This window comes from Sporosarcina sp. FSL K6-1540, from assembly GCF_038620285.1.
GTDB classification, from domain to species: Bacteria; Bacillota; Bacilli; order Bacillales_A; family Planococcaceae; genus Sporosarcina; species Sporosarcina psychrophila.
The window spans coordinates 173015-230685 of the sequence record NZ_CP152018.1 but is presented as its reverse complement, the minus strand read 5'-3'; the positions used below and the strand labels follow the sequence as shown (position 1 = coordinate 230685).

The 57671-nt window shown below is 42.9% G+C and carries 59 protein-coding genes (2 of these 59 running past the window's edge); all 59 read left to right on the top strand.

Annotation, left to right across the window (positions count from 1 at the left end; translation table 11 throughout):
• A protein-coding gene (gene sdaAA, locus MKY15_RS01095; RefSeq protein ID WP_067211327.1) for an L-serine ammonia-lyase, iron-sulfur-dependent, subunit alpha crosses the window boundary here: on the top strand, nt 1-296 show its 3' end. The gene continues 613 nt to the left of window position 1, outside the view; 296 of the gene's 909 nt are visible here — the last part of the coding sequence; its start codon lies off the left edge, out of view; its stop codon occupies nt 294-296.
• Nucleotides 283-2325, top strand: coding sequence for an ATP-dependent DNA helicase RecG (gene recG / locus MKY15_RS01090; RefSeq protein ID WP_342539811.1), 2043 nt, complete (start codon nt 283-285; stop codon nt 2323-2325). Before sdaAA ends, recG begins: the two co-directional genes overlap by 14 nt.
• Before the next feature lie 409 nt (nt 2326-2734).
• Nucleotides 2735-3319 (top strand): transcription factor FapR, encoded by a 585-nt coding sequence (fapR, locus tag MKY15_RS01085; protein ID WP_067211325.1) that lies wholly within the window; start codon nt 2735-2737, stop codon nt 3317-3319.
• Nucleotides 3316-4305, top strand: coding sequence for a phosphate acyltransferase PlsX (gene plsX, locus MKY15_RS01080; protein ID WP_342538755.1), 990 nt, complete (start codon nt 3316-3318; stop codon nt 4303-4305). The genes fapR and plsX overlap by 4 nt, the downstream gene beginning before the upstream one ends.
• Entirely contained in the window at nt 4305-5249 is a 945-nt protein-coding gene (fabD, locus tag MKY15_RS01075; RefSeq protein WP_342538754.1) for an ACP S-malonyltransferase, read from the top strand. The genes plsX and fabD overlap by 1 nt, the downstream gene beginning before the upstream one ends.
• Nucleotides 5249-5995: a 3-oxoacyl-[acyl-carrier-protein] reductase gene (fabG, locus tag MKY15_RS01070; protein WP_342538753.1), complete on the top strand. Its 747-nt coding sequence runs from the start codon at nt 5249-5251 to the stop codon at nt 5993-5995. The genes fabD and fabG overlap by 1 nt, the downstream gene beginning before the upstream one ends.
• Before the next feature lie 189 nt (nt 5996-6184).
• On the top strand, nt 6185-6421 hold the full coding sequence (locus tag MKY15_RS01065; protein ID WP_067211315.1) for an acyl carrier protein: 237 nt from the start codon (nt 6185-6187) through the stop codon (nt 6419-6421).
• Nucleotides 6422-6567: 146 nt separating this feature from the next.
• Nucleotides 6568-7335, top strand: coding sequence for a ribonuclease III (gene rnc, locus MKY15_RS01060; RefSeq protein ID WP_067214016.1), 768 nt, complete (start codon nt 6568-6570; stop codon nt 7333-7335).
• Nucleotides 7336-7337: 2 nt separating this feature from the next.
• A complete protein-coding gene (smc, locus tag MKY15_RS01055) occupies nt 7338-10895 on the top strand; it encodes a chromosome segregation protein SMC (protein WP_342538752.1) in 3558 nt (1185 codons plus the stop codon).
• Between the two features lie 14 nt (nt 10896-10909).
• Nucleotides 10910-11902, top strand: a complete 993-nt coding sequence (ftsY, locus tag MKY15_RS01050) for a signal recognition particle-docking protein FtsY (protein WP_342538751.1) — start codon at nt 10910-10912, stop codon at nt 11900-11902.
• Between the two features lie 99 nt (nt 11903-12001).
• On the top strand, nt 12002-12337 hold the full coding sequence (locus MKY15_RS01045) for a putative DNA-binding protein (protein ID WP_067211307.1): 336 nt from the start codon (nt 12002-12004) through the stop codon (nt 12335-12337).
• 12 nt (nt 12338-12349) lie between these two features.
• Nucleotides 12350-13705 carry a signal recognition particle protein gene (gene ffh, locus MKY15_RS01040; protein WP_067211304.1) on the top strand — a complete coding sequence of 452 codons (1356 nt, stop codon included), beginning with the start codon at nt 12350-12352 and terminating at the stop codon, nt 13703-13705.
• Nucleotides 13706-13817: 112 nt separating this feature from the next.
• Nucleotides 13818-14090, top strand: coding sequence for a 30S ribosomal protein S16 (rpsP, locus tag MKY15_RS01035; RefSeq protein WP_067211301.1), 273 nt, complete (start codon nt 13818-13820; stop codon nt 14088-14090).
• A 15-nt stretch (nt 14091-14105) separates the two neighbouring features.
• Nucleotides 14106-14339: a KH domain-containing protein gene (locus tag MKY15_RS01030; RefSeq protein WP_067211298.1), complete on the top strand. Its 234-nt coding sequence runs from the start codon at nt 14106-14108 to the stop codon at nt 14337-14339.
• A gap of 239 nt (nt 14340-14578) precedes the next feature.
• Complete coding sequence (gene rimM / locus MKY15_RS01025) at nt 14579-15094, top strand: ribosome maturation factor RimM (protein ID WP_067214014.1); 516 nt, start codon at nt 14579-14581, stop codon at nt 15092-15094.
• Complete coding sequence (gene trmD, locus MKY15_RS01020; protein WP_342539810.1) at nt 15094-15831, top strand: tRNA (guanosine(37)-N1)-methyltransferase TrmD; 738 nt, start codon at nt 15094-15096, stop codon at nt 15829-15831. Before rimM ends, trmD begins: the two co-directional genes overlap by 1 nt.
• 132 nt (nt 15832-15963) lie before the next feature.
• Nucleotides 15964-16308, top strand: a complete 345-nt coding sequence (rplS, locus tag MKY15_RS01015) for a 50S ribosomal protein L19 (RefSeq protein ID WP_067211295.1) — start codon at nt 15964-15966, stop codon at nt 16306-16308.
• Between the two features lie 95 nt (nt 16309-16403).
• Nucleotides 16404-16964, top strand: a complete 561-nt coding sequence (gene lepB / locus MKY15_RS01010) for a signal peptidase I (protein ID WP_067211292.1) — start codon at nt 16404-16406, stop codon at nt 16962-16964.
• A 17-nt stretch (nt 16965-16981) separates the two neighbouring features.
• Nucleotides 16982-17845, top strand: coding sequence for a ribosome biogenesis GTPase YlqF (gene ylqF / locus MKY15_RS01005; protein ID WP_338655849.1), 864 nt, complete (start codon nt 16982-16984; stop codon nt 17843-17845).
• Between the two features lie 124 nt (nt 17846-17969).
• Complete coding sequence (locus MKY15_RS01000; protein ID WP_340740417.1) at nt 17970-18761, top strand: ribonuclease HII; 792 nt, start codon at nt 17970-17972, stop codon at nt 18759-18761.
• The gene (locus MKY15_RS00995) at nt 18758-20758 is read left to right on the top strand and encodes a hypothetical protein (RefSeq protein ID WP_342538749.1); all 2001 of its coding nucleotides are present in this window, start codon (nt 18758-18760) and stop codon (nt 20756-20758) included. Before MKY15_RS01000 ends, MKY15_RS00995 begins: the two co-directional genes overlap by 4 nt.
• On the top strand, nt 20755-21051 hold the full coding sequence (locus MKY15_RS00990; RefSeq protein ID WP_067211281.1) for an EscU/YscU/HrcU family type III secretion system export apparatus switch protein: 297 nt from the start codon (nt 20755-20757) through the stop codon (nt 21049-21051). Before MKY15_RS00995 ends, MKY15_RS00990 begins: the two co-directional genes overlap by 4 nt.
• Nucleotides 21052-21168: 117 nt before the next feature.
• Nucleotides 21169-22329 (top strand): ADP-forming succinate--CoA ligase subunit beta, encoded by a 1161-nt coding sequence (gene sucC, locus MKY15_RS00985; RefSeq protein WP_067211279.1) that lies wholly within the window; start codon nt 21169-21171, stop codon nt 22327-22329.
• A gap of 18 nt (nt 22330-22347) precedes the next feature.
• Nucleotides 22348-23250, top strand: coding sequence for a succinate--CoA ligase subunit alpha (sucD, locus tag MKY15_RS00980; RefSeq protein ID WP_067211276.1), 903 nt, complete (start codon nt 22348-22350; stop codon nt 23248-23250).
• A 65-nt stretch (nt 23251-23315) separates the two neighbouring features.
• Nucleotides 23316-24203 (top strand): DNA-processing protein DprA, encoded by an 888-nt coding sequence (gene dprA, locus MKY15_RS00975; RefSeq protein WP_342538748.1) that lies wholly within the window; start codon nt 23316-23318, stop codon nt 24201-24203.
• 392 nt (nt 24204-24595) lie between these two features.
• Nucleotides 24596-26671, top strand: a complete 2076-nt coding sequence (gene topA, locus MKY15_RS00970; protein WP_342538747.1) for a type I DNA topoisomerase — start codon at nt 24596-24598, stop codon at nt 26669-26671.
• A gap of 398 nt (nt 26672-27069) precedes the next feature.
• Entirely contained in the window at nt 27070-28380 is a 1311-nt protein-coding gene (trmFO, locus tag MKY15_RS00965) for an FADH(2)-oxidizing methylenetetrahydrofolate--tRNA-(uracil(54)-C(5))-methyltransferase TrmFO (protein WP_067211268.1), read from the top strand.
• A gap of 472 nt (nt 28381-28852) precedes the next feature.
• A complete protein-coding gene (gene xerC / locus MKY15_RS00960; RefSeq protein WP_187045411.1) occupies nt 28853-29752 on the top strand; it encodes a tyrosine recombinase XerC in 900 nt (299 codons plus the stop codon).
• Between the two features lie 9 nt (nt 29753-29761).
• Nucleotides 29762-30307, top strand: a complete 546-nt coding sequence (hslV, locus tag MKY15_RS00955) for an ATP-dependent protease subunit HslV (RefSeq protein ID WP_156476072.1) — start codon at nt 29762-29764, stop codon at nt 30305-30307.
• Entirely contained in the window at nt 30307-31704 is a 1398-nt protein-coding gene (gene hslU / locus MKY15_RS00950) for an ATP-dependent protease ATPase subunit HslU (protein ID WP_231885845.1), read from the top strand. The genes hslV and hslU overlap by 1 nt, the downstream gene beginning before the upstream one ends.
• An 87-nt stretch (nt 31705-31791) precedes the next feature.
• The gene (codY, locus tag MKY15_RS00945; RefSeq protein ID WP_067211258.1) at nt 31792-32568 is read left to right on the top strand and encodes a GTP-sensing pleiotropic transcriptional regulator CodY; all 777 of its coding nucleotides are present in this window, start codon (nt 31792-31794) and stop codon (nt 32566-32568) included.
• Between the two features lie 329 nt (nt 32569-32897).
• On the top strand, nt 32898-33290 hold the full coding sequence (gene flgB, locus MKY15_RS00940) for a flagellar basal body rod protein FlgB (protein WP_067211257.1): 393 nt from the start codon (nt 32898-32900) through the stop codon (nt 33288-33290).
• A 2-nt stretch (nt 33291-33292) separates the two neighbouring features.
• Nucleotides 33293-33754 (top strand): flagellar basal body rod protein FlgC, encoded by a 462-nt coding sequence (gene flgC, locus MKY15_RS00935; protein ID WP_342538746.1) that lies wholly within the window; start codon nt 33293-33295, stop codon nt 33752-33754.
• Nucleotides 33755-33829: 75 nt separating this feature from the next.
• Nucleotides 33830-34093 (top strand): flagellar hook-basal body complex protein FliE, encoded by a 264-nt coding sequence (fliE, locus tag MKY15_RS00930; protein ID WP_231885696.1) that lies wholly within the window; start codon nt 33830-33832, stop codon nt 34091-34093.
• A 59-nt stretch (nt 34094-34152) separates the two neighbouring features.
• Entirely contained in the window at nt 34153-35745 is a 1593-nt protein-coding gene (gene fliF, locus MKY15_RS00925) for a flagellar basal-body MS-ring/collar protein FliF (protein WP_342538745.1), read from the top strand.
• Between the two features lie 14 nt (nt 35746-35759).
• Nucleotides 35760-36773, top strand: a complete 1014-nt coding sequence (fliG, locus tag MKY15_RS00920) for a flagellar motor switch protein FliG (protein ID WP_067211247.1) — start codon at nt 35760-35762, stop codon at nt 36771-36773.
• Nucleotides 36766-37536, top strand: a complete 771-nt coding sequence (gene fliH, locus MKY15_RS00915) for a flagellar assembly protein FliH (RefSeq protein WP_342538744.1) — start codon at nt 36766-36768, stop codon at nt 37534-37536. Before fliG ends, fliH begins: the two co-directional genes overlap by 8 nt.
• 2 nt (nt 37537-37538) lie before the next feature.
• A complete protein-coding gene (gene fliI / locus MKY15_RS00910) occupies nt 37539-38870 on the top strand; it encodes a flagellar protein export ATPase FliI (RefSeq protein ID WP_342538743.1) in 1332 nt (443 codons plus the stop codon).
• Nucleotides 38867-39316, top strand: coding sequence for a flagellar export protein FliJ (gene fliJ, locus MKY15_RS00905; protein ID WP_067211244.1), 450 nt, complete (start codon nt 38867-38869; stop codon nt 39314-39316). Before fliI ends, fliJ begins: the two co-directional genes overlap by 4 nt.
• A 7-nt stretch (nt 39317-39323) precedes the next feature.
• Nucleotides 39324-39926 (top strand): hypothetical protein, encoded by a 603-nt coding sequence (locus MKY15_RS00900; protein ID WP_338655863.1) that lies wholly within the window; start codon nt 39324-39326, stop codon nt 39924-39926.
• Between the two features lie 40 nt (nt 39927-39966).
• Complete coding sequence (locus MKY15_RS00895) at nt 39967-41283, top strand: flagellar hook-length control protein FliK (protein WP_342538742.1); 1317 nt, start codon at nt 39967-39969, stop codon at nt 41281-41283.
• Between the two features lie 3 nt (nt 41284-41286).
• Nucleotides 41287-41973, top strand: coding sequence for a flagellar hook assembly protein FlgD (gene flgD, locus MKY15_RS00890; protein WP_342538741.1), 687 nt, complete (start codon nt 41287-41289; stop codon nt 41971-41973).
• Nucleotides 41974-41977: 4 nt separating this feature from the next.
• A complete protein-coding gene (locus tag MKY15_RS00885) occupies nt 41978-42358 on the top strand; it encodes a TIGR02530 family flagellar biosynthesis protein (protein ID WP_187045398.1) in 381 nt (126 codons plus the stop codon).
• 83 nt (nt 42359-42441) lie between these two features.
• On the top strand, nt 42442-43530 hold the full coding sequence (locus MKY15_RS00880; protein ID WP_342538739.1) for a flagellar hook-basal body complex protein: 1089 nt from the start codon (nt 42442-42444) through the stop codon (nt 43528-43530).
• Nucleotides 43531-43616: 86 nt separating this feature from the next.
• Entirely contained in the window at nt 43617-43838 is a 222-nt protein-coding gene (locus tag MKY15_RS00875; protein WP_067211230.1) for a flagellar FlbD family protein, read from the top strand.
• Nucleotides 43828-44253, top strand: coding sequence for a flagellar basal body-associated protein FliL (fliL, locus tag MKY15_RS00870; RefSeq protein ID WP_338655872.1), 426 nt, complete (start codon nt 43828-43830; stop codon nt 44251-44253). The genes MKY15_RS00875 and fliL overlap by 11 nt, the downstream gene beginning before the upstream one ends.
• A 152-nt stretch (nt 44254-44405) precedes the next feature.
• Nucleotides 44406-45404: a flagellar motor switch protein FliM gene (fliM, locus tag MKY15_RS00865; RefSeq protein ID WP_342538738.1), complete on the top strand. Its 999-nt coding sequence runs from the start codon at nt 44406-44408 to the stop codon at nt 45402-45404.
• Nucleotides 45397-46623: a flagellar motor switch phosphatase FliY gene (fliY, locus tag MKY15_RS00860; RefSeq protein ID WP_067214012.1), complete on the top strand. Its 1227-nt coding sequence runs from the start codon at nt 45397-45399 to the stop codon at nt 46621-46623. Before fliM ends, fliY begins: the two co-directional genes overlap by 8 nt.
• Nucleotides 46624-46642: 19 nt before the next feature.
• A complete protein-coding gene (locus MKY15_RS00855) occupies nt 46643-47005 on the top strand; it encodes a response regulator (protein WP_067211221.1) in 363 nt (120 codons plus the stop codon).
• Between the two features lie 7 nt (nt 47006-47012).
• On the top strand, nt 47013-47723 hold the full coding sequence (locus MKY15_RS00850) for a flagellar biosynthetic protein FliO (protein WP_342538737.1): 711 nt from the start codon (nt 47013-47015) through the stop codon (nt 47721-47723).
• Complete coding sequence (fliP, locus tag MKY15_RS00845; protein ID WP_067211217.1) at nt 47716-48381, top strand: flagellar type III secretion system pore protein FliP; 666 nt, start codon at nt 47716-47718, stop codon at nt 48379-48381. Before MKY15_RS00850 ends, fliP begins: the two co-directional genes overlap by 8 nt.
• 12 nt (nt 48382-48393) lie before the next feature.
• Complete coding sequence (gene fliQ, locus MKY15_RS00840) at nt 48394-48663, top strand: flagellar biosynthesis protein FliQ (RefSeq protein ID WP_338655881.1); 270 nt, start codon at nt 48394-48396, stop codon at nt 48661-48663.
• A gap of 4 nt (nt 48664-48667) precedes the next feature.
• Nucleotides 48668-49444 (top strand): flagellar biosynthetic protein FliR, encoded by a 777-nt coding sequence (gene fliR, locus MKY15_RS00835; RefSeq protein ID WP_067211213.1) that lies wholly within the window; start codon nt 48668-48670, stop codon nt 49442-49444.
• 1 nt (nt 49445) lies between these two features.
• The gene (flhB, locus tag MKY15_RS00830) at nt 49446-50528 is read left to right on the top strand and encodes a flagellar biosynthesis protein FlhB (RefSeq protein ID WP_067211211.1); all 1083 of its coding nucleotides are present in this window, start codon (nt 49446-49448) and stop codon (nt 50526-50528) included.
• Nucleotides 50529-50646: 118 nt separating this feature from the next.
• A complete protein-coding gene (gene flhA, locus MKY15_RS00825; protein WP_338655884.1) occupies nt 50647-52677 on the top strand; it encodes a flagellar biosynthesis protein FlhA in 2031 nt (676 codons plus the stop codon).
• Complete coding sequence (flhF, locus tag MKY15_RS00820; protein WP_338655886.1) at nt 52677-53789, top strand: flagellar biosynthesis protein FlhF; 1113 nt, start codon at nt 52677-52679, stop codon at nt 53787-53789. The genes flhA and flhF overlap by 1 nt, the downstream gene beginning before the upstream one ends.
• Nucleotides 53782-54648, top strand: a complete 867-nt coding sequence (locus tag MKY15_RS00815) for a MinD/ParA family protein (RefSeq protein WP_067211203.1) — start codon at nt 53782-53784, stop codon at nt 54646-54648. The genes flhF and MKY15_RS00815 overlap by 8 nt, the downstream gene beginning before the upstream one ends.
• A 1-nt stretch (nt 54649) precedes the next feature.
• Nucleotides 54650-55798: a chemotaxis response regulator protein-glutamate methylesterase gene (locus MKY15_RS00810; RefSeq protein WP_338656805.1), complete on the top strand. Its 1149-nt coding sequence runs from the start codon at nt 54650-54652 to the stop codon at nt 55796-55798.
• Nucleotides 55799-55811: 13 nt separating this feature from the next.
• Nucleotides 55812-57671 carry the 5' portion of a chemotaxis protein CheA gene (locus MKY15_RS00805; RefSeq protein ID WP_067211199.1) on the top strand. Its footprint extends 162 nt past the window's final position, so the window shows 1860 of its 2022 coding nt (coding positions 1-1860); it begins with the start codon at nt 55812-55814; its stop codon lies beyond the right edge, outside the window.

Genomic DNA, 57671 nt, shown 5'->3' with positions numbered 1-57671 from the left:
ATATGTTAGGTCTTGTCTGTGATCCGGTTGCTGGACTTGTTGAAGTACCATGTGTGAAACGGAATGCAATGGGAGCAGCAAAGGCACTCGTTGGAGCAGATATGGCACTAGCGGGCGTAGTTAGCCGTATTCCTACAGATGAAGTCATTGAAGCAATGCATAAAATAGGTAAGTCTATGCCTTCTGCGTTACGGGAAACAGCTAAAGGCGGATTGGCTGCTACGCCAACCGGAAAAGCGCTTGAAGCGAAGATATTTGGTAAGGATAAGGTAGATAGTGACACTGTCAATTCATGATTCTATCACGACGATAAAAGGAGTCGGAAAAGCGGCCGGCGAACAGCTTGAGGCACTTGGAGTTTCAACGCTTCAAGACCTCTTCATGACGTTCCCGTACCGTCATGAAGACTTCAGGTTGAAAGATTTGACTGAAACCCCGCATAATGAACGAGTCACAATTGAAGGAAGGGTCGAAAGTGAGCCTTCCATTCTTTTCTTAGGGAAAAATAGATCCCGTTTACAAATCCGTCTTCTTGCCGGAAGGCATCTTGTGAAGGCGGTTTTTTTCAATCAACATTACTTAAAAGAGCGTTTGTCACTTGGGACGATTGTCACAGTCACTGGGAAATGGGATCGGGGCAGGCAAGTAATCAATGTAAGCAACTTCAAGGACGGCCCAAAAACAGATCAAGCTGATTTTGAGCCGGTATACAGTTTGAAAGGTGTTATGCATCAGAAGACATTTCGGCGCTTCATGCGAAGTGCATTGGATGCAGCTGTCGGTCAGCACGCAGAATCACTACCCGCAGATATTCGTGAAATGTATCGATTGCCAGCCATCGGAAATGGACTTGAGATGATTCATTTTCCAACAAGCCCTGCTGATGTGAAACATGCGAGAAGACGTTTTGTCTATGAGGAACTGCTCATGTTCCAGCTGAAGATGCTGGGCATGAAGAAAGCACGAAAAGAAGCGGAGAAAGGTGTAGCTATCGACTATGACCTTGCCAAAGTGAAGACTTTCATCGCTGCATTGCCATTTGAATTGACAGGGGCTCAAAAGCGGGTTGTCAATGAGTTATGTGGGGAACTAAAAAGTCCGACTAGGATGAACCGTCTCCTTCAGGGAGATGTTGGTTCCGGAAAGACAGTCGTAGCGGCAATCGCTTTGTATGCTGCTATCACGGCAGGATTTCAGGGGGCCCTTATGGCACCTACAGAAATCCTTGCCGAACAGCACGCATCTACGCTTGCGGAATGGCTTGAACCGCACGGCATTACAGTTGCTTTCCTCGCTGGATCTACAAAGGCGAAGGCGAGAAGAGATTTGCTTGAAAAACTTGAATCAGGTGAAGTGGATTTGCTTATCGGCACGCACGCCCTCATTCAACCTGATGTCATCTTTAAAAATCCTGGGTTGGTTATTACGGATGAACAGCATCGTTTCGGTGTCGAACAACGGCGCGTTTTACGGGATAAAGGATTGAATCCTGATGTTCTATTCATGACTGCAACTCCGATTCCACGAACGCTTGCTATTACTGCTTTTGGTGAAATGGATGTCTCCATACTCGATGAGTTGCCGGCTGGCCGAAAACTTATTGAAACACATTGGTTAAAAGAGGATTCCCTTCTACCAGTTTTACGGAAGATGGAAAATGAATTAAGTGCCGGACGTCAGGCATATGTTATTTGTCCATTAATCGAGGAATCCGACAAATTGGATGTCCAAAATGCAGTGGATGTCCATAGTCAGCTTTCGACTCATTTTAGTGGTAAATACACAGTCGGTCTCATGCATGGCCGTCTTCATTCGGACGATAAAGATGCCATCATGCGCGATTTCAGTGAAGGTAAAATCGATGTTCTTGTGTCGACGACTGTCGTTGAAGTCGGAGTCAACGTACCAAATGCGACGTTCATGCTTATTTACGACGCGACGCGCTTTGGACTTGCCCAACTCCATCAGCTTAGGGGGCGAGTAGGTCGGGGCGCCGAGCAATCCTATTGCGTTCTGCTTGCTGATCCCAAAACCGAAGAGGGAAAAGAGCGGATGCAAACGATGACAGAAACGAATGATGGATTTGTTTTAGCAGAAAAGGACCTCGAACTAAGAGGTGCCGGCGATTTCTTTGGGAAAAAGCAAAGCGGTATGCCTGAGTTTAAAGTAGCAGATCCCGTCCACGATTATAGGGCGCTCGAAACGGCAAGGAAAGACGCGGAACAACTATTAGAGTCGCGTCACTTTTGGGAAGATCAGGAATACGGCATGCTGAGATCGCATCTTGAAGAGTCGGGTGCTCTTAGTGGCGATAGGATTGATTGAGGGCCTGCAGGATGTCGGTCATGCAGCTGTTGCCACAGGACGTGGCGAACTTAGGCTGAGTTCCTTAAAAACGGTCGTCTCCGCATTTCTGTGCTGTCTAGCTACAGCGCCTAACCACTCGAGACGCTTCAGACTTATGGATAAAGGCAAAGGGCGCCTTTTTCCATAAGTCCTCCAGCGCTTTTCGGGGTTAAAACGAAGCCTTCTGCTTTTCTATGCTGTCTAGCTTCGACTCCCAGATGCTCGGGTCATAAGCCGCTTCGGCTGTGCGGCAAAGGGCGCCGCTCCGCCAAATCGTCTTATGCCTGTCGCATCTAAACGGTCGTCTCCGCATTTCAGTGCTTGCTTTCTTTTTTCTATTTTTATATACTGCTATTAGTACCAAGTGCTAATCCGGAAGGTGAACCGATTGAGAATGCCTAAAAAGGAAAGGCAACGACTGCTTGGAAAGTTGCTTGAAGAAAATCCATTCCTGACAGATGAAGAATTGTCGGAACATTTTACTGTAAGTGTCCAGACGATACGTTTGGACAGGCTAGAGCGCGGAATTCCCGAACTGCGGGAACGTTTGAAAACGGTTGCGTCTCGAACGATGAAAGAGGAAGTGAAGTCTCTTCACTCCGATGAGGTCTTTGGGGATATCATCGATATGGAACTCGATAAGAGGGCGCTGTCGATATTTGATGTGACTGAAGATCATGTCTTCCAGCGTAACGGAATTGCGCGTGGACATCATCTGTTTGCCCAGGCAAACTCACTTGCTGTTGCAGTTATGAATGATGATCTTGCTTTGACTGTGAAGTCGACCATTGACTTTTTGAAACCGGTGAGAGCTGGCGATAGAGTTGTTGCACGTGCAGAAGTGAAGAAAGAAAGTCTGGGAGAAAAGCGGACATTAGTCATGGTCGCATCGACGGTCAATGACGAAACGGTATTCACTGGCGAATTTCACATGTACCGGACGACTGATAGGAAGCAGGGGGAATTAAAATGATCATAGCTGTAGATGGAATGGGCGGAGATCATGCGCCTGGTGAAATTATTGCCGGTGCGCTTAAAAGTCTCGCTGAGTTCGAAGATATAAACATACATATTTATGGTGATGAACAGGCGATGGGACCTTTCTTGAAGGAGCATGCCCGCCTAAAAGTGATTCACTGTACAGAGAAAATTGAACCAGACGATGAGCCGGTTCGTGCTATCCGCCGGAAAAAAGATGCGTCAATGGTAAGGACGGCTCAAGCTGTTAAAGATGGCGAAGCTTCAGCTTGCGTCTCTGCTGGTAATACAGGTGCTTTAATGGCGGCAGGTCTATTCATCGTAGGTAGGATTGATGGTATTGAGAGACCTGCCTTAGCACCTACACTTCCGACGATCGATGGAAAAGGATTTGTCATGCTGGACCTTGGTGCAAATTCGGATGCGAAACCATCTCATCTTGAACAATATGCGGTTATGGGAAGTATCTACGCCACAAAGGTGCGGGGGCTTGAAAATCCACGCATCGGCTTATTAAATATCGGAACCGAAGAAGGAAAAGGGAATGAATTGACAAAGGCTGCTTTTGACTTGCTTTCGAAAGCGCCCATTAATTTTATCGGCAACGTTGAGTCGCGTGATCTATTGACTGGCGTGGCGGACGTCGTCATTACAGATGGCTTCACGGGTAATATGGTTCTGAAAACGCTGGAAGGGACTGCATCTGCTTTCTTCTCTATGTTGAAAGAAGTGTATAGCGCTTCATTGAAGTCAAAACTGTCTGCAGCACTTGTGAAAGACGATTTGCGTGGACTGAAAAACAAAATGGATTACACAGAGTATGGTGGGGCGGGTTTATTTGGTTTGAATTCGCCTGTTATTAAAGCACATGGTTCTTCAAATGCGAATGCTATATTGAACGCCGTTCGGCAAGCGAGAACAATGGTGGAATATGATGTTTGTGGAACAATTCGTGAAACGATAAGAAAGGTGGAAAATTGATGACAAAGATTGCATTCATTTTCCCAGGACAAGGTTCACAATCGGCTGGAATGGGAAAAGAGTTCGCGGAAACGCATGACAAAAGTAAGCAATTCTTAGAACAGGCAGACCGTGTACTTGATTTTCAACTTAGTCAATTAATTCTAGAAGGACCTCAAGATGAACTGACGCTGACATACAATGCGCAGCCAGCACTACTTACCGTCGGATCGATGATTGCTTCGCGATTGATAGACGAAGGCGTTACGCCAGACTTTACGGCAGGACATAGTCTTGGGGAATATACGGCACTCGTTGCCTCGGGTGTAATGTCATTTGAAGACGGAGTGTCAGTCGTTCATAAGCGAGGCTTGTACATGAATGAAGCGGTGCCTGCTGGTGAAGGGGCAATGGCGGCAATTCTTGGACTTGATGGGCAGAAGTTAAAAGAAGTAACAGATGCTATTACAGCAGATGGTTTCGCTGTACAACCGGCCAACTTGAATTGTCCGGGACAAATCGTTATTTCCGGTACGAAAGCAGGCGTCGAGAAAGCGTGTGTCCAATTGAAAGAAGCGGGCGCGAAAAGAGCGATTCCGCTGGATGTAAGCGGACCGTTTCACTCTTCACTTATGCAACCGGCGGCAGAAAAACTGCGGGCTGCACTTGATGAGGTCGAGATGAAGGATGCATCCATTCCAGTTGTTGCTAATGTGAATGCTTCGGTCGTTACTGATCGTGTGGATATAAAAGGCTTCCTCGTCGAACAACTTTATTCCCCGGTACTTTGGGAAGATTCCGTACGTACATTGCTTGACCTTGGAGTTACTCATTTCATCGAATGTGGTCCAGGAAAAGTACTAAGTGGCCTCGTTAAAAAGATTGACCGGAGTGTAACGGTGTTCCCAGTCTATGATGAAGAGACATTGCAAACGGTAATCGAAGCTTCGAAAGGGTGGTCGTAATGGGTAGATTTGATGGGAAATCCGCAATTGTCACGGGAGCATCACGTGGAATTGGCCGTGAAATAGCACTACTTCTTGCTAAAGAAGGCGCACGAGTTGCTGTCAACTACAGCGGAAGTAAGGATAAAGCGGATGACGTCGTTAAGTTGATTACAGAATCCGGTGGAGAAGCGTTCGCTATTCAGGCAGACGTATCCGATGCTGACGGTGTTAAAATCATGGTTGATAAAACTTTGGAAATGTTTGGATCTATTGATATCCTTGTCAATAATGCAGGTATTACGAGAGACAATTTGCTCATGCGTATGAAAGAAGACGAATGGGACGATGTCATTAATATCAATTTAAAAGGTGTTTTTCTTTGTACAAAAGGCGTCACTCGCCAAATGATGAGACAACGTGCAGGAAGAATCGTCAACGTTGCATCGATTGTCGGTGTTTCTGGAAATCCTGGACAAGCAAACTATGTAGCAGCAAAAGCTGGCGTCATCGGTTTTACAAAGACGGCGGCAAAAGAACTCGCTTCACGCAACATTAATGTAAACGCAGTAGCGCCTGGTTTCATTACGACGGATATGACGGATGCATTGAGCGAAGAAGTGAAGAATCAAATGCTATCGGTTATTCCGCTAGGTAAACTTGGCAGACCTGAAGATGTCGCACGTACTGTTCTGTTCTTATTATCGGAGGATGCAGTCTATATTACGGGTCAAACGATTCATGTTGATGGTGGTATGGTAATGTAATAGAGGTGTTAAAGCGCTTTGGTGTCTGCTCTAGCGCCTATGCTTTTCTTATTGTCCAGTTCCAGCGCCTAGAGGCTCGGGTCATAAGTCGGTCCAGCTATGTAGCAAAGAACGCTGCTCCGCTGGCCCGTCTTATGCCTGTCGCCTCTGACCAGGCGCTTCCACTTTTCTTGAGAGGAGGTGACAAATTTGTCAACAGTACTTGAACGTGTAACTAAAGTAATTGTCGACCGCCTTGGCGTCGATGAAAGTGAAGTTAAAATGGAAGCTTCTTTCCGTGATGATCTAGGCGCCGATTCATTGGACGTCGTAGAATTAGTAATGGAATTAGAAGATGAGTTCGAAATGGAAATTTCCGATGATGAAGCTGAAAAGATTGCAACTGTCGGTGACGCAGTTTCGCATATCGAAACGAAAGTGAACTAATTGCTATTCTGATTGAGACTCTTTCATCCTTTCTACTTGAAAGGATTGAAAGCGTCTCTTTTCGGGTTTATAGCAAACTTTTTTTGCACTGTGGCGTTGAAAAGGGTAAAATTATAAACATTATGTACCGAAAGGCAGAATCGATGATGACCCATACAAACAACTTCAAAGGAAAAAAAACAATTGCGCTTTTACCCGTAGCGATTCGAAACAAATTCGATGACTTACAAAATGAATTGGACGTCCATTTCAAAAACAAATCACTACTGTATAATGCATTTACACATTCATCTTATGTGAATGAGCATCGGAGAAAAAATTTCACGGATAATGAGAGATTGGAATTTTTAGGTGACGCGGTTCTTGAGTTAGGTGTGTCCCGATTCCTTTATTCGACAGAGCCTAATATGACTGAAGGGGAACTTACGAAACTAAGGGCTGCGATTGTTTGCGAACCGTCCCTTGTGAAGTTTTCTAACGAACTTGGGTTAGGTCGCTTTATCCTGCTTGGGAAAGGGGAGGAGCAGACGGGTGGACGAATGCGCCCTGCATTACTCGCTGACGTATTTGAGGCGTTTATAGGCGCTCTGTACATAGATCAAGGGATGGAGGCGGTTATCCCATTCCTTGAAAAAGTCGTCTTCCCTAAAATTAGTGTCGGTGCTTTTTCGCATGTGATGGATTATAAAAGCCGTCTTCAGGAAATCGTTCAACAGACGAATAATGGTCAATTGCAGTATGAAATCGTTGAAGAGAAAGGTCCTGCTCATGCGAAAAGTTTCGTAACTGTCGTGCGACTTGGCGATGAACAACTTGGAACTGGTCTCGGTAAATCAAAAAAAGAGGCCGAGCAAGAAGCAGCCCGCCATGCAATTCAAGATTTAAAGAGTCGGCAGGCTGAAGGAGAGAATTAATCGTGTTTTTGAAAAGACTTGAAATTATGGGATTCAAATCATTCGCTGAACGGATTGCGATTGATTTTGTCCCTGGTGTTACAGCTGTAGTTGGTCCAAATGGAAGTGGAAAAAGTAATATTACAGATGCTATTCGTTGGGTTCTTGGCGAACAATCGGCGAAATCGCTCCGTGGTTCTAAAATGGAAGATGTCATCTTTGCGGGGAGTGATTCACGTAAATCACTTAATTTTGCAGAGGTGACGCTTATTCTTGATAATAGTAAAGGTCTTTTTCCACTCGACTATACGGAAGTAAGTGTCAGCAGGCGCGTTTTCCGATCAGGGGAGAGCGCTTATCTATTAAACGGCCAACAGTGCCGGCTGAAAGATATCAATGATGTGTTCATGGATTCTGGACTTGGGAAAGAAGCATTTTCAATGATTTCTCAAGGGCGCGTAGATGAAATTTTAAATAGCCGCCCTGAAGACAGACGAAGCATTTTTGACGAAGCGGCGGGAGTTCTGAAGTACAGAACGAGGAAAAAGAAAGCGGAGCACAAATTATTTGAGACGGAAGACAATCTTGACCGTGTGCTTGATATTTTAAAAGAGCTTGAATCGAGAATTGAGCCGTTACGGAATAGTGCAGAAGCTGCTAAAAAACATAAAGTGCTTTCGGAAGAGACGCGTGAAGCGGATGTGTCTCTGCTGACCTTTGACGCGGGAAATCTCCGCAATGAAATTTTGAAAAGATCGCAAGAAGCCGAAAAGTTTCAGGAGAAGAAGATTTTACTTGAGGCTGAATCAAGGAAAGCTGAAGAAGCGTCCGAATTTGCGAAGAAAGAACTTGCGAAAATGGACGAACAATTGGATGCGTTACAAAAAAAACTTGTAGTCACAAGTGCAGAGACAGAAAAGTGGGAAGGAAGACGTCTTTTATCACTTGAAAAACGTCGCAATGCTGACCAGTTAATTGAAAGGTCTCGATTTGAACTTGCTAATACCGAAACTGAGTTGGCAACACTTTCAGAAAAACTTGGTGCGGCCCGTGAAAAGCAGCAACAGTCAGAAATAGAATACGAAAAAACAAAAGTTGAGATGGATGGTATTTCTCACATACTGAAACGCTCTGTCAAAGAGACGGAAAAAGAAATAGATGAATTGAAATCAGCTTATATTGACAGGTTGAACGAGGAAGCGACGATCCGCAACGACTTGAAGCACGCGGAAGAGCGTCTTCAAGGGGAGCAGTCTTCATCCGAAAAAATTATACTTCAGACATCTATTTTGCAGGAACGCTATGAAAAACTTACACAGGAAAAATCTGTGAAAGCGAATTCGTTGACTGTCTTGAAACGGAAATTGAAGGAATCGGATTCGGCCTATCGTGAATTGTCAAAGGCGTTGCGTAAGACTGAAGATGAACTCGCTTCACAGCAGGAACTCATGCAAAAGGCACTTAACAAGCAACATGAAATGCATGGTAGAGTTCGTGCACTTGAAAGTATGGAAGCGGATTTCTCAGGTTTCTATTCAGGTGTAAAAGAGATTCTTGTTGCGAAAAAGTCAGGAAAACTAGCCGGAATTGACGGTGCAGTCGCAGAACTTATTTCCGTTGAAAAAGAGTATATAAAAGCGGTGGAAACAGCGCTTGGCGGTGCGATGCAACATATTGTGACGGCAACTGAACCGGAAGCGAGAAAAGCAATCGGCTACTTAAAAGCGAAGAACGCTGGAAGGGCAACATTCCTGCCGAGAGATGTGATGAAATCCCGGAAAATTCAACCAGCAGCATTGCGCTCGGTTGAACTGCATCCCGAATACATCGGAACTGCCGATCGTCTTGTACAGACTGATGCTACATATGCACTTATCACTGAAAACTTACTTGGTAATACGATTGTCGCAAAAACGCTCGTAGGGGCATCCGCCATTGCGGGGATACTCGGCTATCGTTTCCGTGTCGTGACGCTTGACGGGGATGTTGTGAATGCTGGTGGTTCACTTACAGGTGGTGGAGTCAAAGGACAGGCATCCGTCTTCACAAGAAAAGCTGAACTCGAAACGTTACAGCTGCAACTAACTCGTATGGCTGATTCAATTGAGTCCGCTACTAAGAAAATAGGCGACACGAAAATGGGCGTTGCCAAGCAGATATACGAAGTAGATCAGTTACGTAAACTAACGGACAGTCTGCAAATTGAAATTGCAGCAGCGGAATCTGGCATTCGTGAAACTGACATCGCCATTAAGTCGGTGGAATCAGAGATAGCATCGACTGAGATGGGAAGACGCGGTGTCGAGAATACTGGATCGGAATTGTTAGAAAAGAAAGCAGCATTACATCAAAATCATAAACGCGTGAAAAGTGAGCTAGAAGCAATTCAATCCAAAGTGGAGTCGCTTGAACGTCTAGCTACTAATAGGAGGAACGAAGAGGCTACATTAACAAGTCGATACAATGAGCTTCGAGAGTGCATAGCTGTTTTGCGTGAACAGAAAGCACATCTGCAAGTGACAATCGACGAAATGGAAGATGCTTCTGCTCAAGCCAAGGTTAAATTGACTGCCTTGCGTGATGAAATGCAGTATTTCACTGGTAATGAAAATGGTGGAGAGTTGAGCGCGGAACAAATCGCAATGGAGATTGAAAGGGCATCTGCTGACAAGAAATTAATCGAGAAATCGATTATGACAGACAGGGAAATCCGCACAAAGCTTGCAAATTTACTTGAAGAGAAAAGTGCAACGCTTCAAAAACTTCGAGCTAGTACGGGAGAAACAATCTCTGCATTGAATGCGGTCTCTATCGTGCTATCACGTCTCGAAGTGAAATATGAAGCGGTCACGCAGCAGCTTCTAACTGAATATGGATTGTTTGCGGATGGAATTATTGCGGACGATTTTGATGAAGTGAAGACCAGAGAAAAAGTTGAATCTTTAAAACGTCAACTGGCAGTTTTGGGACCCGTTAATCCCGGAGCTATTGTGGAGTTTGAAGAAGTATCTGAACGTCATCTCTTTTTGGATGAACAGCGTAATGATTTATTAAAAGCGAAAACGACACTTCACGAAGCGATGAGTGAGATGGACGCTGAAATGACAACGCGTTTTTTGACGACATTCAATGCTGTCCAGAACCGCTTCCGACATGTGTTTAAGGAAATGTTTGGGGGCGGTGAGGCGGATTTGATACTTACGCAACCTGACAATTTACTTGAAACTGGTGTGGAAATTGTCGCACGTCCGCCAGGGAAAAAGCTGCAAAGTTTAAGCCTTTTATCAGGTGGAGAACGTGCGTTAACTGCGATTTCGTTGTTATTTTCAATCATCGAAGTACGACCAGTACCTTTTTGTATTCTTGATGAAGTCGAAGCCGCGCTCGACGAAGCGAATGTCATACGCTACAGTAAATACCTGAAGAAGTTTTCGGAGAAGACACAATTCATCGTTATTACACATCGGAAGGGTACGATGGAAGGTGCGGATGTGCTCTATGGAATCACGATGCAGGAATCAGGCGTGTCCAGGGTTATTTCGGTTAAAATTTCCGAGGTGCCGGAAGAAGCAATCATGTAAAGGAGTGACTATAATTGTCTTTTTTTAAGAAACTCAAGGAAAAAATCACGGGTACAAACGAAGCAGTAACAGAGAAATTTAAAGATGGTTTATCAAAAACGCGAGATCAGTTCACATCCAAAGTGAATGATCTTGTTGCGCGTTTCAGAGTAATTGACGAAGAATTCTTTGAGGAATTGGAAGAGCTACTGTTACAGGCCGATGTCGGTTTTGAAACAGTCATGGAGCTCATCGATTTACTTAAAGTTGAAGTACAGCGAAAAAATATTAAAGATACAGCGGGCATTCAATCAGTTATTTCTGAAAAACTGGTTGAAATCTACCAAGCTGGCGAAGAACTCGACAACGAACTGCATATTCAAGAAGACGGTCTAACTGTTATCTTAATGGTAGGCGTTAATGGGGTTGGAAAAACGACGACAATTGGGAAGTTGGCAGCGCGACTTATGGCAGAAGGCAAGACGGTTATGCTTGCGGCCGGCGACACATTCCGTGCTGGTGCTATCGATCAACTTGTCGTCTGGGGTGAACGTGCTGGAGTAGAAGTAATCCGTCAATCGGAAGGGTCTGACCCTGCTGCAGTCATGTACGACGCAATCCGTGCTGCAAAAAACCGCAAAGTGGACGTTCTTATTTGTGATACCGCGGGAAGGCTTCAAAATAAAGTGAATCTGATGAATGAACTTCAAAAAGTGCACCGGGTTATCAGTAAAGAAGTAGAAGGCGCACCGCATGAAGTGCTCTTAGCGCTCGATGCAACAACGGGGCAAAACGCATTGATCCAAGCGGAGACATTCAAAGAAGCGACGAATGTTACAGGTATCGTCTTGACGAAGCTTGATGGCACAGCAAAAGGCGGCATCGTACTTGCTATTAGGAAAAAGTTAAATATCCCAGTTAAATTCGTTGGACTCGGTGAAGGTGTGGATGATCTACAACCGTTTGATCCAGAAAAGTATGTCTACGGCCTATTTGCGGATGGACTTGAACAAGAAGATAATGTCTAGGCGTTTGCGCTTTTCGACACAGACAAGTAAAATGGCTTGACAGTACGAGGTTGTCATACTATGATGACTTAGGAAGAACATAGCGGGGAGGCAAAGCGTATGACGCTTGCAAAAACGACACGCATTAACTTCCTCTTTGATTTTTATCAGTCACTTTTGACTGATAAACAAAGACTTTATATGCAACTTTACTATTTAGAAGATCTTTCACTCGGTGAGATTGCTGGTGAATACGGCGTATCGCGTCAGGCTGTCTATGACAATGTTCGCCGGACGGAAGCGATGCTCGAAGATTATGAAATGAAGTTGAATTTATTTTCAGAATTCCAGAAGCGAGCAGAAATTGTAGATTATCTTGAGCAGCTCATAACCGATACAGATAAAAAATCGGAAACAATCAAAGAATTGTTAAGTGCGTTAAGAAATCATGAGTAGGAGGCTCTGTGCATGGCATTTGAAGGATTAGCCCAGCGCCTGCAAGGGACGCTACAGAAAATTAGGGGCAAAGGTAAGATTGACGAAGCTGATGTCAAGGAAATGATGCGTGAAGTACGTTTTGCGCTTATTGAAGCCGATGTTAACTTGAAAGTTGTCAAAGAGTTTGTCAAAACAGTAAGTGAACGTGCAGTCGGACATGACGTCATGAAGAGTCTAACTCCCGGTCAACAGGTTGTTAAAATTGTTAAAGATGAACTAACGAATCTGATGGGCGGCGAGCAGAACCCAATCCAGTTTTCACGAAAATCACCTACTGTCATTATGATGGTCGGTCTGCAAGGTGCGGGTAAAACGACAACCACGGGGAAACTGGCAAGCGTACTTCGCAAACGGCACAATAAAAAGCCGCTACTTGTCGCGGCAGACGTTTACAGACCCGCTGCGATTCAGCAGTTGGAAACACTCGGTAAGCAATTGACAATGCCTGTGTTCGCACTGGGAACTGACATTTCACCTGTTGAAATTGTACGCCAGGCGCTTGCAGAGGCGGAGAAAGAACATCATGATGTCGTTATCATTGATACAGCTGGAAGGCTACATGTTGACGAAGTACTGATGCAGGAACTGAAGGATATTCGGGACCTTAGTACACCGGACGAAGTATTCCTTGTCGTTGATGCAATGACTGGGCAGGATGCTGTAAATGTCGCTAAAAGTTTCGATGATACTGTCGGAATAACAGGCGTTATCCTGACTAAACTTGACGGGGATACTCGAGGCGGAGCGGCGCTTTCTATCCGAGCTGTTACAGACAAACCGATTAAGTTTGTCGGGATGGGTGAGAAGATGGATGCACTGGAACCGTTTCATCCGGAACGTATGGCATCCCGAATTCTTGGTATGGGCGATGTCATGTCTCTTATTGAAAAAGCACAGGAGAATGTCGATGAAGAGAAGTCGAAGGAACTTGAAGAGAAGTTCCGGACGCAATCATTTACGCTCGATGACTTCCTTGATCAGCTTCAGCAAGTCAAGAAGATGGGGCCACTCGACGAAATTTTGAAAATGATGCCCGGTGCCAATAAAATCAAAGGTCTCGAAAATGCTAAAGTTGACGAAGGCCAAATGGGACGCGTTGAAGCGGTAATCCAATCGATGACTACGGCGGAGCGCAATACACCTGAGATCATCAATGCAAATCGTCGCAAGCGAATTGCAAAAGGGTCAGGAACAACCATTCAAGATGTCAATCGGCTATTAAAGCAATTCGAAGACATGAAAAAAATGGTTAAACAAATGACCGGCATGCAACAAAAAGGTAAAAAGAAGATGAAAATGCCTGGATTGGATTCGTTTTTTAAATAAAATCCTGGATTTTCGAAAGAAATTCAAGGTGTTAAGAAAAAACACTTTACAAACAACAGAAAGCTTGATAATATACTATCTTGTGTGAAACTATTCGGAGGTGCAAGTAAAAATGTCAGTAAAAATTCGTCTTAAACGTATGGGAGCAAAGAAAACTCCTTTCTATCGTATTGTAGTAGCAGATTCACGTTCACCACGTGATGGTCGTCAAATCGAAACGGTTGGTACTTACAACCCGCTTACAAAACCAGCTGAAGTAAAAATCAATGAAGAGCTAGCTCTTAAATGGCTTCAAGAGGGTGCGAAACCATCTGATACTGTCCGTAACCTGTTTTCCGACAAAGGCATCATGGAAAAATACCATAACGCTAAACTCGGTAAGTAATCAGGAGGGGTGTACATGAAGCAGCTGATTGAGACAATCGTTAAACCGTTAGTCGATTATCCAGAGGATGTTCGGATTGCAATGGATGAACATGATAATCGTGTCATCTATAAATTATCCGTAAATCCCGAAGATATGGGAAAAGTTATCGGAAAGCAGGGACGTGTTGCGAAAGCGATACGCACCATTGTTTATTCAGCAGCAGGCAGTCACCACGGCAAGAAGGTTTATATCGATATTATAGATTGATACAGAAAAGGAGGGAGCCTATGTTCCTTCCTTTTTTGTCTATTTAAGTTGAACACATGAATGCTTATATTAACTGAGCGTAGGCGCCTCAATGGGGTAGCCGTAGCCATTAGCCTGGTAGCGAAGCTGCTTGGCTTATGGCGGGAGGCATCCCCGAGCGCCGTAGCGGATTCAATGGAATTCTTTATTTCGGCATATATAAGTTATTATTATTTAAAATAAAGGAAGGTGTGATTTTTATGCAATGGTTTAACGTTGGTACAATTGTTAATACGCACGGTATCCGTGGAGAAGTCCGCGTTATCTCGCGTACTCATTTCCCGGAAGAACGCTATACGGTCGGAAACAAGCTTGCCTTGTTCATGCCGGACAGCAAGACACCTATTTACTTAACTGTAGCAAGTCATCGTCAGCACAAGACCTTTGACTTGTTAACATTTGAAAATCATCCAAATCTTAACGATGTTGAAAAGTATCGCAACGGTATTTTCATGATACCGGAAAACCAACTTGGCGATTTGGACGAAAACGAATTCTACTACCACGAAATCGTTGGTTGTACAGTGTTCACGACTGAAGGTATCGAACTAGGTGAAGTGACTGAAATTCTTGAAACCGGTGCGAATGATGTGTGGACGGTAACGCCTGAAAAAGGTAAGCCTCACTACATTCCTTATATCGAAGACATCGTTAAAGAAGTCGATATAGCTGGTAAGAAAATCATCATTGATCCGATGGAAGGACTTCTTTCATGATGAAAATCGATGTCCTTTCACTGTTTCCGGAAATGTTCGGAGGTGTTCTTCATTCCTCGATCATGAAAAAGGCGCAGGCGAACGGTGCAGTCACATTTGGTGTCACCGATTTTCGTGATTATTCTACAAGCAAGCATCGTAAAGTTGACGATTATCCTTATGGCGGAGGCGCGGGTATGGTCCTTAAACCTGAACCGCTCTTTGCAGCAGTCGAAGCTATATCTGAAGGGCTTGAAAAACCACCGCGTGTCATTCTGATGTGTCCTCAGGGAGAAACATTTACACAGAAGAAAGCGGAAGAGCTTTCTTCTGAAGAACATGTCGTGTTCATATGCGGCCATTATGAGGGCTATGACGAGCGTATACGCCAGTATCTTGTCACGGACGAGTTATCCATTGGCGACTTCGTCCTAACGGGTGGAGAGATCGCTGCAATGGCTGTGATTGACAGTGTGGTCCGGCTGTTGCCGAATGTCCTTGGCAATGCTGATTCACCTGTGCTCGATTCATTTTCGACAGGATTGCTTGAACATCCGCAATACACACGCCCATCTAATTTTAATGGGATGGAAGTACCGGATGTATTGTTATCCGGCAATCATGCAGAAATCGATAAATGGCGTGAACAGCAGTCATTGCTCCGGACGTTCGAACGCAGAAAAGATTTGCTGAAAGATGCACCGCTTACTGAGCATCAACGCAAGTTCCTTCATCAATTAAAGCGAGAAAACAAATAAGTAGATGACCTTGCAACGACTTGTGATTTGTGGTACTATCTACTATGTGCTTCTATGTAAGTACATACTGACAGATGTTCCGCTGCAAAGGCAAGAAGTGTAAGAGCACCTGAGGATAGGGAGAGATTAACTATGCAACAAATTATTGCAGCAATCACAAAAGATCAGCTTCGTTCTGATCATCCAGCTTTCCGTGCAGGAGATACAGTTCGTTTGCACGTGAAAATCGTAGAGGGAACGCGCGAGCGTATTCAGCTATTTGAAGGAATTGTTATATCACGTCGTGGAGGCGGAATCAGTGAATCATTCACGGTTCGTAAAATCTCCAACGGTGTAGGTGTTGAGCGTACATTCCCTGTACACACACCAAAAATCACACTACTTGAAGTAATTCGTCGTGGTAAAGTACGTCGTGCGAAATTGTACTACCTTCGCAGTCTGCGCGGAAAAGCTGCACGTATCAAAGAACTTCGATAAAAAATGCAGGAGGCCCACAAACGGCCTCCTTTCTTTTTGCCTCAAAAATAAATAGACTGTACAATAAGAACAGTAGTAAGCAGGAGGCCTTGCCAATGAATGATGAAAAGAAGAAGAAAAACGAAACATGGGAATGGGTCAAGGCGCTTTTAATCGCATTCGGCCTTGCAGCAATCATCCGAGTTTTCCTCTTTACACCGATCGTTGTCGATGGTGTTTCGATGATGCCAACACTTGAGAATGGCGATCGAATGATTGTTAATAAAATTGGTTATACAATTGGAGAACCAAAACGGTTTGATGTCGTTGTGTTTCATGCACCTGAAGAGAAAGATTACATAAAAAGGGTAATTGGACTTCCTGGCGACGAAGTAGAATACCGGGATGACGTTTTATACGTCAATGGAAAACCGTTCGAAGAGCCTTATCTCGATCAATACAAATCGGAAGTGGCAGACAGTCCGCTGACTGAAGATTTCACACTTGAAGAGAAAATCCAAAGCACGACAGTCCCGGCAGATCATGTGTTTGTCATGGGGGATAACAGAAGAAAGAGTAAAGACTCCAGGCATATTGGAGCTGTTGCCATCGATGAAATCATTGGTAGTACAAAAGTCGTTTTCTGGCCGATTAAAGATTTTGGAATTATTAACTGACGGGAGGAACTAACAACATGACAATTCAATGGTTTCCCGGACATATGGCGAAAGCTCGCCGAGAAGTAACCGAAAAACTGAAGCTTGTTGACATCGTTTTTGAATTAATCGATGCTAGGCTTCCGCTATCTTCTAGAAATCCGATGATTGACGAAGTCATTCATCAAAAACCAAGACTTCTTATACTGAACAAGATGGACCTTGCGGATGAAACGGAAACAGCGCGCTGGATCCGTTATTTTGAAGCGCAAGGAATGCGTGCAGTTGCCATCAATTCATTTGAAGGTAGAGGGCTTCAGACTGTTATAAAAGCTGCGAAAGAGATTTTGGAGCCGAAGTTGGAAAGAATGCGTTCAAGAGGCATTCGTCCGGGCGCCATGCGTGCGATGATAGTGGGGATTCCAAACGTTGGGAAATCGACACTTATTAACAGACTTGCCAAGAAAAATATTGCGAAAACAGGTAATACGCCTGGCGTTACAAAAGCTCAACAGTGGATTAAATATGAAAAAGAGCTTGAACTTTTAGATACGCCAGGTATTCTGTGGCCTAAATTCGAGGATAAAGAAGTTGGCTTTAAGCTTGCACTGACAGGCGCTATTAAGGATAAAATTGTAAATATGGAAGACTTGGCAGTGTATGGCCTTCGTTTCCTCGAGGCGAATTATCCAGCTCGGCTGACAGACAGATATGGATTAACAACCGTCGGCGACGAAATCCTTCCGATTTTTGAAAAGATTGGTTCACTTCGTAAAGTGTATGCTGTCGGTGGAGAAGTCGATTATGACAAAGTGGCAGAGTTGGTTGTCCGTGATATTCGTAATGAATACCTTGGTAAACTGACATTTGACTTCACATCACAACAATCACAAAATGACTAGGCCGATGCCGGCACGGAATTAATTCCGCGGCAATCGGCCTTTTCTTTTATGGGAGTCGAAAAGTGACAAAGATAGCCGATATACTAATAAAGAGATGGATCGATAAGTCGACTGTTACTGGAGAGTGATCAGATTGAAAACGATAAAGGAAATTACGGAACGGCTGACACATGTTAAAGAACCGGAGTCTTGGATGGAAGTGCTGGAGCAGGATTCAAGAACAGGCGTGCAAAATGCACTTAGTCGCTGGAAGCGCCAGTATGAAAAGCGGAAAGCCATAGAACATAATCATATGCTGAAAGAAGCGTTTGATAGGTCGTATGCGCCGTTTGAAGGTGCGTTGATCGCTGGGGTGGATGAGGCGGGGAGAGGACCGTTAGCGGGTCCTGTGGTCACCGCAGCGGTTATTCTGCCACGCGAAACACCGGAACTTATTGGACTGGATGATTCAAAGGCTATATCAAAGGCAGAACGAGAACGGCTTGCGGAACAGATAAAAAGCGTCGCTATCGCTTATTCAGCGCATATCCAATCAGCCCATATGATTGATGATATGAATATTTACGCCGCAACAAGGGATTCGATGGAACAGGCGGTAGAGGGACTTACTGTCAATCCTGATTTCGTAATCGTGGATGCCATGAAACTCGCTGTAAACTGTCCTACAGAATCAGTCATTAAAGGTGATGCGTTGAGTTTAGCTGTGGCGGCTGCATCGATTATTGCAAAAACAACGAGAGATGCCATTATGGATAATTTACATAACGACTTTCCTATGTATAATTTCAAGAAAAACGCGGGATATGGGACTGGGGAACATGTTCTAGCGCTTCAAAAACATGGACCGTGTGAACATCACCGTACAACTTTCGAACCTGTTAAATCAATGTTGGACGGAGGGAGGAAGAACCGATGAATTTTCCTGCTGCGGCAGTATCGGCAAGTCAGGCGGCGGGCGCAGTCCCAAATAGGCCGCTTGTCTTGAATGAAGGTCAAATGGTCCATGGGCAGATTAAGCAGCTTTATCCCGGCCAAATGGCTGAAGTCCAAATTGGTGGACAAAAGGTATTCGCTAAATTGGAAATTCCGATGAGAGCGGGTGACTCCTACTACTTTCAAGTAAATGCAGTTAAGCCAGAATTGCAGCTGAAGATCATTTCAGGCCCCCTTCAAGCTACAGAAGGGCAGGCGCGCCAACTCGGCGGATTAATGGATGCAATGCAATTGCCAAAGACGCCAGAAATGCAAGCATTGTTGGCGTTCGTCATGAAGAATAAAATTCCGATGACGCGGGATAGTTTGCTGGAGGCGGAAACGTTATTAAAAGGCGTACCGACAGCCGCGCGCAATGAAGCACTCGCGTCACTTCAGAAGATGATTGAGCTGAAATTGCCGCTTACTGAGAATATCTTTCGGTCACTTTTAGGAGTCGAAACAAAAGAAGGGTTGCATAGTGTTTTGACTTCGTTGCGAAATGCGTTGGCCCTGGATAACACGGTTACGTCGCAGGTCAAAGATGCGATTTTATCTGCGCTAGAGAAGATGGCCAAGCCGTTTGCCCAGGCGACAGGAGGAGCGCTACTAGGTCAATCTATCCTCACGTTATTGGATCGTTCCGCGCCTGGAGAAGACCGTTTTGCTACCCTGCAAATGTTGAAAAGTGCAGGTGTTTTACCGGAACGGACATCTCTTGCAAACTTGCCGCAAGTGCTCGCTTCATTGATTTCAGGAGAAGGCGTTGCACGACCAAGTAATGCCTTAACTGCATCGCAATCAGTCCTGGCAGGACCGCAGGACGTTCCCGTCACAACTATGAATAGACAGGCTGCCATTCAGCCTCAAGCGCCTTTAGCGTCAACACCGATTGTGCAGCAGGTGCTGACAATGCTCAAGCAGATTGGAGAAGCTCCGCCAGCTCAACAGAAAGTCCCGTTGGAAAACTTGAAAACGTTAATTTCATCCGATCCGGGGACAAATGCACAGCAGAAAACGGTGCTCACGGCAATGATTGATCGTGCAGTAAATGCACAACCAATTGCACAATCGCCAACGAAGTTTGTTCAGGAATTCAGTCAGGCATATACGCGGATAACGGCAGAAAATGCAGCCGTAACCCCTTTCCAAACTAGTACCTTAGCGGAGGGGCATAAAGAACAATTACTCACCCTACTCGGTCAGCAAGGGACTGAGAAGTTAGCGGTACTACTGCAAAGGGCGGAACGATCTGATAACCCAGCTATCCAGAAAACGGTGCAGGCAGCAGAAGTCGCCGTTGCTTCGATGATTGATGGAAAAGCGTTGAAAGATGCGCTACAAACGGTCATACGTTCATTCGGGCTCAATTATGAGGCGGGGTTACTCGGAAAAGAACCTGATTTCGGACGTCTTGCGGAAATGTTGAAACCGCAGCTACTGGCTCTGATGCATGATCCATCTGTCTCGGTGGCTCTCCGTGATGCTGCAGAAACAGTCGTCACGAGGATGAATGGGCAGTTACTCCAGTCGGGGGAAAACGGTGTGCAACATCAACTGATTATGCAAGTTCCACTTGAGTTTTTTGGCAAGCGTATCGATGCGACATTGCAGTGGAATGGACAAATGCAAAAAGATGGAAAAATAGATGCTGACTATGCACGAATTCTTTTTTATCTCGAACTCGACTCTATTAACAAGACGATTATCGATATGCAAGTCCAGAATAGGGTCGTAATGGTGACCGTCTTTAATGCAGACGAGACGCTTAAGTCGATTGGAGGAGGGCCTCTTCAGGAGAGATTGAAAGAGGGACTCGATTCGACGGGCTATAAATTGTCAGGGGTATTCTTTAAGAATTTTATCGAGGAAGAAAAAAACACGCAGAAACAGAAGAAAACAATGAAAATTGGTGGGCAAGGAGTTGACTTCCGCATATGACAGAAGAACGTCATACTCGAAAAGAGGCGGTCGCCCTTTCGTATGAACCGTTTTCGGCAGGTGCTCCAAAAGTAGTCGCGAAAGGGAAAGGGAAAATCGCCGAAAATATATTGGAAAAAGCAAAGGCGAATAATATTCCCATTCAGGAAGATCCAAGCCTCGTTGAAATTTTAGGGCAACTAAACGTTAACGAATCAATTCCAGAGGAATTGTACAAAGCGGTATCCGAAGTATTTGCCTACATTTATCAGATTGACCGCGAACATGGAGCAAAACGAAAAATGAAAGTTTGAAATAGATTCGACAAATTTCTACATTTGGAATTCAATTGTGGACATTGTTTGACATGTTTACTACAATGGATAAGGCAGTAAATTAAATAGCTTAGAAGTACGAATGGAGGATGTAAGATGAATATCCATGAATATCAAGGCAAACAGCTACTAAGAGAATATGGTGTAGCAGTTTCTAACGGTCTTGTTGCTTTCTCTCCTGAGGAAGCAGTAAAAGCTGCAAAGGAACTAGGTACAGACATTATCGTAGTTAAAGCACAAATCCACGCGGGTGGACGTGGGAAAGCGGGCGGCGTTAAGATTGCAAAAAATCTTGATGAAGTTCGTGCTTATGCTAAAGAATTGATTGGTAAGACACTTGTGACTCACCAAACAGGCCCAGAAGGTAAAGAGATCAAACGTCTTCTTATCGAAGAAGGTTCTGATATCAAAAAAGAATACTATCTTGGACTTGTCCTTGACAGTGCAACAGACCGTGTAACACTTATGGGTTCTGAAGAAGGCGGAATGGACATCGAGGAAGTTGCGGAAGCAACACCTGAAAAGATTTTCAAAGAAGTCATCGACCCAGTTGCTGGTTTGACTGGATTCCAAGCACGCCGCATGGCATATAACATGAACATCCCTACGCACCTTGTAAACAAAGCAGCGAAATTCATGCTTGGACTTTACCAAGTGTTCGTAGAAAAAGACGCATCTATTGTTGAAATCAACCCACTAGTTGTAACAGCTGGTGACGATGTACTCGCTCTTGACGCGAAATTCAACTTTGATGACAGTGCACTATACCGTCATAAAGATATCCAAGCACTTCGCGACTATGATGAAGAAGATCCAAAAGAAATCGAAGCTTCAAAATTTGACCTAAGCTATATTTCTCTTGACGGAAACGTTGGTTGTATGGTAAACGGTGCAGGTCTGGCAATGGCTACAATGGATACGATTAACTACTTCGGTGGTTCACCTGCTAACTTCCTTGACGTTGGTGGTAGTGCAACGGCTGAAAAAGTTACAGAAGCGTTCAAAATCATCCTTTCTGATCCAAATGTCAAAGGGATTTTCGTCAACATTTTCGGTGGTATTATGAAGTGTGACGTTATTGCTGAAGGTGTTATTGCAGCATCTAAAGAAGTAGGTCTACAAGTACCACTTGTTGTTCGTTTAGAAGGTACAAACGTCGACTTAGGTAAAGCACTTTTGAATGAATCAGGTTTGAACATCATCGCTGCTGATACGATGGCAGACGGTGCTAAAAAGATTGTAGAACTAGTAGGTTAAGAAAGGCAGGGACAAACGATGAGTATTTTTATTAACAAAGATACAAAAGTTATCGTACAAGGAATTACAGGTGCTACAGCACTTTTCCATACAGAACAAATGCTAGAGTACGGAACGAAAATTGTTGGCGGAGTTACACCTGGTAAAGGTGGAACTGAAGCGGCGGGTGTTCCTGTTTTCAACACAGTTGAAGAAGCTGTAAAAGCAACAGGCGCAAACGTATCAGTTATTTATGTTCCAGCTCCATTTGCTGCAGATGCAATCCTTGAAGCAGTAGAAGCAGAACTTGACATGACAATCTGTATTACAGAACATATCCCAGTACTTGATATGGTCAAAGTCAAGCGTTACATGGAAGGCAAGAAAACACGTCTTGTCGGTCCAAACTGTCCGGGTGTTATCACGGCAGACGAATGTAAAATCGGCATCATGCCTGGCTACATTAATACAAAAGGCCATGTAGGCGTTGTTTCACGTTCAGGTACACTGACGTATGAAGCAGTTCTTCAATTGACGAACGCTGGAATCGGACAGTCAACTTCTGTTGGTATCGGCGGAGACCCAGTTAATGGAACAAACTTCATCGATGTACTAAAAGAATTCAACGAAGATCCTGAGACATATGCAGTAGTTATGATCGGTGAAATCGGTGGAACTGGTGAAGAAGAAGCAGCTGCGTGGATTCAAGCGAACATGACGAAGCCTGTTGTTGGCTTTATCGGTGGTCAAACAGCTCCTGAAGGAAAACGTATGGGCCATGCTGGTGCCATCATTTCCGGCGGTAAAGGAACAGCTGCTGAGAAAATCAAAGCACTTAACGCTGCAGGCGTTGAAGTTGCGGACACGCCATCTGTTATCGGCGAAACATTAATTAAAGTAATTAAAGAAAAAGGTCTATACGAAAAGTGTAAAACACATTAATATGAAAGATGCAGCGTGCTAGTTTATGCGCTGCATCTTTTTTTTACTTAAAAAGGAGGGATTCGATGGTACTGTCAGATGCCGAAAGGCGATTACTAGCGCTCCACTATGTATTTCCGGTGCCTTTGAACAGATTAAACAGACTTTACGAGATAGACCCCAATCTTGAAAAGTTATATGTTTACAAGGCGGTTGAACTTGCTCATATCCTAAACATCTCTGTGTCAAAAGCGAGTCAATTGAAAGACAGTCTAGACCGTAACGCAGACACCCCCTACGAAGCGTTATATGAGCGGAATGCAATCACCCCAATCCCGTTCACCAATCCCTTATATCCTGACCAGTTACACGTACTTATTGATCCTCCGGCAGTTCTCTATGCAAAAGGGGACCACACATTACTCGCGAAACAATTTAAAGTGGCTATTATTGGAGCCCGGAAAGCAACTGTTTATTCACAAGAAGTGATGTCGCTTATTGTACCTCCACTTGTAGAAAATGGAGCTATTATCGTATCGGGATTAGCAACGGGAGCCGACACGATGGCGCATATAGCAGCACTTAAATACGGTGGTAAAACAATTGCAGTACTTGGGCATGGATTTTTCCATCTTTACCCTAAAGAAAATCGTGCACTCGCCGAAAGAATAACACTAAATCATCTTCTAATTACAGAATACCCACCATATGTAAACCCGGAACGTTGGACTTTTCCGATGCGCAATCGTATCATAAGCGGGTTGTCGGATGCGGTCGTTGTCACCGAATCGGCAGATAAAAGTGGAACGATGAGTACGGTCGAACATGCACTTGATCACGGGAAAGATATCTATGCAGTTCCCGGGCCAGTCACATCATTGTTATCAGCTGGTCCAAATAGGTTGATAGATGAAGGTGCAAGACCGGTATGGAACGGGTTCCAAATCGTCGAATCACTCGTTTTCAATGGATGAATAAAACTCTTTTTCATTGAAAAGGTTGCTTTAATCTTAAAACTGGTATACATTTTGCAACAGATATTCTTTTGGGTTAAAGTTCAAAAGGAAGGACAAAAAAGCCGAGGAGTAATTGGAAGCGTAGCCTTCGAGCACCGCAGCGTATGTTGTTTATATGTGAGGAGCGGAAGAGCAAGCTGACAATAACGCAGCCTAAGATCGCCACGTCCTGTGGCAACAGCCGCGTGACCCGCTTCGAGCAGCCCTTCGACAGCTATTAATGAACTTCTGTTAAAGACTCCGCGTCCTGCGGTAACACAGAAGTCAGCATGTCCTGTGCAAGTCCGGACTTTTTGAACTACCTCTTTTGATGAATAAATACAAAACCTCTTTAAGGAGGCATACACTTAATGGCAGACTACCTAGTAATTGTGGAATCGCCCGCAAAGGCAAAAACGATTGAACGCTATCTCGGAAAAAAATATAAAGTGCGTGCATCACTCGGGCATTTACGTGATCTTCCACGAAGTCAGATGGGCGTAGATACCGAAAATGATTTCGAACCGAAATACATTACGATTCGCGGCAAAGGCCCAATTCTTCAAGACTTGAAAAAAGAAGCTAAAAAAGCTAAAAAAATCTTTCTCGCAGCTGACCCCGACAGAGAAGGGGAAGCGATTGCATGGCATTTGGCAAACCAGCTTGGCGTAGATATCGAATCAGATTGTCGAGTTGTTTTCAATGAAATAACAAAAGAAGCAATTAAAGAATCATTTAAGAATCCACGTCCAATCGATATGGATCGTGTCGATGCTCAACAAGCACGCCGCATTTTAGATCGACTTGTAGGCTACAACATCAGCCCTATACTTTGGAAAAAAGTGAAAAAAGGGTTATCCGCTGGCCGGGTTCAATCCGTTGCACTTCGCATGATTATCGACAGAGAAAATGAAATCAATGCATTCGTTCCTGAAGAATACTGGAGCATCTCCGGTCAATTCGAAAAAGACGATACAATATTCGAAGCGGATTTCTTTGGCGATTCGAAGAGAAAAGTAAAACTTACAGACAAACAACAGGTCGATGAAATCTTAAGCCGGTTAAGCGGAGATACATTCGATATTGCGAATGTGGTTAAAAAAGAACGCAAACGAAATCCAGCATTGCCGTTCACCACTTCATCTTTGCAACAGGAAGCGGCACGAAAGCTAAACTTCCGAGCGAAAAAAACAATGATGCTTGCCCAACAGCTTTATGAAGGGATCAACCTTGGTAAAGAAGGTCAAGTTGGTCTAATTACGTACATGAGAACTGATTCGACTCGAATTGCCGATAGCGCAAAAGAGGAAGCAAGATCATTCATCGAAACAATGTATGGGCAAGAATTTGTAGCGACATCAAAGCCGGCAGCTAAAAGCAGTACCGCAAAAACGCAGGACGCACACGAGGCAGTACGCCCGACATCTGTTATGCGACCACCTGCAGCTATGAAAACAGTATTGTCACGGGATCAACTACGGCTTTATAAACTCATATGGGAACGACTCGTCGCCAGTCAAATGGCGCCAGCGGTACTCGATACGGTTGCGGTCGATCTTGTGAATGGTGATGTTCGCTTCAGGGCGAATGGTTCGCAAGTTAAATTCCAAGGGTTCATGAAAGTGTATGTTGAAGGTGATGATGATAAAGAAGAGGAGAAAGACCGTATCCTCCCGCCGCTTGAAGAAGGCGAACAAGTGAAGTTTAGTGAAATCGATCCCAAACAGCACTTTACCCAGCCACCACCGAGGTTTTCGGAAGCGAGATTGGTCAAGACGCTTGAGGAGCAGGGAATAGGTCGTCCATCAACGTACGCACCGACGCTCGACACAATCCAAAAACGAGGCTATGTCGTCCTCGATGCGAAAAGATTCCTTCCGACAGAACTTGGCGGTATTGTTCACCAGGCCGTAGATCAATACTTCCCTAATATTATCGACCTTGAGTTTACAGCTCAAATGGAAAAAGAACTTGATAATGTGGAGCATGGTCTGATTAAATGGAAGAAGGTTATTGATAACTTCTATGGCGATTTTGAGAAGCATGTGCAAATCGCAGATGCAGAGATGGAAAAAATAGAAATCAAAGATGAACCAGCTGGCGAAGACTGTGAGAAATGCGGTTCTCCTATGGTCTATAAATTGGGTCGATACGGCAAGTTCATGGCTTGTTCCGATTTTCCGGATTGCCGCAATACGAAAGCTATTATCAAACCAATCGGTGTGACTTGTCCAACATGTAAAGAAGGACAAGTCGTCGAACGGAAAAGTAAGACAAAACGTATATTTTATGGCTGTGACAGATATCCGGAATGTGAATACGTTTCATGGGATAAGCCAATTACAAGACCATGTCCGAAATGCGAAAGCACGCTAGTTGAAAAGAAACTGAAAAAAGGTGTACAGATTCAATGTACAGAATGTGACTATAAAGAAGATACGCAGTAAAAAAGAAAAGCGGAGGGCGCCGCCTAGATGCGGCAGGCATAAGGCGGTTTGGCGAAGTGGCGTACTTTGCCGCGCAGCCGAAACGACTTATGACCCGAGCATCTGGCGCCCGGAGTCTGGACAATGAGAAAAGCGGAAGCGCCTGGTCAGGGGCGACAGGCATAAGACGGACCGGCGACGCGGCGTACTTTGCCGCATAGCTGGGCTGGCTTATGACCCTAGCCCCTAGGCGCTGGAGTCTGGACAACAAGGAAAAGTGGAAGCGCCTGTTCAGCCCCGAAAAGCGCTGGAAGGCTTGTGATAAAGGCGTACTTTGCCTTTATCAGCAAGACTGAAGCGACTTAAGGGGCTAGGCGCTGGGGCCTAAACAACAAGAACATTAGAGAGAAGGTGACGGGATGACACCCATCGTAAATGTGATAGGTGCAGGCCTCGCTGGGAGTGAGGCTGCATGGCAAATTGCTAGCCGTGGAGTGAACGTACGTTTATATGAAATGCGACCGGTAAAACAGACGCCTGCGCACCATACAGACAAATTTGCTGAGCTCGTGTGCAGTAACTCGTTGCGCGCGAACAATTTGACGAATGCAGTTGGAATTATCAAAGAAGAAATGAGGATGCTCGACTCTCTCATTATTCGAGCAGCTGACGCTTGTGCGGTTCCTGCTGGAGGGGCATTGGCAGTCGACCGCCACGAGTTCGCTGGCCATGTTACCGACACGATTCGAAACCATCCACTTATCGAAATTATAAATGAAGAAGTGACGGAACTACCGGAAGGCATTACGATTATTGCGACGGGTCCGCTGACATCACCTGCACTTGCTGAACAAATTCGTAAACTGACAGGCGAGGAATATTTATATTTCTATGATGCTGCAGCACCAATTATAGAAAAAGACTCCATCGATATGGACAAAGTCTATTTAAAATCTCGTTATGATAAAGGCGAAGCAGCCTATTTAAACTGCCCAATGAATGAGGAAGAATTTGAACGATTCTATAATGCGCTTGTGGCGGCAGAAATTGTACCCCTTAAAGAGTTCGAAAAAGAAATCTACTTCGAAGGATGTATGCCGGTGGAAGTGGTTGCCCAGCGCGGAGCACAGACTTTGTTATTCGGCGCACTTAAACCAGTTGGACTTGAACATCCGGTAACAGGAAAACTTGCAAAAGCAGTCATTCAGCTTCGTCAAGATGATGCTGCTGGTACTCTATTCAACATCGTAGGGTTTCAAACGCATATGAAATGGGGCGCGCAAAAGGAAGTAATCAGGCTTATCCCGGGTCTTGAAAACGTTGAAATCGTCCGCTATGGTGTTATGCATCGTAACACATTTATTAACTCACCACGTGTGCTTGATGCGACTTATCAGTTAAAGGCAAACTCCAATGTATTTTTCGCAGGACAGATGACTGGTGTAGAAGGGTATGTTGAATCGGCAGGTTCGGGCTTGATAGCCGGCATTAACGCCGCCAATCTGGCACTTGGTAAAGAATTAATCCTTTTCCCGCACGAAACAGCACTCGGGAGCATGGCGCGATATGTCACTGAAGCCAATCCGCAGAACTTCCAGCCCATGAATATCAATTTTGGTCTTTTCCCGGAACTTGGTAAACGCGTTAGGACCAAATTGGAACGTGCTGAGAAGCATGCAGAACGTGCACTTAAAGCGATTAGTGAGTTTCAGTTAGTATCACTATCTTGAATAATTTGATATTAAAAGGAGAAGGCTAGGGATGTATTCCAAGCCTTCTCCTTTTAATTGTCTAAATTACGTTGGCCATGAATACCTATATAAACTAAGCGAAGGTGCCTTACAAGGAATTATTCATTTCAATTTATATTGGAAATTATAAAATCTAGTACGATGGATAAGTTGCGAATAAGAGAATTGACGTCTAGATTACAGTGCTTTTGCTCTGTATATGAACAAATTGTGTCAGGAACATGAACAAATTGAAAGAGGTCAGACTTCTTGGCTATTGATAGTTGCCGTAGGATCAACATGTATTGTATAGTGAATCGTGGATGACTTTTGAATTTCTGGATTAGTCGCTTTCTTTCGGCTATTAGTCAACTCGCTTTACTATGACGTTTCGTAAATAATGTGTTATTATTCAAATGACTCGAAATACTTTAATAACTTAAAGGCTTTTTATTCAGGGAGGATGAAGTGTATGACAGTACAACCTTCTATCATCCGTGATGAATACATTTCGTACGTACGCTTAGAAAAGAACTATTCATATCACACAGTATCAGAGTATGAAAAAGATGTTGATGCATTTCTGTCGTTCCTGGAAGTCGAAGGAATTACAGATTTGAACGATGTGACTTACCCTGAAGCAAGACTTTATGCTACTGAACTGTATGACTTGGGTTTATCGAGAGCATCGATTTCTAGAAAAATATCTTCTATCCGTTCCTTTTTTAAATTTTCAAATGACAGGTATGACATTAGTGATAGCGCATTTCGTTCTCTCCATCACCCGAAGAAGGAAGAAAGACTTCCGGCTTTTTTTTATGAAGAGGAAATGGAGTCCTTATTTTCATCCTGTAAGGGGGAAGATAGAAAGTCTTTGCGTGATTATGCACTCCTTGAATTACTCTACGCAACCGGCATGCGGGTCAGCGAGCTGACTGCTGTCAAAACGCATGATATCGATGATCACCTTGGCATTGTTTTGGTAATGGGAAAAGGACGTAAGGAACGATATGTACCATTCGGTAGTTTTGCGCAATCTGCACTGGATGCTTATCGTGAGAAAAGTAGACTGAATTTGATGAAACAGAAAGAGCACGACATGCTGTTCGTCAATTTGCGGGGAGACCCACTGACTGATCGAGGTGTGCGCCATATCTTAAGCATGATGATGGAACGCGCATCACTTCACTCTAAAATCTATCCACATATGATTCGCCACTCTTTTGCCACCCACCTTTTGGCGGGGGGCGCCGACATGAGAACCGTTCAGGAGCTACTTGGACACAGTCACTTATCTTCAACGCAAGTGTATACACATATAACAAAAGAGCATTTAAGGAAAACATATATGAATACGCATCCGCGAGCATAGGAGGATGATCTGATGGAATTCCATGCAACGACAATCTTTGCCATTCGCCATGAAGGGTCTTGTGCCATGTCAGGCGATGGGCAAGTGACGGTAGGAAATGCAGTCGTCATGAAACATACGGCAAAAAAAGTCCGCCGAATTTTTGGTGGTAAAGTACTGGCAGGTTTTGCGGGATCGGTAGCGGACGCTTTTACGCTATTCGAATTGTTCGAAGCCAAACTGACAGAGTACAATGGCAACCTTCAAAGGGCTTCTGTTGAACTTGCGAAAGAATGGCGTGGTGACCGGATTCTACGGAAACTTGAGGCGATGCTCCTTGTAATGGATAACGAGCGTTTGTTACTCGTGTCTGGAACAGGAGAAGTAATTGAACCGGATGATGGTGTTTTGGCAATCGGTTCAGGTGGCCATTACGCACTTGCGGCTGGCCGGGCTTTGAAAAAGTACAGTGGGCATTCGCTCACTGCAGCAGAAATTGCCCAAGCGGCACTAGAGACGGCTGCAGAAATATGCGTTTTCACAAATGATCATATTATTGTGGAGGTACTCGAATGATAAAGAGACAAGAGCTGACACCCAAGGAATTGACTGCACATCTCGATAGATATATTATCGGTCAAGACAAAGCCAAGCGTGCAGTGGCTGTAGCCATTCGTAACAGGTACAGAAGAAGTCTGCTTTCTGATGACGAGAAAAGTGAAATCATACCGAAAAACATACTTATGATTGGCCCGACAGGTGTCGGGAAAACTGAAATCGCGAGAAGAATCGCTAAGCTAGTAAATGCTCCATTCCTTAAAGTGGAAGCGACGAAGTTTACAGAAGTAGGTTATGTAGGCCGTGATGTCGAGTCGATGATAAGAGATTTAACAGAAGCGGGCGTTCGAATTGTTCGGGAAGAGCAGCGTGAAGCTGTGAAAGGGCATGCGGTTATTCTTGCAGAAGAACGACTAATCGAATTACTTGTTCCTGAAAAAAAGAAAATGGGCGGTATGCAAAACCCGTTTGAAATGTTGTTTGGCCAAAAAGCAGAGCAGGAAGAACCTGATTATGCAGAAGTAGCCGAAGTGAAGCGTAAACGCTCTGAGATTGCGACAAGCCTCAAAGCGGGGGAACTTGAAGAACAAATGGTCACTGTAGAAGTTACTGCACAGCAGCCATCTATGTTTGACGCTTTACAAGGGTCGGGTATGGAACAGATGGGTGCGAATATGCAAGACGCATTTTCTTCTCTTATGCCGAAAAAGACAGTCAAGCGCAAAATGAAAGTAAAGGATGCCCGCATCGCACTTGAAGCGGAAGAGGCTGACAAGCTGATTGATCATGATGAAATCTCAAGACGAGCAATCGAGCTTACAGAGCAGTCAGGTATCATCTTCATTGATGAAATGGACAAAATTGCTAGTCGGGGCGGAAGTGGTTCGTCAGCAGATGTTTCACGGGAAGGCGTTCAGCGGGATATATTACCAATCGTTGAAGGCTCGACTGTTTCGACTAAGTACGGTACAGTAAAGACCGATTTCATTTTGTTTATTGCGGCAGGGGCGTTCCATATGTCAAAACCCTCCGATATTATTCCGGAACTGCAAGGACGCTTTCCAATTCGGGTCGAACTTGAAAAGCTGACGAAGAATGACTTTGAACGTATTTTAAAAGAGCCTGATTTTTCTCTTATCCGTCAATATGAAAAATTGCTCAATACGGAAAATGTTGTTTTGGATTTTACTGACGAAGCAATTAGCCGACTTGCTGAAATTGCATTTGAAGTGAATGATGATACGGAGAATATCGGTGCAAGGCGTCTACATACTATCTTGGAGAAATTACTCGAAGAACTATCGTATGAAGCGGCTGATATCGGACCGGCAACGATTAAAATAACACCCGCGTATGTCGATGAAAAGCTGAAAGATATCGCGAAAAATAAAGATTTATCACATTTTATACTTTAATTGAAACGTTTTAGTTTATTTAATGATTAAAAACCTTTAGAATATTCACTAAACGCTAAGCAACTATTATGAGGAGGAAAAAAACAAATGAATTTATTATCAAAAACACGTGAAATTAACGCAATGCTACAAGAATCGGCAGGAAAACCTGTAAACTTTAAGGAAATGGCTGAGAAGCTTAGTTCTGTTATCGACTGTAATGCATTTATCGTAAGCAGAAAAGGGAAATTACTTGGTTTAGAAATACACCACCAAATCGAAAACGAACGCATGAAGCAAATGTTCGTTGATCGTAAATTCCCTGAGGAATATACAAATCGTTTGTTTGAAGTAAGAGAAACATCTTCAAATCTGGATGTATACAGTTCACACACAGTCTTTCCAGTTGAAAATCGTGAACTCTTCAAAGATGGCTTAACAACAATTGTTCCAATCGTTGGTGGCGGTGAACGTCTTGGTACACTAATCTTGGCTAGACTTAAAGAAGATTTCCAGGATGATGATTTGATCCTTGCGGAATACGGTGCGACTGTTGTCGGGATGGAAATTTTACGTGAGAAATCAGAGAAAATTGAAATCGAAGCACGTAGTAAAGCAGTTGTTCAAATGGCTATCAATTCCCTTTCTTATAGTGAACACGAAGCGATTGAGCACATTTTCCATGAGCTTGATGGTAATGAAGGTCTACTAGTCGCATCTAAAATTGCAGACCGTGTAGGTATTACACGTTCTGTAATCGTAAATGCACTTCGTAAACTAGAAAGTGCTGGCGTTATCGAATCTCGTTCCCTAGGAATGAAAGGGACATATATCAAGGTCCTTAATAATAAATTCCTTGAAGAACTTGAAAAACAAAAATCATAAGTATGTATTAGGTATAAAGGCACTTCTTCCGGATTTGGGGAGAAGTGCTTTTTTGTTCTTAATATAAATCAAAATAAAAAGAATAAACTGACACTTGGAGGGTATGTATAAGAGTAATGGATAAATGAAGGCTTTGGAACTAAGTATTCTATTTATATAATTAATCTACTATAAAAAAGGTTGTTTTGAACTAATAGATATTACCCTTCTAATATAGACAAGAATCAACAAAATCCGCTACAATAGAAGTATGTGTTAAGAGTAATAGATTAGTACTGGGGAATGAATACTATTTGATTCACCAATAGAGGGAACAAGAGGTGGTAACAATGAATTTGTTTGGATCGACGATAACGCAATTGGAGCGCGGATTGGATTATTCTGCAACAAAAGGGAAAGCGATTTCGCAAAATATAGCAAATGTCGACACGCCGAATTATAAAGCGAAAAATGTCAGTTTTAAAGATGTTTTTGCAAACGTTCAAGCGAATTCGTTGGAAGCTTATAAAACAGACGAGCGGCATATCAATTTCAAGCCTAATACGGCGCATTCAGGTGTTTTTAATTACTCAAATCTTCGTTATCGACAAGATGGAAATGGCGTAGATATGGATAAGGAACAGGCTGATCTTGCGGCTAACCAAATTTACTATAACGCAGTTGTCGACCGTATTAACGGAAAGTTCAATACGTTACAAAATGTAATTAAAGGAGGGCGTTGACGTTGACGATATTCCATAGCTTGAATACGTCTGCATCTGCATTGACAGCGCAACGCATGCGGATGGATGTCATTTCGTCCAATATGGCGAACATCGATACAACGCGGGGGGAAATGGTAGACGGTGAATGGCAACCCTATCGCCGTAAATCAGTTACATTTCAACCGCGTGAAGGGCAATTCTCATCGATGCTAAATGCCTCGATGGGTAAATCAATAAAAGGGTCGGCAGGATATGGCGTTACGGTTTCTAGGATTAAAGAAGATACCGAAACGCCATTTAAACTTGTCTTTGATCCGTCTCATCCCGATGCGAATGACGAAGGATATGTTTCGATGCCAAATGTTGATCCGCTGCGGGAAATGATTGACCTGATGTCCGCTACACGTTCTTATGAAGCAAACGTAACAGTGATTAATGCTAATAAATCAATGCTTATGAAAGCTCTTGAAATCGGCAAATAATGATACTGGAAGGATGTTACCTTAATGGCTATACAGTCTATTTTTAATCCTGTGCAATCAGCAGGAGTACTTAAAATGGAAAATCAAATGAAACCAACTCCAACACCATATGAAGCGCAACAAAGTTTCGGAACCTTTTTAAAAGATGCGATTCAAGAAGTTAATAATAAACAATCAGATTCAGATATGATGACGGAAAAGTTAGTGCGTGGTGGCGATGTCGAACTTCATGATGTCATGATTACAGCACAAAAGGCGTCGATTGCGTTAAATGCAACGATGGAAGTTCGAAATAAAGTAATTGAAGCGTATCAAGAAGTCATCCGGATGCCTGTTTGAGTGTACGCGACATATAAGTTGTCCATTATTGAATTACGCAAGTTGACCGGGGGATTACAATGAATGAAAGATTGACGAAAATCAAGACGGATCTACAAACGTTTTGGTCGAGTCGTACAAAAATACAAAAAGGTACTTATATCGGATCCACTATCGCCGTTATTTTAATCGCTGCTTTCTTGACGTTCTTTCTATCAAGGACGGAATATGTGCCACTCTATTCGGAGGTGTCTCGGGCGGAAATCGGACGCATTAAAGAACAGCTTGATGCTCAAGGGGTTAAAAATAAAGTTGCACCAGGTGGGACATCGATACTAGTGCCGCGGGACAGCGTAGACTCTTTATTGGTGTCCCTTGCGGCAGAAGGTTTTCCAAACTCAGGAATGATTGATTACTCGTTCTTTGCAGAAAATGCAGGATTTGGAACGACGGACAATGAGTTCAATATGATTAAACTTGCTTCGATGCAAACTGAACTTGCGAACCTGATTAAAGGTATCGAAGGTGTAAAAGATGCAAAAGTAATGGTCACATTGCCAACAGAGAGTGTTTTTTTGAATGAGAGTACGCAACAGGCAAGTGCATCAATCATGTTGAAAACTGATGCGGGACACCAATTCACTGAACCACAGATTACTGCACTTTATAATCTAATATCGAAAAGTATACCGAATCTGTCGACTGATGATATTGTCATCATGAATCAGTACTCCGAGTATTTTGATTTGAAAGCTACAGATAATGCGTACGGACCTAGCATTACGGATCAAATGACGCTTAAAAAAACAATCGAACGTGATTTGCAACGCCAAGTACAGATGATGCTTGGAACAATGATGGGACAAGATAAAATTGTGGTCTCAGTCACAACTGATATTGACTTCCAACTTGAAAACAGGGAAGAGAATCTTGTACAGCCCGTCGACGAGGAGAGTATTGAAGGCATTGCACTTAGCGTACAGCGTCTTACTGAATCGTTTACAGGAAATGGGCCAGTTGCGGGTGGAACTCCTGCAGGAGAGGACCCTACAGATAATGGAACAGGCTACGTGGAAGGGTCCTTTTCAAACGGCGATTATGAAAAAATCGAAGAAACGGTTAACAATGAAGTGAACCGCATTCGTAAAGAAATTGTTGAAAGCCCTTATAAGATTCGTGATATCGGAATCCAAGTAATGGTTGAACCACCAACAGCAGATGATCCAACATCAATGCCACCGGGAATGCAAGATGATGTCCAGCGCATATTGGAAACAATCATTCGTACATCTATCGACAAAGAGGCTGCTGGTGCGCTGACGATGGCGGAATTGAATGACAAGATTGCTGTTTCCGTACAGCCTTTTAATGGGAAAACAGTTGACTTGTCTACACCGAAGTCCGCAATCCCATGGTGGATTTACGTGATTGGTGGGGTCCTACTTCTTATTATCGGTATTCTAGTGTTTATGTCCATTAGGAATCGCCGAAAAGCGGAAGAAATGGAAGAAGAATTGATTATGGAAGAACAGCTTGCAACATTTGACGTAGATGACATTAATAATGAACTTGAAACAGAAGGAACTGTCCGTAGGAAACAACTCGAGAAGATGGCAAAAGAGAAACCAGAAGAGTTTGCCAAACTATTGCGTACATGGATAGCCGAGGAATGACGGAGGGATGAACTGTGGTTAAGAAAGAAAAAGGGATGACAGGAAAACAAAAAGCAGCACTTCTGCTCATATCCCTCGGTCCGGAAGTGTCAGCAGCAATTTATAAGCACTTGAATGAAGACGAAATTGAGCGCCTAACGCTTGAAATTTCAGGTGTCAAAAAAGTTGAGGCAACCGTGAAAGAAGAAATTATCGAAGAGTTTCATCACATAGCACTTGCTCAGGATTATATCTCGCAAGGCGGTATAGGCTACGCGAAAACTGTACTTGAAAAAGCACTTGGTAAAGATCATGCGCAAGCAATTATCAACCGCTTAACATCTTCATTACAAGTGCGACCTTTCGATTTTGCTAGACGTGCTGATCCATCACAAATTTTGAATTTTATTCAAAACGAGCATCCGCAAACAATTGCGCTTATCTTGTCTTACTTAGAGGCAGAACAGGCTGGACTGATTTTATCGGCATTGCCACAGGAGATGCAGGCGGATATCGCGAGAAGAATTGCGACGATGGACTCAACTTCACCAGAGGTCATCAGTGAAATCGAAGCGGTACTTGAGAGAAAACTATCTTCAACCGTAACGCAAGATTACACGGAAACTGGCGGCGTCGATGCAGTCGTCGAAGTGCTTAATGGAGTCGACAGGACAACAGAGAAAACGATTCTTGATGCACTTGAAATTCAAGATCCCGAACTTGCAGAAGAAATTCGGAAACGCATGTTTGTCTTCGAGGATATTGTTACATTGGATAACCGTTCGATTCAACGCATTATCCGCGACTGTGAAAATGAAGATTTAATCCTCTCGCTGAAGGTTTCTAGCGAAGAAGTGAAAGAAGTCTTGTTCAGGAATATGTCCCAACGGATGGCGGAATCATTCCAAGAAGAGATCGAAGTCATGGGACCTGTTCGATTGAAAGATGTCGAAGATGCTCAATCTCGTATTGTGAGCACGATTCGCAGACTGGAAGAAACAGGTGAAATCATAATCGCTCGTGGTGGAGGAGATGACATCATTGTCTAACGTATTTCGTTCATTCAATACGATATTGGAGGATGGAGAAACGAAAGAAATCTCCATTCGGAGCCTTTACGTTTCGCAAGAAGTCGACGCGGAAGTGAGTTTGTCCTTAGAATCCATACTTGTTGAACGGGACCGCTTGTTGAAAGAAGCCAACACGATAAATGAGCAGGAAAAAGAGGCAATTGAACAACTGAGACAAACTGCCACTGAAGATATCTTATCGATGCAAGCAGCCTGGCAGAACGAAAAAACTGTACTTCAACAACAAGCATATGATGAAGGGTTTCAAGTCGGTTACGAAGAGGGGCGTAATAAGTCATTATCGGATATGGCAGCTTCTATTAGTACTGCAAATGAAACGACGGTGTTATCCTATGAAAATGCGCGTCAATATCTTGTGAGCCAAGAACGCATCATTCTCGATCTTGCAATGCTTTCTACAGAGCGGATTATTGGACAAGCACTTCAAGATGATAAGGAAGTTTATTTATCGGTTGTAAAAAGAGCCTTAAAAGAAACGCGTGAAATGAAAGAGATTAAGTTGTATGTTTCTCTAGATTACTTCGAACTTGTATCCGATAATCGTTCTGAATTGGCATCGATTTTCCCGCCGAATGTGCCATTCCTTATTTTTGCAAATGATGATTTTGAATCAAACGAGTGCTATATCGAAACAAATCATGGGCGGATTGTTGTCAGCATTGACGAACAGTTGAATGAACTAAGGGAGAAACTCATCGGTATCATGGAAAGTGGTGATTGACGATGAAAAAAGCAGAGGACTTAATTGCGGTCATTCCAAATATAAAGACTTTTAAAAAGCTTGGACGCGTTGTCCGCGTTGTTGGTTTGATGATTGAGTCACAAGGACCTGAAAGTTCAATCGGTGATGTCTGCCATATCCATTTAAATAATACAGGCAAGGCCGACTCGATTATTAAAGCAGAAGTTGTCGGATTTAAGGAAGAAATCGTCATTCTGATGCCTTACACAAATATCCGTGATATTTCTAGCGGTTGCCTTGTTGAAAGTTTGGGGAAACCGCTTGAAATCAAAGTAGGTATGAATTTAGTAGGGAAAGTGCTTGATTCGATGGGGAACCCAATCGATAACAGCATCCTTCCGAGAGGGTTGACGACTGTTCGGACAGAACAAGACCCTCCTAATGCCCTTACCCGTCCGCCAATCAGCGAAAAGCTTGCGGTGGGTGTCAAGGCGATTGATGGTATGTTGACAGTTGGAAAAGGTCAGCGTGTCGGAATTTTCGCGGGATCTGGTGTTGGAAAAAGTACGTTGCTTGGTATGATTGCTCGTAATACGACAGCCGATTTGAATGTCATAGCACTAATAGGCGAGCGTGGCCGTGAAGTCCGCGAATTCATCGAACGTGATCTTGGACCTGAAGGCATGAGTAGGTCGATTGTTGTTGCTACAACATCGGACCAACCTGCGCTTATGCGTATTAAAGGAGCGTTTACCGCAACAGCAATCGCTGAGTATTACAGAGACAAAGGGATGAACGTCATGCTTATGATGGACTCAGTAACACGGGTAGCGATGGCGCAGCGGGAAATAGGACTCGCTGTCGGAGAACCACCTGCTACGCGCGGTTATACCCCTTCTGTCTTTGCTATCTTGCCAAAATTGCTGGAACGTACGGGCACCAATGAGAATGGATCCATTACGGCATTCTATACAGTACTTGTAGATGGCGATGATATGAATGAGCCAATTGCTGATGCAGTTCGAGGAATCCTGGACGGTCACATTGTACTCGATCGGACACTTGCGAACAAAGGACAATATCCTGCAATCAACGTATTGAAAAGCGTTAGCCGGCTTATGAACCATATTGCGGATCCAGAGCATGTCAAAGCAGCAGAAAGATTGCGCGAACTTTATTACACCTACAATAAATCCGAAGATCTGATTAATATCGGAGCCTATAAACGCGGGACATCTAAAGAAATTGATCAAGCAATTGAATTCGAACCACTTATTACAAACTTTTTAAAACAAGGTTTCAAAGATAATATTTCAATTGAGGACAGTATAGCTGAGCTCGTGGCACTCGGTGCGGGAGGCGGGAACGTATGAAGCCTTATAATTACCGTTTTGATAAAGTACTGACTTTCCGTGAACAAGAAAAAACCGAAACTGAAGTGGAATTTAAAGGGTCAGTCGAGGCATTCGAAACAGTTGCCACTAAACTGTATGACTTGCTGAAAAAGAAAGAAGATACGCTCACCGAACAACAGGTCAAGATGGCGGTCGGTTTTTCGGTTAATGAAATTCATTACTATGCTCGATTCATTAGTAGCTTAGAGAAAAGAATAGCAGTGGTACAACAGCAAGTCGTGCAGGCTCGCTCGAAAATGAATTGGTACGAGAATAAGCTGTTGGAAAAGACGCTTGAAGTTCGAAAGTTTGAAAAGATGAAAGAAAAAGATCGTGAACATCATCGAGCTGAAATGGAACAGCTAGAAGCGATTCAGCTCGATGAATTGTCGACGTTGAAGTTCCGCAGAAGAGAAAATAGGTGATAATGTGGTGAAAAAGACTAAACAAACAGAACGAGTACCAAAGGTAGAACAAGAGGGGAAAAGTAGTGCCTTTCAAAAAATGTTACTTTGGGTACTAATTCCATTGTTATTCACAACGGCACTCGTTCTAATCATTGCGAAATTCGCAGATGTCAACGTATTCGACAAGGCGAAAGAGTTGACTGGTAATTTACCGTTCATCACTGAAAAGAAAGAAGAAGATCCTATAGCAGGTGATTTGGTCCTCGAAGAGAGGGTCGTGACGATGCAGGCGGAAATTCAAGAGAAAGAAGCCCAACTATTCAAGGTTCAGCAGGATCTCGATAAATCAGCTACTGAAAATGAAAAATTGCTAATTGAACAAGAGAAACTCCTTGACGAAATTGCGGTGCTAGTGCGCGATAAAGACGACTCCAAACGGAAATTTAGTGATATCGTAACGACATTTGAGCAAATGTCTGCAAAATCTTCAGCACCTGTCATTACGAAAATGAGCGATGCTGAAGCAATACGAATTTTGACGAACTTGAAATCGGATACACTTGCTTCGATTCTGGAAAAAATGTCGCCGGAAGATGCGGCGAAATATACGACGATGATGACCAAGTAATTGGGACTTTATACAGCTGCTTTTGAAGGGAGGTGAATAAGTGAACATCGCATCATTACAAGCAATGGTTGGGATGAACGTGCAGACTTCGTCGAATAATGTTCAGTCAGGTCAGCAAGCAACAAATTCATTTGGATCGGTTTTCAGCAGTATCGCTGGAAATGTCCAATTAGCTGTCGCTCCTGTACAGGAACTGACTGTCAGCGGGATAACCGATGAATCGATAATGGCAATTTTTAATGCAACTTCTATTGAAGAGCTTGGGACTGCTATTAAAGACCTAACAGATGGCGAAAGTAAACTAGATTCAATTTCTAATCTAGGTAATCTAGAAGAGCTTGCAAGTCTACTCAATCTTGAACCGAAACAACTGATTGAAAGCTTGCTTCAACTATTAGAACAAGCAGGTCTTGACGAAGAGGAATTGTCAGCAGTAGCCAATACGAATGACTTTTGGACGGTATTGAACGCCATTGATAAAGTGGCTCCACAGTTTTTCGCTCAATTGACAGATGCGCTTGAAGGGAAAGGCGAAATATCGAAACAACAGGCAATCGAATTATTGACGTTGCTTAAAACAGCAGAACTTACCGCGCCGAAAATCGATTTGCTTTTGAAGCAGGAACAGCAAGTATTTACACTACAAGGCTATCTTGCAACAACAGGTGAACGTTTCGAAAATGTCCTTAATTCTAGCAGTTCAGCAAAGAATGGCATGGTACAATTGATAGAGTCGAAAAACATAGTCCGATTTGTCGTTCCAGTAGATGCCGCTCGAACTTTGACAGATGATGGAACTATGGAAAAAGGTTCAGAATCATCGCCTAGCGCGGTGAGTACCAAAGATGCATCGCAACAAGTTGTAAGTAGTGCATTAGGCACTGTTGTAGCAACTAAAGGTGAACTTACACTTACTGAAGTGGAAAATCGTACGAATGCACGAAATGAAGCCTTGATTAAAGAAATGCAAACTATTTTCAAACGTGCGAATTTCGGTCAAGCGGACGGAACGAACCGCCTTCTCATTAAACTTTATCCTGAACATCTGGGACAAGTTCGAATTGAATTGCTACAGGTAAATGGCATCATGACAGCACGGATTCTTGCATCCACTGCACTCGGTAAAGATATGTTAGAAAGTCAGTTGCATCAGCTAAGAAGCGCTTTCCTTCAACAAAATCTGCAAGTAGAACGAATCGACGTTTCTCAAACATTGCAAGATACAACCAAAAACGATCGCGACCAAGCGTTTAATCAGCACTTTAGAAAAGAAGGACAAGAAACAGAAGAGCAACATGAACAAAACGATGAAGAAGAAATGACGTTTCAGGAGTATATGATTGATTTGGGGGTATAACGAATGGCAATTGAAGGACAAAAAGCGATTTCAGGAACGGATTATTTAGTCAATAAAAAGCGGGATGAGCGTAAAACTGGCGATGGAGTTATGGGTAAAGATGATTTCATGAAGTTACTCATCGCCCAATTACAAAACCAGGACCCGACAAATCCAATGAAAGATAACGAATTTATCGCACAAATGGCTCAGTTCTCGGCACTTGAACAGACGATGAACTTATCGAAGTCCTTTGAAAAGTTCGCGGAAGCACAAGGTCAATCACAACTCATTCAGTACAATAGTTTTGCCGGTAAAGAAGTCCGTTGGCATGAACTGAAGATAGATGATAACGGCAATGCGGTTGTAGATGTGGATGGAAAACCCGTTGTAGACGAAGGAACCAATCGTATCGTGTCAGTGAAATATGATAATGGCTCTGTAACATTCATTATGGATGACGGGAAAGAATTGACTCCAGGCAATATTTCGGAAGTGATGTCTGGTTCGGGCGGAACAAATAGTCTTGTTGAAGCAAGTATGCTTATCGGCAAGTTCGTTGGTTACATGGACGGCGAAGAAGAGAAACAAGGTAAAGTAGTATCTGTTGCGAATAAAGATGGAAAACTTCAATATATTTTAGAAGACGGAACTCGGATTGAAGGCAAGAAATTCACCTCGATAAGCGAAAAAGAAGAAACGACGGAATGATGATATGGATAAATTAAATTTACATCGAATTCCATCGCAATCACTTATACACCAAGGACAACCAGTCAAACCGACGCAAAGCCCGAAACAATCATTTCTTGAACATTTAAATATAGCAATACAGCCTGTTGAACTTAAAATAAGCAAACACGCATCGGAACGTTTAGCAGAACGAAACATCCATATATCGGATGCTGAATGGGCGCATGTCACTGAAAAGGTGAACGAGGCAAAGTTAAAGGGTATCAAAGAATCGCTCGTTTTGATGGACCAAGCAGCACTCATCGTTAGTGCAAAGAATTCAACTGTTATTACAGCAATGGATCGCCTAGAAGCAAAAGATCAATTATTTACAAATATCGACGGCACAATTGTGCTTAGTTAAACTCGGCAGGACCTTTATGGATGCCAACAGCCGCTGACTGATAGATGCGGTTACATTTCTAAAATCGAAAGGGGAAAATATTTATGTTACGCTCAATGTATTCAGGTATCTCAGGTCTACGAAACTTCCAAACAAAACTAGACGTTATTGGTAACAATATCGCAAACGTTAATACGTACGGATTTAAAAAAGGACGGACGATTTTTAAAGATTTGATTTCACAAACAGTTGCGGGGGCTTCAGGCCCTGGAGCTAGTCGTGGTGGGGTCAACCCGAAACAAGTAGGACTGGGCTCGCAAATTGCTGCGATTGACACACTTCATACGGGTGGATCTACACAATTTACAGGGAATACATTGGATCTTGCCATTGCAGGAGATGGATTTTTTCAAGTAATTAACGGAAGTGAAATGATGTATACAAGAGCGGGAAATTTTTACATGGATAGTTCAGGCGACCTAGTTGATGGTGAAGGAAGATATCTGCAAGGAATGCAAGGTAAACCAAGAGGTGCTGCTGATTACGAAAACACTGGGACAGGAGAAATGGGTCTCCCTATTAATGCTGCTAATGTATCCAATGGGAAAATCCAGATTCCTAAAACAGCATCATCTATGTCGGTTGGTCAAGATGGGACAGTTTATTTTGTCGATACAACGGCTGCGGGTAAAATAGCGATAGCAGCGGCTGAGGCTGCTTTTAAAACACCTCAAGCAACCTTTAATACAGCTGAGATGACATATAAAGGAGTTCTAAATAAAACTCCAGCCTCAACTGAAGACGAAATAACTGCTGCTAAAGGCGTTTTTGATCTAGCAACAACGGCTTATGAAAACGAAAAAGCTAAGTACGACGGAGTAATTACAGCAAACAATGCTGTACTTCAAGTCGCGGGTAAACTCCAAATCGCTAAGTTCTCAAACCCAGGTGGACTCGATAAGGTAGGAGGTAACTATTTCCGAGTGTCAGCAAACTCCGGAGATTCAACAGTTGGTTTTGGTTTGGATCAAGGTTTTGGTAAATTAGAATCCGGTTTCCTAGAAATGTCCAATGTCGACTTAGCTGAAGAATTCACAGAAATGATCGTCGCACAACGTGGTTTCCAAGCAAACACGCGGATTATCACAACATCCGATGAAATCCTACAAGAACTTGTTAACTTGAAACGATAACTAATCACAAATCACAACACAGGTAATCTAACATAGCTTCACTAGAAAAGGAGGGTCGGGCCGGCTCTGTGCCCGGCCCCTTACATATGATACGAGTTACGCGTCTAAATAAAACCGAATTTACATTGAACGCGCTGTACATAGAGAAAGTCGAGTCATTTCCTGACACGACGATTACTCTTACGACAGGAACGAAATATGTTGTCCTTGATACGGCTGACGAGGTGAATAGCCGTATTATCAAGTTTTATAAGGCGGTCCAGTTATTATCAAATCCGCATATTTGGAGTGAAGAAGATGAAGAATAAAGTGTTGTCGGTATCTCTTATTATACTAGTTTGTATCACACTTATCGGCGCAGTTATACTCATTCTCGTTATGCAGCTGAATAAAGGTGATGAAGTAAAAGAGCCAACAATTGATGAGATTATCGAATCATCAGTTGATATAGAAGAAATTACGACAAACCTTGGCAATCAACAATTTGTACGACTCACTTTGAAAATCCAGACAGATAATAAGTTGGCTGGAGAAGAACTTGCAAAAAGGGACTTCCAAGTGAAAAATATTGTTATCCAAGAACTTTCCGAGATGACGTCGAAAGACCTTGAAGGGAAAGCGGGAAAAAAGGCATTTGAGGATGCCTTGAAAGCACATCTCAACCCACTAATGCAAAATGGGGAAGTTCAAAAAGTCTATATCGTATCTTACATTATTCAATAACTAGTCAAGTTGAACAAATGAATAGCCATATTACTATATAAACTGGGCGAGAGGCATCCCCTAGCGCAGCTACGGATTCAATTGAATTCTTTATCTCAAACTATATAGTTAAGTAGTTACACTAGAGTCTGATAGCGGGAGGTGACCATATAATGGCCGGGGATATATTATCCCAAAGTGAGATCGACGCATTATTATCTGCGATTTCAACAGGGGAAATGTCTGCAGAAGACATGAAAAAAGAAGATGAGACACGGAAAGTAAAAGTGTATGATTTTAAACGTGCCCTTCGATTTTCTAAAGATCAGATTCGCAGTTTAACGAGAATTCATGAGAACTTTGCAAGACTATTAACAACGTATTTTTCAGCACAACTACGAACGTATGTCCAAATTAGTGTTGCATCGGTTGATCAGATTCCGTTCGAGGAATTTATACGGTCAATTCCGAATATGACCTTAATTAATATTTTTGAAGTTCCACCGTTAGACGGTAATATCCTGATGGAAGTAAATCCGAATATTGCTTATACGATGCTCGATCGAATGATGGGTGGGGTTGGAGAAAGTCCGGGAAAAGTCGATAATCTGACTGAGATTGAATTGAAGATTATGACAAACTTATTTGAACGTTCATTTGACAATTTACGCGAGGCGTGGTCAGGAATTATTGATATCGACCCATTCCTAACAGAGATTGAAGTCAATCCTCAATTCCTTCAAATGATATCGCCGAATGAAACGGTCGTCGTTATCTCTTTCAATATTATCATCGGAGAATCTAGTGGAATGATCAATATCTGTATTCCACACGTCGTTCTTGAACCAATCGTTCCGAACTTATCGGTACGTTATTGGATGCAGACCAACAAGAAAGAGCCTACGACAGAGCAAAGTATGGTTATTGAAAAACGTTTAAAACAAGCTCCTTTGTCTGTTATCGCGGAACTTGGCAATGCAGAGATGACAATTGAGGATTTCCTCTACCTTCAAGCGGGGGATGTCGTAAAGCTAGACCGTAAAATTGACGATCCACTCGTTATAAACATTGGTGGTATTCCTAAATTCACGGCACAGCCGGGGCAATTGAAAAATAAGATGGCTGTTCAGATAATAGATATAAAGATCGGAGGGGATGAAGATGATGAGTGATAATATCCTTTCGCAGGAAGAAATTGAAGCATTACTTCGTGGGGAGCCTTTGTCGACCGATGAGCCTAAGGACTCCACCACTCAGGGAATAATTACTGCAGATTATTTAGACGATATGGAAAAAGATGCGCTTGGTGAAATTGGTAATATCTCTTTCGGTAGTTCTGCAACAGCATTATCTGCATTGCTCGGACAGAAAGTTGAAATAACGACGCCGACTATATCAGTTGTGGATAAAGAAGCTTTAGAAGTAGAATTCATTCATCCATATGTGGCCATTAAGGTAGACTATACAGTGGGTCTTAGCGGTATGAACTTACTTGTTATAAAACAAAGCGATGCAGCGATCATTGCGGATCTTATGTTAGGCGGCAATGGTTTAAATCCAAATACAGACCTTGGTGAAATCCATTTGAGTGCGGTCCAAGAGGCGATGAATCAAATGATGGGTTCTGCGGCGACTTCGATGTCGACTTTGTTCAATAAAAAAGTCGACATTTCACCGCCAACAATTGACTTGATGGACGTTCTTGAAGACCAAGGACGGGATCTTATTCCCGAAGATGATTTAATGATTAAAGTATCGTTTGCACTTAAAGTAGGCGACCTGATTGATTCAAACATTATGCAATTAGTTCCACTAGGATTTGGGAAGAAATTAGTTGCCTCTCTCATGGGTGGTGATGCAGAAGAGGAAACTGCGGCAGTTGCCGAGATGACTCGACCAACAGAACAGCAATCCACTCCTATCCAACAGCCAGCACATCAACAACAAGTGCAGCAGCAGTCGTACGAACAAAATGGTTATGACCATGGTAAGCAGCAACCGGTTTATGACACACAATACGGACAGCCAGCACCGCAACAGCAGATGCAAATGCGTCCGCAACAACCGCAGGTACAAGTACAGCAGGCACAGTTTGCCAACTTTGAAAGTCCATCTTTAAATAAGTCAGAGTCCAATAACTTGAACATGCTCCTTGATATACCTTTACAAGTAACAGTCGAACTTGGCAGAACAAAGCGTTCGGTTAAGGAGATTTTGGAAATGTCGAGCGGTTCCATTATTGAATTGGACAAACTTGCGGGAGAACCGGTTGATATATTAGTAAACAACCGCCATATCGCAAAAGGGGAAGTTGTCGTTATCGACGAAAACTTCGGGGTACGAATCACAGATATTCTAAGCCAAGCTGAACGTTTAAATAATTTAAGATAATTTAACGGGGGTAATGATAATGAGTAGACGTATATTAATAGTAGACGATGCAGCTTTCATGCGAATGATGATAAAAGATATTTTGACAAAAAACAATTTCGAAGTGGTTGGTGAAGCAGCAGACGGTGTACAAGCTATTGAAAAGTATTTCGATTTAAAACCTGATCTAGTCACAATGGACATTACTATGCCTGAAATGGATGGTATTGCAGCTTTAAAAGCAATAAAAGAAAAAGACCCCGCGGCAAAAATCATCATGTGTTCAGCAATGGGGCAGCAGGCAATGGTAATCGATGCGATTCAAGCTGGTGCAAAAGACTTTATCGTCAAACCATTCCAGGCAGATCGTGTTGTTGAAGCAATCGAAAAAGCATTAGGATAATCGAAGGATGAAATTAACGATTGTACAAAAATTCTTGTCAGCTTTTATTCTACTTATCTTCCTAGTAACTCAATTGCCATACGTCTCCGTTCACGCAGACACCAACACTGATCCGAATAAACCGGTGTCCGAACTATTTAACAAAGAACCGGAAAAGGGTACCAGTACTGACACCGATGAGGACGCTATAACACCGCCCGCTGAAGATCTCACTACGGACAAGGCGGGTGTCGGTTCCTCAGCGGGGGACTACATAAAAACGTTATTCGCTTTAGTGTTCGTCCTTGGATTATTATTTGGTCTATTGAAATTCGTTAATCGGAAAAATAAGCTCTACGATAAAAATCGACTTATGAAAAACATGGGTGGTATTTCGCTCGGACAGCATAAATCGATTCAACTGGTCGTCATAGGCGAATCCTATTACCTTATCGGGGTCGGAGACGATATCCGATTGTTAAAAGAAATTACGGATCCCGATGAAATTGACAAACTAGTTGAATTCTACGCGGGTGATAATAGTACGGAGATAGTATCCGGGATGCTTAATCGGATTCTTGCTAAAGTAGCGGGTAAATCGAAAAGTGACTCGAATGTGAAAACGGAAGAATCACCCGATTTCAGTACTGTTTTTCAATCAAGGATTGAGGAGATGAAAGAAGAGAGAAAACGGCATATCAGCCGGTTGACAGAAAAGGAGCGCAACCGCGATGAATGATATTGCTCAGTTTTTTTCAGACAGTGATCCGTCAAATGTATCGACATCTATCAAAATGATGCTACTTTTGACTGTATTGTCCTTAGCGCCAGCTATTCTAATTTTAATGACTTCTTTTGCAAGAATTGTCATCGTTCTGTCATTCGTCAGAACGGCACTTGCAACGCAACAAATGCCTCCAAACCAAGTAATTGTTGGACTAGCACTGTTCCTGACGTTTTTCATCATGGCTCCAACGTTTCAGCAAGTGAATGATCAGGCTCTTACTCCGCTATTTGCGGACGAGATTTCGCTTGAAGAAGCTTATGAAAAGGGAAGTATCCCACTTAAAGAATTTATGAGTAAGCATACTCGGCAGAAGGATTTGGAGTTATTCCTTCGCTACAATAAAGCGGATCGACCTGAATCACTTGAAGACATTTCACTGACAATGTTAGTTCCTGCGTTTGCTTTGAGTGAAATTAAAACTGCATTCCAAATGGGTTTTATGATCTTCATACCATTTTTAGTTATCGATATGATTGTAGCGAGTATCCTTATGTCGATGGGGATGATGATGTTACCACCAGTCATGATCTCGTTACCGTTTAAAATATTGCTATTCGTCCTTGTTGACGGATGGTATCTCATTATCAAATCATTGTTGCAAAGTTTTTAGGAGGGGTTTTGAATGACACAGGAATTAGTCATAGAGATAGCTGAGCGTGCAATCTGGATCATTCTTTTAACTTCAGGCCCACTCCTTATTCTTGCACTAGTGTCGGGACTTGCCGTCAGTATATTTCAGGCAACAACACAGATTCAAGAACAGACACTAGCGTTCGTGCCAAAGATTGTTGCTGTTCTAGTAGGGATTGTCATTTTCGGTCCATGGATGCTAGCAAGGGTTACAACGTTTTCAGCGGATATCTTTGAGAATCTTGGACGGTATATCGGGTGATTAAATGGAAGAACTAGTCCCTTCATTAGCTGCATACTTACTTATCCTGACTCGAGTTACTGCATTTTTTGTTACACTGCCACTATTTTCTTATCGTGCAATACCGTCTACTCAGCGTATCATATTTGGTGCTTTGCTTGCGTGGGCGATGGTCTATACAGTGGACATGCCTGTACTGGAGATTAATGGTGCGTATCTATTGTTAGTCGTGAAAGAGGCAATGACAGGATTATTCATTGGAATCATCGCGTTCATCGTTATGTCTGCCATTCAAATCGCTGGCGGTTTTATCGATTTTCAAATGGGATTTGCAATTGCGAACGTTATTGATCCGCAAACTGGAGCGCAATCTCCACTTCTTGGTCAATTTTTTAACTCGTTGGCCATTCTATTATTACTGGCGTTAAACGGCCATCATATGCTCTTGGATGGTATTTTTTATAGCTACCAATTCATCCCGGCAGATCAACTTTGGCCGGCCTTTGGTCAAGAGGGAATGGTTGATTTTGTCATTCGGACTTTTGCAACCTCGTTTGCAATCGCCTTTCAAATGTCGATTCCAATCGTCGCAACATTATTCCTCGTCGATTTAGCACTTGGAATCACTGCAAGAGCAGTGCCACAATTAAATATTTTCGTTGTAGGTTTCCCAATCAAGATTGGGGTTAGTTTCATCGTTCTGTTCATTATGATGGGTGTAATGGTTCAAATGATGAAGAAATTATTTGAAGTAATGATTATTAGTATGAGGGACTTGATGTTAATTCTTGGAGGTGGCTAGTATGATGTTGCGGCTAGATCTGCAATTCTTCGCAGGGGAAAAGACCGAAAAAGCCACTCCTAAAAAACGTCAAGATTCTCGAAAAAAAGGCCAGGTTTTAAAAAGCCAGGATGTTACAAGTGCAATCCTGCTACTTGCCGTGTTCCTTTTCCTGTTTTTTGCCGCAGGATTTATGAGGGACCGCTTTTTCGTGTTTTTCCATCAGGCATTCACTGAATATATACCTATATCTAATCTAGATGAGGATCAGGCAATGCTCATTTATGGAGATGTCTTAATCCAAATGGCATTTCTTCTATTACCCGTCATGCTCATTGCGGTAGTTGCAGGGGTGGCAGGGAATCTATTTCAGTTCGGTTTGCTTCTTACAGCTGAACCATTGAAAATGGATTTGAAGAAAATAGATCCAATTAAAGGACTTAAGCGAATTTTTTCAATCCGTGCCATTATTGAATTAATGAAGTCGGTACTAAAAATTTCATTTATCGGAACAACTACAACACTTATCCTCATGTCGAATATCGATAAAGTACTAGGACTGGCATTTAAAAGCCCCTGGGACATATTAACGACGGTCGGGCAACTTGCCGCATTGATGGGAATAACGGCAGCATTTGTTTTGTTATTCATATCAATTCTTGACTTTATGTATCAAAAATATGACTATGAAAAAAATCTCCGAATGTCCAAACAGGATATTAAGGATGAATATAAAAACTCTGAAGGCGATCCCCTTATAAAATCTAAGATCAAGCAGCGCCAACGCGAAATGTCGATGCGACGTATGATGCAGGAAGTGCCCAATGCAGATGTCGTCATCACTAATCCGACCCATTATGCAATTGCACTGAAGTATAAGGATGGGGATATGGATGCGCCCATTGTTGTTGCAAAAGGTGTTGACTTCGTCGCTCAAAAGATTAAATTGATTGCCACTGAAAACAACATTGTCATGGTAGAAAACAGGCCACTTGCCAGAGCGCTCTATGACGATGTTGAAATTGGAGGAAGGATTCCTGAAGAGTTCTTCAAAGCAATAGCTGAAATACTCGCGTATGTATACAGAATTCAACGTAAAATTTGATTTGGGCAATAAGGAAGGATGTAGTTCAATTCCTCCCCTCTGTTGACAAAAGCCTCGGACGTACAGGACGCAAATACACTGAGGCGTATTTGATTAAATAATAGAAAGTAGGGATGACATGCAATTCAGAGATATAGGAGTACTCGCCTCGGTAATCATGATCGTTGCGATGCTTGTCATCCCGCTTCCACCATGGCTTTTAAGTTTCTTGATAATTATAAATATTACACTTGGACTTTTAGTTCTTTTAACTGCCATGAACATGCAGGAAGCGTTACAGTTTTCAATTTTTCCTACCTTATTACTTTTGCTTACACTTTTCCGTTTGGGCCTTAACGTTTCAACGACGCGGGCAATCTTGTCAAACGGAGATGCGGGTGGAGTTGTTGAAACGTTCGGTACCTTTGTTACGGGAGGGAATATCGTTGTCGGTCTCGTTATCTTCGTAATTCTTGTCATTATTCAGTTTATCGTCATTACAAAAGGTGCGGAAAGGGTTTCTGAAGTAGCAGCCCGTTTCACGCTCGATGCAATGCCAGGAAAACAGATGAGTATCGATGCTGACTTGAATGCCGGTATGATTTCTGAAACAGAAGCACGTACAAGACGTGAAAAAGTCAGTAATGAAGCCGACTTTTACGGAGCAATGGATGGGGCAACAAAGTTCGTTAAAGGAGACGCAATTGCCGGTATTATTATCGTTATTATCAACTTACTTGTTGGGATGATAATAGGGGTAGCTCAAATGGGTCTGCCATTCGCAGAAGCTGCGATCCTCTTCTCACAATTGACGGTCGGTGACGGTATCGTTTCACAAATACCAGCCCTCCTTATCTCAACTGCAACAGGTATTGTTGTTACACGTGCCGCGTCTAAAGGGAATTTGGGGTCTGATATTACAAATCAGCTTCTTGGACAGCCCAAACTTCTTTATGTCGCAGCTGTAACAGTGTTGTTACTTGGTCTTGCTACTCCTATTAATGACATATTTACACTTCCGATTGCAATTACACTTGCCGTCGCGGCCTATATAATGTCTAAGAAGGAAGTAGAAGATCCTAAGGAACTGTTGGAGATGGAAGAAGATGTTGAAACGGAAGGTCTTAAAAGTCCAGAAAATGTCGTCAATCTACTTAATGTAGATCCAATCGAATTCGAGTTTGGCTATGGGCTCATCCCGCTAGTTGACGCGACGCAGGGGGGGGATTTACTCGACCGTGTCGTCATGATTCGTAGGCAGCTTGCAATTGAGCTGGGTCTTGTTATTCCGGTTGTTCGTATTAGGGATAATATCCAGTTACAACCAAATGAGTATAGAATTAAGATTAAGGGAAGTGAATTAGCAAGAGGGGAATTACTTCTCGATCACTACCTAGCGATGAGCCCGGGTGGAGATGATTCGATTGAAGGGATTGAAACAATCGAGCCATCATTCGGACTTCCTGCCAAATGGATAACGGAAGATGTTAAAGAAGATGCAGAGATTCTCGGTTATACGGTTGTTGACCCGCCGAGTGTTGTTTCAACGCATTTGACAGAAGTCATTCGTGCGAATGCTGCGGATTTGATTGGCCGTCAAGAAACAAAACAACTTGTCGATCATGTGCGTGAAACATTCCCGATTCTTGTCGACGAGCTCACACCTACGCCGTTATCGATTGGTGAAATTCAAAAAGTACTTGCGAAGTTGTTGAACGAACATGTTTCGGTACGGAACTTGCCAATCATCTTTGAAACACTTGCGGATTATTCGAAATATACATCAGATGTTGACGTCTTAACAGAGTATGCTAGACAGGCTCTTGCAAGGCAAATTACAAATCAGTATGCATCGGCTGGGCAATCGCTTAAAGTGTTAACCGTCTCTGGCAAAGTTGAAAAAATGATTGCAGATAGTATCCAGCAAACGGAACAAGGTAATTATTTATCACTCGACCCACAACATTCCCAGGAAATCCTCGAGTCGATTGCTGGTGAAGTAGAACGTGTCGCATTGATGGATCAATCGCCGGTCGTTCTCTGTACGCCAGCAATCCGCATGTATTTGAGGCAAATAACGGAACGATACTTCCCTCAAATTCCAGTATTATCTTACAATGAACTTGAAGCTTCAATTGAAGTCCAAAGTGTTGGGGTGGTGGATATCTGATGAAAATGAAAAAATATACAGCGGAAACAATGGTAGAAGCCATGAAAAAAGTTCGAATGGACTTTGGGGATGATGCACTCATCCTTAGTTCAAATGTCGTTAAATCTAAAGGGTTTCTAGGACTGTTTAAAAAGAAATCTGTGGAAGTTGTTGCGGGTTTTGATGAACCGGTTTCGAAAATAGAAGAAATTGTTCTTCCACCTACTTCATTGCACGTTGAAAGAGGTGACGATACGTCCGCAGCATTAAAAAAAGAAATGAGCGAAATGAAAAAGATGTTGAAGGATATGCAGCAAGCCGCTACTCATTCCCGTTTTCCGGATGAAGTGAAACCGTTACTTACTCATCTAGAAAAACAGGGATTGTCCACAAATATTATCACTGAGTTGGGTGAGGATCTTTACGATAGGATGAAAGCGGAGAAAAAAGATTTCACAAATGAAGAACAACTACTCATCGTAAAACAACTTCTTGAACGGCAAATCGGTGAATTGCCGTTCGGGGGCATTTCTTTCAATAAAAAGTTCATTAATGTTCTTGGGCCAACAGGGGTTGGAAAGACCACAACTATTGCCAAAATTGCTGCAAGGGCACTTCTTGAAAAGAAGAAGAAGATCGGTTTTATCACCACTGACACGTACCGAATTGCAGCAATTGAACAGCTACGTACATATGCGAACTTGTTACAAGTTCCTGTAGAGATTGCATATAACAGCAAGGATTTCGAACAAGCAATCGAAAAATTGGCTGACCGTGACCTGATATTTATTGATACGGCAGGTCGAAATTACAAAGAGGCTAAATTCGTAGAAGATTTGACACGATTAATCGATTTTTCGCTTGATATGGAATCGTATCTTGTTCTTTCAATGACGTCTAAAGAGGAAGACATGCGAGCAATTATTGAACAGTTCAAGTCATTTTCGGTTGAAAAGTTCATCTTCACGAAAATGGATGAAACCGGTTCAATTGGTCCGATGTTTAATCTTATGAAGGACTATGGTATTGGAACCGCGTATTACACGGATGGTCAGGAAGTGCCGGAAGATATTACCGAGGCAGATAGTACGAAACTGATTTCATTGTTAGTAAAGGGTGCTCATGATGCGTGATCAGGCGGAAACACTTAGGCTCAAGATGCTGAAGTCCCAAGGTAAACTGTCAAAATCGATTGCCATTGTCAGTGGTAAAGGGGGTGTTGGGAAATCGAATTTCTCAACAAATTTCGCCCATGCGCTTTTAGCTAAAGGTAAAAAAGTAATTATCATTGATATGGACATTGGAATGGGCAACATCCACATTCTTCTTGGTATGGCACCGCGGAATAGTTTGACAGACTATTTACTTAATAAGGTAGAAATTGATGAAGTGGTAAATGAAGCGCCGGGAGGTTTGTCGTTCATTTCTGGGGGTTCTGGGCTGGATATGGTGATGGAATGGTCAGCAGCTATGTTCGATAGGCTAATCCAAGCGTTTGAATATTTACAACAAAAATATGATTTTATCTTGTTTGATATGGGAGCGGGGGCAACGCAACGTTCAATCGAATTGATTGTCGCTGTCGATGAAATTATTGTCATTTCGACAACTGAACCAACATCCATCACGGATGCCTATTCCATGATGAAATTTATTTGTTTGCAAGATCCCGATAAGGTATTCAGCATCGTCAGTAACCGTGTTTCAAAGGGGGATGATGGCAATGATGCTGTAACGAGACTTCAATATGCTATGCGTAAGTTCTTAGGAAAAGAGACTAAGATTCTTGGCTTCCTACCTGAAGATCCTGTAGTTCATAAGGCTGTACTTGCACAGGAGCCATTTTTACTGCTATATCCCAAAGCTCCTATATCCCAAAGAATGATGGCAATTGCAGAGTCGTTTGTTAGTCCCAGTTCTGAAGAGGGGTTCAAACAAGGAGAAGGATTCCTCGGTAAAATGAGAAGTATATTTGCGAAAGGGCGTGGATGATTTGAATACAGGCAATCGTAAGAAAGTGTTGGTTGTGGATGATTCGGCATTTATGCGTAAGCTTATATCTGACTTCCTGTCGGGTCATCCGGAAATTGAAGTAATAGGAACTGCACGCAATGGTAAAGAGGCAGTCGAAAAAGTAGAAACTTTGAAGCCGGACGTTGTGACCATGGATATTGAAATGCCAATTATGGATGGTCTCGAAGCGTTAAAAGAAATTATGTCGCGCAATCCATTGCCGATTGTCATGTTGTCGAGCACAACAAAAATTGGGGCGGAGAACACCATGCTCGCTATGGAATACGGTGCAGTTGACTTCGTTGCGAAACCGGGTGGGGCAATATCCTTGAATCTTCACGAAGTGAAGGAAGAAATTCTAGGAAAAGTCATTGCCGCTTCAGAGGTACGGCTGGCTACGCTGACAAGAAAAATTACGGGGCGACGTTTGACACAGGTGATTAGTTCAAACCCAGTTACTAAACCGGTTGGAAAAGTTGCTGAAATACCTACCTTTATCCCTAGTCGGAGTCAGTTAACGAATGTGTCCAAAAATAAGATTCCCAAAACAGGCAAAACATTTGTTATAATAGGCACATCGACAGGGGGACCTAGGGCACTGCAAGAAGTGCTGACGGGTATACCCGCATTAATCGGTGTTCCAATTCTAGTAGTTCAACATATGCCTCCAGGTTTTACAAAATCCCTTGCAGATAGACTGGACGGTCTTTGTGATATTCATGTAAAAGAAGCAGAAGATGGCGAGTTGCTTGAAAATGGTACAGCCTATATTGCACCGGGTGGCAAACATCTTAAAATGATGAAAAAAGGCATGTTCTATTATGTTCGGCTAGATGCAGTTGATCCTCCACGTGCGGGACATCGCCCATCCGTTGATGTTCTGTTGGAGTCAGCTGCCGAGAATACAGAGTTGAACTTTTTGACCGTTATCATGACAGGCATGGGGTATGACGGGAAAAACGGTATGGAAGTGTTACGAAAAAATGGTAAAACAATTACTATTGCAGAATCGGCAAAGACATCAGTCGTATATGGCATGCCAAAAGCAATAAAAGAAGCTGGTTTTGCCGATGAGGTCGTTGACTTACACGATATTTCAGAATCGATTATTGGCATTATAAAGTCTTGAAGGAGGCGTCACGATGGATACAAATCAATACTTGGAAATGTTTATAGATGAGAGTAAGGAGCATCTACAAGCATGCAACGAACATCTGTTGGAACTCGAGAAAAACCCGCTAGATCTTGCCATTGTAAATGAAGTATTCCGGTCCGCTCATACGTTGAAAGGGATGTCGGCAACAATGGGATATGAAGACATCGCCGATCTTACACATATGATGGAAAATGTATTGGACGCAATCCGTAATTCGAAAATTCGTGTTACAGCTGAAATTTTGGATGTCGTTTTTCAAGCTGTCGATTACCTTGAAGAGATGGTGATGGATATCGCCTCAGGTGGAACCGGCAAGAAGGATGTAACCAAACTTGTTGAATCATTGAACAGGATTGAAGTTGGTGGAGCGGTGGTAGCTGAAACTGCAGCAGCTGTTGTACTAGAAGATAAAGTTAGCCATGAAGATTCACTTCGTTATGATGGGTACGAAATGACTGTCCTTAGTCAATCATTTGAGCAAGGATTTAGCGCATTTGAAATTAATGTGAAACTACGAGACGATTGTTTATTGAAAGCAGCAAGAGTGTATATGGTATTTGAAATACTGGAAAAATCCGGTGAAATCATTAAATCTGAGCCCAAAGTAGAACGGCTAGAAAATGAAGACTTTAACGAAACGTTTACAGTGGCGCTTATTACAAAAGAAGATGCGGATGTTTTGAAAGCCAAAGTATTAAAAGTGTCCGAAATTGAAAGCGTGACTGTCATACCTGTTACAACTGATTACTTGATGCGTGATACAGATGAAGAGTCCGCTAAAGAGTCAGAATCGATTACGCCTACTACTATAGATGCAGATGCTAAAAAAGGGAAACGCAACTCAGGCGTACAATCCGGTAATAAAACAATTCGTGTGAATATTGATAGACTCGATGTTCTCATGAATCTTTTCGAAGAGCTGATCATTGATCGGGGAAGACTTCAATCAATTGCAAGTGAAATCCATAACCCAGAATTGAATGAAACGGTCGAACGGATTACACGTGTATCTGGTGACTTGCAAAACATCATCTTGAACATGCGCATGATACCGGTTGAGACTGTATTCAATCGTTTCCCTAAAATGGTCAGGCAGTTGGCACGTGATCTTAACAAGAAAGTTGAACTCGAAATCATAGGAGCTGAAACTGAACTTGATCGAACAGTTATTGACGAAATCGGGGATCCGCTTGTTCACTTGATTCGTAATGCACTGGATCATGGTATCGAAAGTCCGGCTGAGCGTGTTGCCAAAGGGAAGCCTGAAGAAGGTACTGTAACTTTACGTGCTTATCATTCAGGTAATCATGTATTTATAGAGCTTGAAGACGATGGAGCCGGTGTCAATCGTGAACGTGTACTTGCAAAAGCAATTAAAAGTGGCATTGTAACAAAAGAGACAGCTGAAACACTGACGGACCGTCAAGTAGCTGAACTCATTCTGGCATCTGGATTCTCGACAGCTGAAAAAATTTCGGATGTATCTGGACGTGGTGTAGGGTTAGATGTCGTGAAAAATACCATTGAATCGCTCGGCGGGTTTATGTCAATTGAATCGAAAGAAGGACAAGGTTCCTTATTCCAAGTTCAACTTCCATTAACCTTATCAATCATTTCCGTTATGCTAGTAGAATTGAAAAAAGAAGTGTTTGCAATTCCTTTGTCATCAATCATTGAGACGGCTATCATTCAGACTTCTGAAATTATGAATGCGCATAACCAACAAGTTATCGATTTCCGTGGCAATATCATACCACTATTAAATTTGACGGAAATTTTCGAAATACCAGAACAAAATGGTGAGTTGGATGGCTATCAGTCTGTAGTTATTGTCCGTAAAGGCGAA

Excerpts from the sequence above, each read along its gene's own strand:
- plsX (WP_342538755.1), top strand. The coding sequence starts at position 3,316 with ATGATCATAGCTGTAGATGGAATGGGCGGAGATCATGCGCCTGGTGAA.
- fabD (WP_342538754.1), top strand. The coding sequence starts at position 4,305 with ATGACAAAGATTGCATTCATTTTCCCAGGACAAGGTTCACAATCGGCT.
- fabG (WP_342538753.1), top strand. The coding sequence starts at position 5,249 with ATGGGTAGATTTGATGGGAAATCCGCAATTGTCACGGGAGCATCACGT.
- rnc (WP_067214016.1), top strand. The coding sequence starts at position 6,568 with ATGACCCATACAAACAACTTCAAAGGAAAAAAAACAATTGCGCTTTTA.
- MKY15_RS01045 (WP_067211307.1), top strand. The coding sequence starts at position 12,002 with ATGACGCTTGCAAAAACGACACGCATTAACTTCCTCTTTGATTTTTAT.
- ffh (WP_067211304.1), top strand. The coding sequence starts at position 12,350 with ATGGCATTTGAAGGATTAGCCCAGCGCCTGCAAGGGACGCTACAGAAA.
- rpsP (WP_067211301.1), top strand. The coding sequence starts at position 13,818 with ATGTCAGTAAAAATTCGTCTTAAACGTATGGGAGCAAAGAAAACTCCT.
- MKY15_RS01030 (WP_067211298.1), top strand. The coding sequence starts at position 14,106 with ATGAAGCAGCTGATTGAGACAATCGTTAAACCGTTAGTCGATTATCCA.
- rimM (WP_067214014.1), top strand. The coding sequence starts at position 14,579 with ATGCAATGGTTTAACGTTGGTACAATTGTTAATACGCACGGTATCCGT.
- trmD (WP_342539810.1), top strand. The coding sequence starts at position 15,094 with ATGAAAATCGATGTCCTTTCACTGTTTCCGGAAATGTTCGGAGGTGTT.
- rplS (WP_067211295.1), top strand. The coding sequence starts at position 15,964 with ATGCAACAAATTATTGCAGCAATCACAAAAGATCAGCTTCGTTCTGAT.
- lepB (WP_067211292.1), top strand. The coding sequence starts at position 16,404 with ATGAATGATGAAAAGAAGAAGAAAAACGAAACATGGGAATGGGTCAAG.
- ylqF (WP_338655849.1), top strand. The coding sequence starts at position 16,982 with ATGACAATTCAATGGTTTCCCGGACATATGGCGAAAGCTCGCCGAGAA.
- MKY15_RS00995 (WP_342538749.1), top strand. The coding sequence starts at position 18,758 with ATGAATTTTCCTGCTGCGGCAGTATCGGCAAGTCAGGCGGCGGGCGCA.
- MKY15_RS00990 (WP_067211281.1), top strand. The coding sequence starts at position 20,755 with ATGACAGAAGAACGTCATACTCGAAAAGAGGCGGTCGCCCTTTCGTAT.
- sucC (WP_067211279.1), top strand. The coding sequence starts at position 21,169 with ATGAATATCCATGAATATCAAGGCAAACAGCTACTAAGAGAATATGGT.
- sucD (WP_067211276.1), top strand. The coding sequence starts at position 22,348 with ATGAGTATTTTTATTAACAAAGATACAAAAGTTATCGTACAAGGAATT.
- dprA (WP_342538748.1), top strand. The coding sequence starts at position 23,316 with ATGGTACTGTCAGATGCCGAAAGGCGATTACTAGCGCTCCACTATGTA.
- topA (WP_342538747.1), top strand. The coding sequence starts at position 24,596 with ATGGCAGACTACCTAGTAATTGTGGAATCGCCCGCAAAGGCAAAAACG.
- trmFO (WP_067211268.1), top strand. The coding sequence starts at position 27,070 with ATGACACCCATCGTAAATGTGATAGGTGCAGGCCTCGCTGGGAGTGAG.
- xerC (WP_187045411.1), top strand. The coding sequence starts at position 28,853 with ATGACAGTACAACCTTCTATCATCCGTGATGAATACATTTCGTACGTA.
- codY (WP_067211258.1), top strand. The coding sequence starts at position 31,792 with ATGAATTTATTATCAAAAACACGTGAAATTAACGCAATGCTACAAGAA.
- flgB (WP_067211257.1), top strand. The coding sequence starts at position 32,898 with ATGAATTTGTTTGGATCGACGATAACGCAATTGGAGCGCGGATTGGAT.
- fliE (WP_231885696.1), top strand. The coding sequence starts at position 33,830 with ATGGAAAATCAAATGAAACCAACTCCAACACCATATGAAGCGCAACAA.
- fliF (WP_342538745.1), top strand. The coding sequence starts at position 34,153 with ATGAATGAAAGATTGACGAAAATCAAGACGGATCTACAAACGTTTTGG.
- fliI (WP_342538743.1), top strand. The coding sequence starts at position 37,539 with ATGAAAAAAGCAGAGGACTTAATTGCGGTCATTCCAAATATAAAGACT.
- fliJ (WP_067211244.1), top strand. The coding sequence starts at position 38,867 with ATGAAGCCTTATAATTACCGTTTTGATAAAGTACTGACTTTCCGTGAA.
- flgD (WP_342538741.1), top strand. The coding sequence starts at position 41,287 with ATGGCAATTGAAGGACAAAAAGCGATTTCAGGAACGGATTATTTAGTC.
- MKY15_RS00885 (WP_187045398.1), top strand. The coding sequence starts at position 41,978 with ATGGATAAATTAAATTTACATCGAATTCCATCGCAATCACTTATACAC.
- MKY15_RS00880 (WP_342538739.1), top strand. The coding sequence starts at position 42,442 with ATGTTACGCTCAATGTATTCAGGTATCTCAGGTCTACGAAACTTCCAA.
- MKY15_RS00875 (WP_067211230.1), top strand. The coding sequence starts at position 43,617 with ATGATACGAGTTACGCGTCTAAATAAAACCGAATTTACATTGAACGCG.
- fliL (WP_338655872.1), top strand. The coding sequence starts at position 43,828 with ATGAAGAATAAAGTGTTGTCGGTATCTCTTATTATACTAGTTTGTATC.
- fliM (WP_342538738.1), top strand. The coding sequence starts at position 44,406 with ATGGCCGGGGATATATTATCCCAAAGTGAGATCGACGCATTATTATCT.
- fliY (WP_067214012.1), top strand. The coding sequence starts at position 45,397 with ATGAGTGATAATATCCTTTCGCAGGAAGAAATTGAAGCATTACTTCGT.
- MKY15_RS00855 (WP_067211221.1), top strand. The coding sequence starts at position 46,643 with ATGAGTAGACGTATATTAATAGTAGACGATGCAGCTTTCATGCGAATG.
- MKY15_RS00850 (WP_342538737.1), top strand. The coding sequence starts at position 47,013 with ATGAAATTAACGATTGTACAAAAATTCTTGTCAGCTTTTATTCTACTT.
- fliP (WP_067211217.1), top strand. The coding sequence starts at position 47,716 with ATGAATGATATTGCTCAGTTTTTTTCAGACAGTGATCCGTCAAATGTA.
- fliQ (WP_338655881.1), top strand. The coding sequence starts at position 48,394 with ATGACACAGGAATTAGTCATAGAGATAGCTGAGCGTGCAATCTGGATC.
- fliR (WP_067211213.1), top strand. The coding sequence starts at position 48,668 with ATGGAAGAACTAGTCCCTTCATTAGCTGCATACTTACTTATCCTGACT.
- flhB (WP_067211211.1), top strand. The coding sequence starts at position 49,446 with ATGATGTTGCGGCTAGATCTGCAATTCTTCGCAGGGGAAAAGACCGAA.
- flhA (WP_338655884.1), top strand. The coding sequence starts at position 50,647 with ATGCAATTCAGAGATATAGGAGTACTCGCCTCGGTAATCATGATCGTT.
- flhF (WP_338655886.1), top strand. The coding sequence starts at position 52,677 with ATGAAAATGAAAAAATATACAGCGGAAACAATGGTAGAAGCCATGAAA.
- MKY15_RS00815 (WP_067211203.1), top strand. The coding sequence starts at position 53,782 with ATGCGTGATCAGGCGGAAACACTTAGGCTCAAGATGCTGAAGTCCCAA.